The sequence below is a fragment of the Comamonas sp. Tr-654 genome (assembly GCF_011752915.1).
Lineage (GTDB): Bacteria > Pseudomonadota > Gammaproteobacteria > Burkholderiales > Burkholderiaceae_C > Comamonas.
Genome location: NZ_VWWQ01000003.1, coordinates 57,466 through 113,078, shown reverse-complemented (window position 1 = coordinate 113,078; position 55,613 = coordinate 57,466). Strand labels below are relative to the sequence as shown.

At 63.2% G+C, this 55,613-nt stretch carries 52 protein-coding genes and 1 pseudogene (1 of these 53 running past the window's edge); 22 read left to right on the top strand and 31 right to left on the bottom strand.

Annotated elements, in window-relative coordinates:
- Positions 1-2,196, top strand: partial view of an HAD-IC family P-type ATPase gene (locus F3J24_RS10150; protein ID WP_167005523.1) — the 3' portion only. 510 nt of this gene lie to the left of the window's left edge; the window shows 2,196 of its 2,706 coding nt (coding positions 511-2,706); its start codon lies beyond the left edge, outside the window; it ends in the stop codon at positions 2,194-2,196.
- Positions 2,197-2,294: 98 nt separating this feature from the next.
- Here the strand turns inward: F3J24_RS10150 and gdhA are convergent, their stop codons facing one another.
- Together gdhA and F3J24_RS10140 are read right to left on the bottom strand one after the other, a co-directional pair.
- Positions 2,295-3,641 (bottom strand): NADP-specific glutamate dehydrogenase, encoded by a 1,347-nt coding sequence (gdhA, locus tag F3J24_RS10145; protein ID WP_003076433.1) that lies wholly within the window; start codon positions 3,639-3,641, stop codon positions 2,295-2,297.
- Positions 3,642-3,707: 66 nt separating this feature from the next.
- The gene (locus F3J24_RS10140; protein WP_167005520.1) at positions 3,708-4,085 is read right to left on the bottom strand and encodes a hypothetical protein; all 378 of its coding nucleotides are present in this window, start codon (positions 4,083-4,085) and stop codon (positions 3,708-3,710) included.
- Positions 4,086-4,164: 79 nt separating this feature from the next.
- On the opposite strand from F3J24_RS10140, the pseudogene F3J24_RS25155 reads away from it, so the two are divergent.
- A pseudogene (locus tag F3J24_RS25155) lies at positions 4,165-5,660 on the top strand (MFS transporter).
- Positions 5,657-6,361 carry an aspartate/glutamate racemase family protein gene (locus tag F3J24_RS10130; RefSeq protein ID WP_167005518.1) on the top strand — a complete coding sequence of 235 codons (705 nt, stop codon included), beginning with the start codon at positions 5,657-5,659 and terminating at the stop codon, positions 6,359-6,361. The pseudogene F3J24_RS25155 and the gene F3J24_RS10130 overlap by 4 nt, the downstream one beginning before the upstream one ends.
- A gap of 119 nt (positions 6,362-6,480) precedes the next feature.
- Here the strand turns inward: F3J24_RS10130 and F3J24_RS10125 are convergent, their stop codons facing one another.
- The 3 genes from F3J24_RS10125 to F3J24_RS10115 all read right to left on the bottom strand — a co-directional run bounded on the left by F3J24_RS10125 (position 6,481) and on the right by F3J24_RS10115 (position 10,025).
- The gene (locus F3J24_RS10125; RefSeq protein WP_167005515.1) at positions 6,481-7,344 is read right to left on the bottom strand and encodes a MurR/RpiR family transcriptional regulator; all 864 of its coding nucleotides are present in this window, start codon (positions 7,342-7,344) and stop codon (positions 6,481-6,483) included.
- A gap of 97 nt (positions 7,345-7,441) precedes the next feature.
- The gene (gene mutL, locus F3J24_RS10120) at positions 7,442-9,667 is read right to left on the bottom strand and encodes a DNA mismatch repair endonuclease MutL (protein WP_205244709.1); all 2,226 of its coding nucleotides are present in this window, start codon (positions 9,665-9,667) and stop codon (positions 7,442-7,444) included.
- Between the two features lie 112 nt (positions 9,668-9,779).
- On the bottom strand, positions 9,780-10,025 hold the full coding sequence (locus tag F3J24_RS10115) for a hypothetical protein (RefSeq protein ID WP_003057754.1): 246 nt from the start codon (positions 10,023-10,025) through the stop codon (positions 9,780-9,782).
- A 367-nt stretch (positions 10,026-10,392) separates the two neighbouring features.
- Between F3J24_RS10115 and F3J24_RS10110 the strand changes: the two genes are divergently transcribed.
- Entirely contained in the window at positions 10,393-11,046 is a 654-nt protein-coding gene (locus tag F3J24_RS10110; protein WP_019043757.1) for a DedA family protein, read from the top strand.
- A 105-nt stretch (positions 11,047-11,151) separates the two neighbouring features.
- Here the strand turns inward: F3J24_RS10110 and F3J24_RS10105 are convergent, their stop codons facing one another.
- The 3 genes from F3J24_RS10105 to tsaE form a co-directional block, all read right to left on the bottom strand.
- On the bottom strand, positions 11,152-11,367 hold the full coding sequence (locus F3J24_RS10105) for a glycine zipper 2TM domain-containing protein (protein ID WP_167005512.1): 216 nt from the start codon (positions 11,365-11,367) through the stop codon (positions 11,152-11,154).
- Between the two features lie 184 nt (positions 11,368-11,551).
- Positions 11,552-13,051, bottom strand: coding sequence for an N-acetylmuramoyl-L-alanine amidase (locus F3J24_RS10100; RefSeq protein WP_205244708.1), 1,500 nt, complete (start codon positions 13,049-13,051; stop codon positions 11,552-11,554).
- Entirely contained in the window at positions 13,048-13,569 is a 522-nt protein-coding gene (gene tsaE, locus F3J24_RS10095) for a tRNA (adenosine(37)-N6)-threonylcarbamoyltransferase complex ATPase subunit type 1 TsaE (protein WP_087084744.1), read from the bottom strand. The genes F3J24_RS10100 and tsaE overlap by 4 nt, the downstream gene beginning before the upstream one ends.
- Positions 13,570-13,581: 12 nt before the next feature.
- Between tsaE and queG the strand changes: the two genes are divergently transcribed.
- Positions 13,582-14,622, top strand: a complete 1,041-nt coding sequence (gene queG / locus F3J24_RS10090) for a tRNA epoxyqueuosine(34) reductase QueG (RefSeq protein ID WP_167005509.1) — start codon at positions 13,582-13,584, stop codon at positions 14,620-14,622.
- Positions 14,623-14,678: 56 nt separating this feature from the next.
- Here queG and F3J24_RS10085 read toward each other — a convergent pair whose 3' ends face one another.
- On the bottom strand, positions 14,679-15,587 hold the full coding sequence (locus F3J24_RS10085; protein WP_167005506.1) for an AEC family transporter: 909 nt from the start codon (positions 15,585-15,587) through the stop codon (positions 14,679-14,681).
- Between the two features lie 236 nt (positions 15,588-15,823).
- Here F3J24_RS10085 and F3J24_RS10080 point away from each other — a divergent pair, with 236 nt between their 5' ends.
- On the top strand, positions 15,824-16,804 hold the full coding sequence (locus F3J24_RS10080; RefSeq protein ID WP_167005503.1) for a tripartite tricarboxylate transporter substrate binding protein BugE: 981 nt from the start codon (positions 15,824-15,826) through the stop codon (positions 16,802-16,804).
- Between the two features lie 80 nt (positions 16,805-16,884).
- On the opposite strand, the gene F3J24_RS10075 is transcribed toward F3J24_RS10080, so the two are convergent.
- Positions 16,885-17,925 (bottom strand): NAD(P)H-quinone oxidoreductase, encoded by a 1,041-nt coding sequence (locus F3J24_RS10075; RefSeq protein WP_167005500.1) that lies wholly within the window; start codon positions 17,923-17,925, stop codon positions 16,885-16,887.
- A 111-nt stretch (positions 17,926-18,036) separates the two neighbouring features.
- Between F3J24_RS10075 and F3J24_RS10070 the strand changes: the two genes are divergently transcribed.
- Together F3J24_RS10070 and xerD are read left to right on the top strand one after the other, a co-directional pair.
- A complete protein-coding gene (locus F3J24_RS10070; RefSeq protein WP_167005497.1) occupies positions 18,037-18,921 on the top strand; it encodes a LysR family transcriptional regulator in 885 nt (294 codons plus the stop codon).
- A gap of 105 nt (positions 18,922-19,026) precedes the next feature.
- Positions 19,027-19,983 carry a site-specific tyrosine recombinase XerD gene (gene xerD / locus F3J24_RS10065; RefSeq protein ID WP_167005494.1) on the top strand — a complete coding sequence of 319 codons (957 nt, stop codon included), beginning with the start codon at positions 19,027-19,029 and terminating at the stop codon, positions 19,981-19,983.
- A 6-nt stretch (positions 19,984-19,989) separates the two neighbouring features.
- On the opposite strand, the gene F3J24_RS10060 is transcribed toward xerD, so the two are convergent.
- The gene (locus F3J24_RS10060) at positions 19,990-20,646 is read right to left on the bottom strand and encodes a molybdopterin-dependent oxidoreductase (protein WP_167005491.1); all 657 of its coding nucleotides are present in this window, start codon (positions 20,644-20,646) and stop codon (positions 19,990-19,992) included.
- A gap of 223 nt (positions 20,647-20,869) precedes the next feature.
- Between F3J24_RS10060 and F3J24_RS10055 the strand changes: the two genes are divergently transcribed.
- On the top strand, positions 20,870-21,874 hold the full coding sequence (locus F3J24_RS10055) for a tripartite tricarboxylate transporter substrate binding protein (RefSeq protein WP_167005487.1): 1,005 nt from the start codon (positions 20,870-20,872) through the stop codon (positions 21,872-21,874).
- Between the two features lie 102 nt (positions 21,875-21,976).
- Here the strand turns inward: F3J24_RS10055 and F3J24_RS10050 are convergent, their stop codons facing one another.
- The 3 genes from F3J24_RS10050 to F3J24_RS10040 all read right to left on the bottom strand — a co-directional run bounded on the left by F3J24_RS10050 (position 21,977) and on the right by F3J24_RS10040 (position 25,528).
- Entirely contained in the window at positions 21,977-23,263 is a 1,287-nt protein-coding gene (locus tag F3J24_RS10050) for an EAL and HDOD domain-containing protein (RefSeq protein ID WP_167005484.1), read from the bottom strand.
- Positions 23,264-23,300: 37 nt separating this feature from the next.
- Entirely contained in the window at positions 23,301-24,560 is a 1,260-nt protein-coding gene (locus F3J24_RS10045) for an EAL and HDOD domain-containing protein (RefSeq protein WP_043006328.1), read from the bottom strand.
- A gap of 161 nt (positions 24,561-24,721) precedes the next feature.
- The gene (locus tag F3J24_RS10040) at positions 24,722-25,528 is read right to left on the bottom strand and encodes a ferritin-like domain-containing protein (RefSeq protein WP_167005481.1); all 807 of its coding nucleotides are present in this window, start codon (positions 25,526-25,528) and stop codon (positions 24,722-24,724) included.
- Between the two features lie 50 nt (positions 25,529-25,578).
- Here F3J24_RS10040 and F3J24_RS10035 point away from each other — a divergent pair, with 50 nt between their 5' ends.
- Complete coding sequence (locus F3J24_RS10035) at positions 25,579-26,103, top strand: gamma carbonic anhydrase family protein (RefSeq protein ID WP_167005478.1); 525 nt, start codon at positions 25,579-25,581, stop codon at positions 26,101-26,103.
- 30 nt (positions 26,104-26,133) lie between these two features.
- Positions 26,134-27,141: an Hsp33 family molecular chaperone HslO gene (locus F3J24_RS10030; protein ID WP_167005475.1), complete on the top strand. Its 1,008-nt coding sequence runs from the start codon at positions 26,134-26,136 to the stop codon at positions 27,139-27,141.
- Positions 27,142-27,249: 108 nt separating this feature from the next.
- On the opposite strand, the gene F3J24_RS10025 is transcribed toward F3J24_RS10030, so the two are convergent.
- From F3J24_RS10025 to F3J24_RS10005, 5 genes are all read right to left on the bottom strand, one after another.
- Complete coding sequence (locus F3J24_RS10025) at positions 27,250-27,792, bottom strand: hypothetical protein (protein WP_205244706.1); 543 nt, start codon at positions 27,790-27,792, stop codon at positions 27,250-27,252.
- Entirely contained in the window at positions 27,761-28,039 is a 279-nt protein-coding gene (locus tag F3J24_RS10020) for a septum formation initiator family protein (protein WP_034378810.1), read from the bottom strand. The genes F3J24_RS10025 and F3J24_RS10020 overlap by 32 nt, the downstream gene beginning before the upstream one ends.
- A gap of 76 nt (positions 28,040-28,115) precedes the next feature.
- Positions 28,116-29,402, bottom strand: coding sequence for a phosphopyruvate hydratase (eno, locus tag F3J24_RS10015; RefSeq protein ID WP_003057720.1), 1,287 nt, complete (start codon positions 29,400-29,402; stop codon positions 28,116-28,118).
- A 435-nt stretch (positions 29,403-29,837) separates the two neighbouring features.
- Positions 29,838-30,695, bottom strand: a complete 858-nt coding sequence (gene kdsA / locus F3J24_RS10010) for a 3-deoxy-8-phosphooctulonate synthase (protein ID WP_003076380.1) — start codon at positions 30,693-30,695, stop codon at positions 29,838-29,840.
- 150 nt (positions 30,696-30,845) lie between these two features.
- The gene (locus F3J24_RS10005; protein ID WP_167005472.1) at positions 30,846-32,507 is read right to left on the bottom strand and encodes a CTP synthase; all 1,662 of its coding nucleotides are present in this window, start codon (positions 32,505-32,507) and stop codon (positions 30,846-30,848) included.
- A 113-nt stretch (positions 32,508-32,620) separates the two neighbouring features.
- Here F3J24_RS10005 and coaBC point away from each other — a divergent pair, with 113 nt between their 5' ends.
- The 4 genes from coaBC (at position 32,621) to F3J24_RS09985 (ending at position 35,812) form a co-directional block, all read left to right on the top strand.
- Complete coding sequence (gene coaBC / locus F3J24_RS10000) at positions 32,621-33,847, top strand: bifunctional phosphopantothenoylcysteine decarboxylase/phosphopantothenate--cysteine ligase CoaBC (RefSeq protein ID WP_167005469.1); 1,227 nt, start codon at positions 32,621-32,623, stop codon at positions 33,845-33,847.
- Positions 33,848-33,870: 23 nt separating this feature from the next.
- Positions 33,871-34,374, top strand: coding sequence for a hypothetical protein (locus F3J24_RS09995; protein WP_167005467.1), 504 nt, complete (start codon positions 33,871-33,873; stop codon positions 34,372-34,374).
- Between the two features lie 148 nt (positions 34,375-34,522).
- Positions 34,523-34,972, top strand: a complete 450-nt coding sequence (gene dut / locus F3J24_RS09990) for a dUTP diphosphatase (RefSeq protein ID WP_167005464.1) — start codon at positions 34,523-34,525, stop codon at positions 34,970-34,972.
- Between the two features lie 30 nt (positions 34,973-35,002).
- Positions 35,003-35,812: a hypothetical protein gene (locus tag F3J24_RS09985; RefSeq protein WP_167005461.1), complete on the top strand. Its 810-nt coding sequence runs from the start codon at positions 35,003-35,005 to the stop codon at positions 35,810-35,812.
- 6 nt (positions 35,813-35,818) lie between these two features.
- On the opposite strand, the gene F3J24_RS09980 is transcribed toward F3J24_RS09985, so the two are convergent.
- Genes F3J24_RS09980 through F3J24_RS09970 form a run of 3 tightly spaced genes read right to left on the bottom strand, consistent with a single transcriptional unit; the run spans position 35,819 to position 38,320 of the window.
- Complete coding sequence (locus F3J24_RS09980; protein WP_167005458.1) at positions 35,819-37,306, bottom strand: sensor histidine kinase; 1,488 nt, start codon at positions 37,304-37,306, stop codon at positions 35,819-35,821.
- 5 nt (positions 37,307-37,311) lie between these two features.
- Positions 37,312-37,983, bottom strand: a complete 672-nt coding sequence (locus F3J24_RS09975; RefSeq protein WP_003057704.1) for a response regulator transcription factor — start codon at positions 37,981-37,983, stop codon at positions 37,312-37,314.
- Between the two features lie 28 nt (positions 37,984-38,011).
- Entirely contained in the window at positions 38,012-38,320 is a 309-nt protein-coding gene (locus tag F3J24_RS09970; RefSeq protein WP_003057703.1) for a PepSY domain-containing protein, read from the bottom strand.
- Positions 38,321-38,616: 296 nt separating this feature from the next.
- Here F3J24_RS09970 and F3J24_RS09965 point away from each other — a divergent pair, with 296 nt between their 5' ends.
- Together F3J24_RS09965 and F3J24_RS09960 are read left to right on the top strand one after the other, a co-directional pair.
- A complete protein-coding gene (locus tag F3J24_RS09965; RefSeq protein ID WP_167005456.1) occupies positions 38,617-38,997 on the top strand; it encodes a PepSY domain-containing protein in 381 nt (126 codons plus the stop codon).
- 276 nt (positions 38,998-39,273) lie between these two features.
- Positions 39,274-39,879, top strand: a complete 606-nt coding sequence (locus tag F3J24_RS09960) for a glycine zipper 2TM domain-containing protein (protein WP_043004358.1) — start codon at positions 39,274-39,276, stop codon at positions 39,877-39,879.
- A 192-nt stretch (positions 39,880-40,071) separates the two neighbouring features.
- Here F3J24_RS09960 and F3J24_RS09955 read toward each other — a convergent pair whose 3' ends face one another.
- Positions 40,072-40,593 (bottom strand): peptidylprolyl isomerase, encoded by a 522-nt coding sequence (locus F3J24_RS09955; protein ID WP_167005453.1) that lies wholly within the window; start codon positions 40,591-40,593, stop codon positions 40,072-40,074.
- 235 nt (positions 40,594-40,828) lie between these two features.
- Between F3J24_RS09955 and F3J24_RS09950 the strand changes: the two genes are divergently transcribed.
- Positions 40,829-41,605 carry a DUF2076 domain-containing protein gene (locus F3J24_RS09950; protein ID WP_167005450.1) on the top strand — a complete coding sequence of 259 codons (777 nt, stop codon included), beginning with the start codon at positions 40,829-40,831 and terminating at the stop codon, positions 41,603-41,605.
- 276 nt (positions 41,606-41,881) lie between these two features.
- Here F3J24_RS09950 and F3J24_RS09945 read toward each other — a convergent pair whose 3' ends face one another.
- The 6 genes from F3J24_RS09945 to F3J24_RS09920 form a co-directional block, all read right to left on the bottom strand.
- Positions 41,882-43,333 carry an aldehyde dehydrogenase gene (locus F3J24_RS09945; protein ID WP_167005447.1) on the bottom strand — a complete coding sequence of 484 codons (1,452 nt, stop codon included), beginning with the start codon at positions 43,331-43,333 and terminating at the stop codon, positions 41,882-41,884.
- 196 nt (positions 43,334-43,529) lie between these two features.
- Positions 43,530-44,243: an ABC transporter ATP-binding protein gene (locus F3J24_RS09940; protein ID WP_167005444.1), complete on the bottom strand. Its 714-nt coding sequence runs from the start codon at positions 44,241-44,243 to the stop codon at positions 43,530-43,532.
- Positions 44,236-45,006, bottom strand: a complete 771-nt coding sequence (locus F3J24_RS09935; protein WP_167005441.1) for an ABC transporter ATP-binding protein — start codon at positions 45,004-45,006, stop codon at positions 44,236-44,238. Before F3J24_RS09935 ends, F3J24_RS09940 begins: the two co-directional genes overlap by 8 nt.
- Positions 45,003-45,932 (bottom strand): branched-chain amino acid ABC transporter permease, encoded by a 930-nt coding sequence (locus F3J24_RS09930; RefSeq protein ID WP_167005437.1) that lies wholly within the window; start codon positions 45,930-45,932, stop codon positions 45,003-45,005. Before F3J24_RS09930 ends, F3J24_RS09935 begins: the two co-directional genes overlap by 4 nt.
- Complete coding sequence (locus F3J24_RS09925) at positions 45,929-46,804, bottom strand: branched-chain amino acid ABC transporter permease (RefSeq protein ID WP_167005434.1); 876 nt, start codon at positions 46,802-46,804, stop codon at positions 45,929-45,931. Before F3J24_RS09925 ends, F3J24_RS09930 begins: the two co-directional genes overlap by 4 nt.
- 222 nt (positions 46,805-47,026) lie before the next feature.
- Positions 47,027-48,250, bottom strand: a complete 1,224-nt coding sequence (locus F3J24_RS09920) for an amino acid ABC transporter substrate-binding protein (protein ID WP_167005431.1) — start codon at positions 48,248-48,250, stop codon at positions 47,027-47,029.
- Between the two features lie 216 nt (positions 48,251-48,466).
- On the opposite strand from F3J24_RS09920, the gene F3J24_RS09915 reads away from it, so the two are divergent.
- Positions 48,467-49,447: an AraC family transcriptional regulator gene (locus F3J24_RS09915; protein WP_167005428.1), complete on the top strand. Its 981-nt coding sequence runs from the start codon at positions 48,467-48,469 to the stop codon at positions 49,445-49,447.
- Between the two features lie 156 nt (positions 49,448-49,603).
- On the opposite strand, the gene F3J24_RS09910 is transcribed toward F3J24_RS09915, so the two are convergent.
- On the bottom strand, positions 49,604-51,055 hold the full coding sequence (locus F3J24_RS09910; protein WP_167005425.1) for an aldehyde dehydrogenase: 1,452 nt from the start codon (positions 51,053-51,055) through the stop codon (positions 49,604-49,606).
- A 347-nt stretch (positions 51,056-51,402) separates the two neighbouring features.
- On the opposite strand from F3J24_RS09910, the gene F3J24_RS09905 reads away from it, so the two are divergent.
- The 3 genes from F3J24_RS09905 (at position 51,403) to F3J24_RS09895 (ending at position 54,193) form a co-directional block, all read left to right on the top strand.
- On the top strand, positions 51,403-52,353 hold the full coding sequence (locus tag F3J24_RS09905) for a helix-turn-helix domain-containing protein (protein ID WP_167005422.1): 951 nt from the start codon (positions 51,403-51,405) through the stop codon (positions 52,351-52,353).
- A gap of 71 nt (positions 52,354-52,424) precedes the next feature.
- Positions 52,425-53,549, top strand: a complete 1,125-nt coding sequence (locus tag F3J24_RS09900) for a JmjC domain-containing protein (protein WP_003057679.1) — start codon at positions 52,425-52,427, stop codon at positions 53,547-53,549.
- 377 nt (positions 53,550-53,926) lie between these two features.
- Entirely contained in the window at positions 53,927-54,193 is a 267-nt protein-coding gene (locus F3J24_RS09895; protein WP_034359978.1) for a hypothetical protein, read from the top strand.
- Positions 54,194-54,480: 287 nt separating this feature from the next.
- Here F3J24_RS09895 and bamC read toward each other — a convergent pair whose 3' ends face one another.
- On the bottom strand, positions 54,481-55,593 hold the full coding sequence (gene bamC, locus F3J24_RS09890) for an outer membrane protein assembly factor BamC (RefSeq protein ID WP_003057678.1): 1,113 nt from the start codon (positions 55,591-55,593) through the stop codon (positions 54,481-54,483).
- Between the last annotated feature and the right edge of the window lie 20 nt (positions 55,594-55,613).

The following is a 55,613-nucleotide window of genomic DNA, read 5'->3' as shown; positions in this document are numbered from 1 at the left end:
CTGACCGGTGAATCGGTCGCCGTAGACAAGTCGGTCGATCCGGTGGCCGCCGATGCGGCTCTCGGTGACCGCTTCTCCATGGCCTATTCCGGCACCCTGGTGGCTGCCGGGCAGGGCCTGGGTGTGGTGGTGGCCACCGGCCCGCGCACCGAGCTGGGCCTGATCAGCACCATGCTGGGCTCGGTGCAGACACTGGCCACCCCGCTGACGCGGCTCATGGACCGCTTCGCGCGCCAGCTCACCATCACCATATTGAGCCTGTCCGCGCTGATGTTCTGCTTCGCACTATGGGTGCGCGGCTACGACACGGCAGACGCCTTCATCGCCGTGGTGGGGATTGCCGTATCTGCCATCCCCGAAGGCCTGCCCGTGGTCATGACGATTGCGCTGGCCATTGGCGTGCAGCGCATGGCCGCACGCTATGCCATCGTGCGCAATCTGCCGGCGGTGGAGACATTAGGCGCCGTCTCCGTCATCTGCTCCGACAAGACCGGTACTCTGACGCGCAATGAAATGAGCGTGCGTGCCGTGGTGCTGCCCGGGGCCAGCTTCGATATAGAGGGCGAAGGTTATGCTCCCCAGGGGCGTTTCACCCTGGCGGGCGAGGAGATTGATCCTGCACTGCATCCGCAGTTGCTGCACTTCGCCACAGGCGCGGCACTTTGCAACGACGCCCATGTGAGGCATGCCGAAGGCAAGGTCTGGGCGGTCGAGGGCGACCCCATGGAGGGGGCTCTGGTGACGCTGGCAGCACGGGCCGGCCTGGATGTCGATCAGCTGCGCCAGGACTGGCATCGGCTCGACGAGGTGCCGTTTGATGCCGTTCACCGCTATATGGCCACGCTGCACCGGCCGCTGGCTGCCGCTGCCGTGGTGTTTGTCAAAGGGGCTCCGGAGCAGGTGCTGGCCATGTGCCGAGACCAGCAGGGCATCGAGGGCGTGCAGGCGCTGGATACCGCTTACTGGCTGGAGCAGGTCGATGCCCTGGCCGCCAAAGGCTATCGCGTGCTGGGTTTGGCCAGCTTCGCGCCCGAGGATGCCAAGGACGGGGTGGACATGGCCGACATCAAGGACCTCAGCCTTCTTGGCGTGCTGGGCATGATAGATCCGCCGCGCGACTCGGCGAAGACTGCCGTGCGCGAATGCCGAAGCGCCGGCATTGCCGTGAAGATGATTACCGGCGACCACGCCGCCACGGCCGCCGCCATTGCCCGGGAACTGGCGCTGGCCGACACCATACGCGTCACCTCGGGCCATGAGCTGGACGGACTCAACGATGCCCAGCTGATTGATGTGGCCCGTGCCTCGACGGTATTTGCCCGCACCAGCCCCGAGCACAAGCTGCGCCTGGTGCAGGCCCTGCAGGCCGATCGCAGCGTCATCGCTATGACCGGGGATGGGGTCAACGACGCACCGGCGCTCAAGCGGGCCGACATCGGCGTGGCCATGGGCATTACCGGCACGGCTGCCGCCAAGGAGGCCGCAGGCATGGTGCTGGCCGACGACAACTTCGCCACCATCGTCGCCGCCGTCAAGGAAGGGCGCACCGTCTACGAAAACCTGCGCAAGGTCATTGCCTGGACCCTGCCGACCAATGGCGGCCAGGCGATCGTCATCGTCGTGGCGATTCTGCTGGGCCTGTCCCTGCCCGTCACTCCGGTGCAGATTCTCTGGGTCAATCTGGTCACTGCCGTGGCCCTGGGTCTGACGCTGGCCTTCGAGCCACCCGAGCCCACCCTGATGCAGCGCAAGCCGCGCTCGCCCGACGAGCAACTGCTGCAGCCCTATCTGCTGTGGCGCGTCGCCCTGGTCTCGGTGCTGTTTGCCTTGGGCTGCTTCGGCATGTTCGAGTGGTCGCTGCGCCGTGGCGACTCGGTCGAGCTGGCTCGCACCATCGTGGTCAATGCGCTGGTGATCATGGAGATCTTCTATCTGTTCAGTGTGCGCTACACGCAAGGAACCTCGCTGAGCCTGCGTGGCGTCCTGGGCACCCCGGCAGTGCTGCTGGGCGTGGCCGGTGTCACCCTGGTGCAACTGCTGTTCACCTATACCTCGCCCATGCAGGCGCTGTTCGATAGCCGTCCTGTCGACCTGGCGGCCGGACTGCTGGCGATAGGGCTGGGGGTTGTCCTGCTGCTGTTGCTGGAGGTCGAAAAGCTCTTGGTACGCTGGATGGGACTGGGCGCGAGGACCTAGAGCGCTGTGCACGCAAGGCGTTCAAGCCGTCGTTTCACCGCCAGGGCATGAAAAAAGGCCCCGAAGGGCCTTTCTTGCGATTGCTGAGCGCTTGGCGCTTAGATCACGCCTTGTGCCAGCATGGCGTCGGCCACCTTCACAAAGCCGGCGATGTTGGCGCCGTCGATGTAGCTGATGGTGCCGTCTTCGCGCTTGCCGTGCTTCACGCAAGCAGCGTGGATGCTTTGCATGATTTGCAGCAGACGTGCATCCACTTCTTCGGCAGGCCAGGACAGGCGGGCCGAGTTTTGCGACATTTCCAGACCCGAAGTGGCCACGCCACCCGCGTTGGATGCCTTGCCGGGTGCGTACAGCACGCCCGCAGCTTCGAAGGCGCGGGCGGCTTCGTTGGTGGAGGGCATGTTGGCGCCTTCAGCCACGCACAGCACGCCGTTGGCGATCAGGGTCTTGGCATCGGCCTCGTCCAGCTCGTTCTGGGTGGCGCAAGGCAGGGCCACGTCCACCTTGATGGACCAGGGGCTCTTGCCGGCCAGGAATTCCACGCCGGAAACCAGCTTGGCGTAGTCGCTGACGCGGCCGTACTTGTGGTTCTTCACATCCATCAGGATGGCCAGCTTTTCGGTGGTGAAACCGGCGGCGTCGTACACGGTGCCCGAGGAGTCGGACACGGTCACGACCTTGGCGCCCAGCTCCATGGCCTTTTCCACGGCGTACTGAGCCACGTTGCCCGAACCGGACACGGACACGGTCTTGCCTTCAAAGGACTGGCCGCGAGTGGCCAGCATTTCACGGGCGAAGTACACGGTGCCGTAGCCAGTGGCTTCGGGACGAATCAGCGAGCCGCCGAAGGACAGGCCCTTGCCCGTGAACACGGAAGCTGCAGTGTTCGACAGCTTCTTGTACATGCCGGCCATATAGCCCACTTCACGGCCGCCCACGCCGATGTCGCCTGCGGGCACATCGGTGTCGGGACCCACGTGGCGGAACAGCTCGGACACGAAAGCCTGGCAGAAGCGCATGACTTCGGCAGGGCTCTTGCCCTTGGGGTCGAAGTCCGAGCCGCCCTTGCCGCCGCCCATGGGCAGAGTGGTCAGTGCGTTCTTGAAGGTCTGCTCGAAAGCCAGGAACTTCAGCACGGACTGGTTGACCGATGGGTGGAAGCGCAGACCGCCCTTGAAGGGGCCGATGGCCATGCTGTGCTGGATGCGGAAGCCGCGGTTCACCTGCACCTGGCCCTTGTCGTCAGTCCAGCTCACGCGGAACTGGATGATGCGCTCGGGCTCGACCAGACGCTCCAGCAGGGCGTGCTCGGCGTACTTGGGATTCTTCTCGATGAAGGGCCACAGGCTTTCCATCACTTCGGTGACGGCTTGCAGGAACTCGGGCTGACCGGGGTTGCGTTGTGCCACTTCTTCCAGGAATTGGCCTACGGACTCGTACTTCATAGAGAACTTTCTGACAGGGACAGAGGAATGCGCTGAAACTCGCGAAACCAAAATTATGCCAAAAAGTTATGCAGTCATGCATGGATTCGGTGCATGAAAGCGCAATTCTGGTGCGTCAATGCCCGAATTTGGAACATTTCTGCCGCATTTGTTCTTAGTTTTCAGGCACTTGGATGGTGCATTTGAAGTAAAGGATTTTTCATTCTGGTGTCGTAAAAACATTTTTGCGGCTTGTCGCACAAGCGTTTTTGTTTCGGAACGTCCGACTTCATCCGCCCGCAATGTCTTATCTGTGCTAGCACCATCATGGTGCATGTGATTTTTGGCACGAAATCTGCAATTGTGAAAACTGATTTTCATGATCCCGGCCGTACGACTGAGCAGATGGACTGCGCAGCCAGATTCAGGGCCTGGGTAAATCTGGATTTGAAATTGAAATTTCATATTATTTAATAAGAAAACTTAATTTCAATCGGCTTGCCGGCCCGGCGCCAGGCCAGCCTTCAAGCAAGAGGAGGTGGATATGGCAGCTGAGATTCCCGTGACGCCCTCGGCGTCAGGCAAGGCCAGTGCGGCTCAGATGCAACAGCTGGAAAACGCGCTCAACCAGATCGGCGTGACGCGCTCGCACAAAAGCATCATCTTTCTGGTGGTCTGCGGCGTGCTCTTCGATGTGTTCGAACAGAATGCAGTCGGCCTGGTCGGCCCCTTGCTGCGGCAGCAATGGGGGCTGGACGCGACGGACATTGCCTTTCTCAACACCATCACCTTCTTTGCCGCCGCCATGGGGCGCCTGCTGTCGGGCTACCTGGCCGACCGCATGGGACGGCGCTTCATGCTCAATGTGAACCTGGCGCTGTTCACGCTGGGGGCCGTCGGTTGCGCACTGGCGCCCGACTACGCTTTCCTCGCCGTGGCGCGAGCCATCGTGGGCTTTGGTCTGGGCGGTGAAATCACCACGGCCGTGACCATGCTGGCCGAGTTCTGCTCGGCCCGCTTTCGCGGCACGGCAGTCGGTCTCATCAATGTGGGCGGCGGCGGTCTGGGCAATATGCTGGCGCCGGCCTTCGCGCTGGGCGTGTTCACGCTGTTCCCGGGCGATGATTCCTGGCGCTGGCTGTTCGGCTGTCTGGTCATGCCGGCCATCTTCATTGTGTTCTACCGCCGCTTCGTGCCGGAGACGCCGCGCTTTCTGCTCTCCAAGGGGCGGGTCGAGGAAGCCAATCAGGTGCTGAGCATGCTGGCGGCGGGCAAGCTGGCCAATGCGCAGTACGAGCTGCGCGAGTTCATCAGCCAGGCAGTGCGCAGGCGCAGACTTCTGCCGCGCAGACCGTACAGCGCAGTTCCTTCGCCGACATCTTCAGGGGCGGCTATGCGCGGCGCACGATTGCCGTGGGTGTGGCTTCGTGGATGACGTTTGGCGCGCAGCTCTCGGTGCTCACGCTGATGCCGACGATTCTGGTCGCCCAGGGTTACTCCATCACCAAGAGCTTCAGCTTCACCATCGTCATGCAGATGGGCAGCCTGGCCGGCGCGATCGCGGCATCGACCATGGGCTATTACTTCCCGCGCAAACGGGTGCTGACGGTAGGGGCGATGGCAGCCTGTCTGGCGGGCCTGGCGTTCGGCAATTTCACCGATAGCGTGGCCATGATCCTGGTCTGCGGTGCGCTGTTCCAGTTCTGCGTGCTGACGCTCAACACCTCCATCTGGATCTTTGCGCCTGAGCTGTACCCCACGCGCATTCGTGCGCTGGGCACCTCCTTCCTGCTGGCCCTGGGCACGATCGGCGGAGCCATGTCCCAGGTGCTGGCGGGCAAGATGTTCGATCTGCACGGCGTCTCGGGAATGTTCGGCATGATCGCGGCCATGTATTTCATCTTTGCGATTGCCGTGCAGTTTGCCCCCGAGACCTTTGGCCGCTCCATCGAGGAAGGTGCCGGCGGCGAATCCCATGCCGAGAAGGAGTCTGTCGCTGCTGCAGGTGTGGTCGCTGCTGGCCAGGAGCGCACGGCATGAAGGCTGGCATGCATATTCTGCTGATCAACCCCAATACCTCGCAGCAGACCACGGCGCTGATGCTCAGGCAGGCACGGGCCTGTCTGCCGCCCGGCGTACTGCTGCACGGCGCGACGGCCGGACGGGGCGCGGCCATGATTACCGACGAGACGGGGCTGAAGATCGCCGAGCAGGAGGTGCTGCGTCTGGGCCTGGCCTTTGCCCAGGGCGATGACGGCCAGGCCGGCCGGGCCATCATCGTGGCCGCGTTCGGCAATCCCGGATTGGAGTTGCTGCGCGCGGCCCTGCCGGAGCGGGTTGCCGCCCTTGGTATCGGCGAAGCCGCCATGCTGCAGGCAGCACGGGATGAGCAGGGCCGCCCGCGTCGCTTTGGCATTGCGACGACCACGCCGGGGCTGGAGGCTTCGATTGCGGCCTCGGTTGCGGCGCTGGGTCTGACGCCCTGGTTCTGCGGCACTCGCATTGCTGTGGGCGAGCCGCTGGCCTTAGCTGCAGACCCGGCCCTGCAGTGCGAACGCCTGGGTGATGCCGTGGCCCAATGCGTGCAAAGCGATGGCGCGCAGGCCGTGGTGATCGGCGGCGGCCCGCTGTCCGAAGCCGCGCTGTGGCTGGCGCCGCGTTTTCAGGTGCCGGTGCTGTCGCCGGTGGTGGCCGCAGTGCAGGCGGCGCTGGCGGGCCTGGCGCTCGCCGTCACCCACTGAATGCTATTGGGTATGGTTGGATGCTATTGATTAAAGAGCTTCTACCGCCAGTTAGTCATATTTTTCAAATGGAAAAGTATCTGAAATCTATGAATAACAAGCGCAGCAAGCTTTTGATTTCATAGCATCTCGTCCAGCGCATCGTGGCTGGTCTCGATGGCCGCCATATGTCTGCGCCCCGGCTGCCCGCTTTGCTGCAAGGTGGCCGTGGCAATCAGGTGGCAGAGCATGAAAAGCGCCGTGTGATTGTCCAGCGGTCCCGGCGCCGAGGTCTGCACGCGCAGCAGCCAGTCTGCCTCGGGGGCCGGGCTGGCATGGTCGGTGATGCAGATCAGGCGTGCGCCCAGCAGCCTGGCCTGGCGCGCGAACTCGCTGACCACGCGCACGCTGCGACGCAGGGCAAAGATCACTACCACATCCTGGGCGCCGATCTGGGCCGCATATTCGCCCAGGGTCTCGCCGGTGCCGGGAATGACCTGGCTGGGCATCTCGAGTGCCTGCAGCAGCTGCCAGCGCAGATAGGCCGCAAAGTTGCGGTTCTGGCGATAGCCCACGAAGAACAGCTGTCGGGCGCCGATCAGGGCCGTGGCGATGTCCTCCAACTGCTGTGCCGAGATCTGTCCGATGGTGATGGCCAGATTCTCCGAGGCCTGGCGCAGATGCGTGGCAATCACATCCGCCGTGGGCTTGCCCTGGGCCGATGCGGCGGCCAGAAACAGCGGCGAGCCATTGTCGCCCTGCGCGCGGGCATGGCGGCGCGCGTCCTCGTAGCCTTCATAGCCCAGCCGCTGTATGAAACGCGTGACCGTGGCATTCGATACCCCCGTGAGCTTGGCCATCTCGGCGGCCGCGTAGCTCGACAGATTGCCGGGGAAGTCCAGCAGGAATTCCGCCAGCCGCCGCTCCGACGGCGGCAGCTGCGGCAGGGCCGCACGCACGCGGGCGATGAAGGAATGGTCCGGGTTGGAGGGGCTGGGGTTCATGACGGCGGATGGCAGGCGGGCTCACTGATCTCTCGGCCCGCTGTTTGGATCGATAACGGCAATGTAGCGGCTATTTAGCGGCCATTGCCGCCTGCCGTCAGCGCCCGCGCAGAAACAGCGCATCCAGCTCCTTCATGCTGAGCTGGCGCCAGGTGGGACGGCCGTGATTGCACTGGTCGGAGCGCTCGGTCACCTCCATCTGACGCAGCAGCGCATTCATCTCGTCCAGCGTGAGCTTGCGGTTGGCGCGCACTGCGCCATGGCAGGCCATGGTGGCCAGAATCTCGTTGCGCGCGCGCTGCACCACGGTGGTTGCGTCATGCTGGGCCAGTTCGGCCAGCACGCTGCGCGCCAGCTCCACGGCATCGCCTTGTGCCAGTGTGGCCGGCACGGCGCGCACGGCCAGGGTCTTGGGCGAGAAGGGCGAGACTTCCATGCCCAGGGTCAGCAAGGTCTCGGCATGGGCCTCGGCCGTGGCGACTTCCTCGGGCGTGGCGGCAAAGGTGGCGGGAATCAACAGTGGCTGGCTGGGAATCTGCTGGTCGCCATTTTCCGTATTCACGGCATTCTTGAGCTGCTCGTAGACGATGCGCTCATGGGCGGCATGCATGTCCACGATGACCATGCCCTGGCTGTTTTCGGCCAGGATATAGACGCCGTGCAACTGGGCCACGGCACGGCCCAGCGGCCAGACCGGGGCCGAGTCAGCCGCAGCGGTTGCGGGCTGCTGCGCAGCAGCAGCGGCGGGCACGGCGGCGGCTTCTGCCGTCGGCCTGGCTGTCGCCGGTGGTTGCGCAGCGGCAACGATCACTGTGGCGGCTGGCGCTTCCTGCATCTGGGGGGCAGGCGCTTTGCGCTGAAAGTAGCTGGACTGGCCCGAAGGGCGCAGTCTGATGCCTTCTTCCTCGGGCTGAGGCACGGGGCTTGGCATGGCCGTGGTGTTGGTGATCGTTGTCGCGCCCGTTGCATCTTCAGGTGTCGCTGCTGCAGCACTTGCTGGAGCCGGAGTCCGCGACGCAGTCGCCATCTGGGGCGCGGGTGCGGCTTCCGCAGTGGCTTCGCGCATGGGCTCCCAGAGCTTGGCCAGATCGCGCACGGGATTGCCGATGGCGGGTTCGCCAAAGCTCATGCGGGTTTGCGGCCAGGCCGGGGCTGCGGCGGGCTTGGCCGGGACAGGCGTGGCAGTGCTCTCGTCGATCAGGCCGGGCTGGCGTGCGGCTTCCTGAGCCGCCGCCTCGACCACGGCTGCGGCGCGCGGCGTGGCTAGCGCGTTCTCGATCGCATGGCGCACCGCCTGGTGGACTTCGCGGCTGTCGCGAAAGCGCACCTCGATCTTGGTGGGATGCACGTTCACGTCCACACGCGCGGGGTCGATTTCGATGTAGAGCGCGTAGACCGGTTGCTTGTTGCCATGCAGCACGTCCTCGTAAGCAGAGCGGGCCGCATGCGTCAATACCTTGTCGCGTACAAATCGGCCGTTAACGTAGCAGAACTGCTGGTCGGGACGCGAGCGCGCCGCGTCGGGAATGCCAGCGCGGCCCGTGACGTGGACGGGGCCGGCCCAGTGATCGACGGCCACCGAGTTGTCGACAAACTTGTCGTTCAGCACGTCGGCCAGGCGGCGCGACAAGGCTTCGTCGGGCGTGCTGCCGGCGGCGCGCCATTGCTCGACCAGCTTGCCTTCATGCCAGATGGCAAAGCCCACATCGGGGCGGGCCAGCGCATGGCGACGCACGGACTCTATGCAATGCGCGAGTTCGGTGGCATCGGTCTTGAGGAATTTGCGGCGCGCAGGCGTGGAGAAGAACAGCTCCTTGACCTCCACGGTCGTGCCCTGGTTGCGTGCGGCGGGGCGCAGTTCGCCGCTGCGGGCGTCCAGCAGATAGGCAGAGTCCTGACCTGCGGGGCGCGAGAAGATGGAGGTTTCCGATACGGAGGCAATGGCGGCCAGTGCCTCGCCGCGAAAGCCCATGGTGGCCACGGTTTCCAGATCGTGCAGATCGCTGATCTTGCTGGTGGCATGGCGGCGCAGGGCCACGGGCAGCTCGTCGCGCGGGATGCCGCAGCCGTCGTCTTCTACCGCGATCAGGCGCACACCGCCGGCCAACAGGCGCACGGTGATCTGGCCGGCGCCCGAGTCCAGAGCGTTGTCCACCAGTTCGCGCACTACGGAGGCGGGGCGTTCGACCACTTCGCCGGCAGCGATCTGGCTGATCAGCTCGTCGGGCAGATCGCGAATCGGCCGGCGCATGGGTGCAGCCTGGTCGGTGGTTTCGGTAGGGGAGGGGGAGAGTTCGGGGCTGGATGCGTTCACGACAACCATTCTAGGCCGGCGCACAAACCGGCCAGGAAGTGAGTTTTTTGAACGCTGAAATACAGAGAGCTGCCGGCATCGCTCAGGCAGCTCTTTGTTCGTTCCGCGGCGGGCGCGGGGCTTAGCGGCGGCGGTAGCCGCCCTTGGTCAGTTCGTTACCGATCAGAGCACCGGCTGCAGCACCGCCGATGGTGCCGACAGGGCCGCCAAACAGCACATTGCCCACTGCACCGCCGGCCACGGCGCCAGCACCGATACCGACTTGCTGACGGCTGGGGCCGTGAGCGCAGCCGCCCAGAGCCAGGGCGCCGGTCAGTGCGGCAGCCAGAGTCAGGGCCTTGCCATAGCGCATGGTGAATGTCTTCATGTTCGTATTCCTCTCGTCGTGCTAGTTATGGAAAGCGGTCTGGTCTCTGCGCCGAGGGAGGCTGGAGACTTCGGACTTTGCTGGCCAGGGGCCGATGTCGTGATTTGCAATGCACGGCTTGCGGCGACACATCTCTACTGTGCCAGCAGAATTGGCAAGCTGACGTATTGTTGACGTTTAGTTTTATCAAAACTTGTAACAAACCACCTTGAACCGGCTGCTCTTGTTGCAGTCTGCAAGCAGCTGTGAGTTTGCTCTCAAAAACATGGCGCTCCAGCAAGGGTGGGAGCGTCTGCGGGCTTTGGGGGCGCAGTACATTACTGGCCGGCATACGCCGGTATGCCAATCCATTTTCGAGGACCGTGTTTTGGAAATCATTCAGTTTCTGATCGACTTCATACTGCATATCGACAAGCATCTGGAAGCCTTTGTTGTGGCCTATGGGCCCTGGGTGTATGCCCTGCTGTTCATCATCGTGTTTGTCGAAACCGGTGTGGTGGTCATGCCTTTTCTGCCCGGCGACTCACTGATGTTCATCGTGGGTGCGCTGTGCGGTGCCGGCTATATGAGCTATCCGCTGGCGGTGGTCGTGTTGCTGGCAGCGGCCATCCTGGGCGACCAGAGCAATTACACGATAGGCCGCTACCTGGGGCCCAAGGTGTTCCAGTGGGAGGATTCGCGCTGGTTCAACCGCAAGGCCTTCGACCAGGCCCACAACTTCTATGAGCGCTATGGCGGCGTGACCATCATTCTGGCGCGCTTCATGCCCTTCATCCGCACCTTTGCCCCCTTTGTCGCCGGAGTCGCCCATATGAGCCGTGCCAAGTTCAGCCTGTTCAACGTCGTGGGTGCCGTGCTGTGGGTGGTGGGCATCAGCGCTGCAGGCTACTTCTTCGGCAATATGGAGTGGGTGAAGAACAATCTCGAGAAAATCATCTGGGGCCTGATCCTGGTGCCGGGCCTGATCGCCATCTTCGGAGCCTGGCGCGCCGGCAAGGCCGAAAAGGCCAGGGCTGCCTGATTTGCGCGCTTGGCAGCATCTGGCATCGATCGCCAAAGCGCTGCCCATGAAAAGCCCCGGCATGCCGGGGCTTTTTCGTTGGACATCCGGATCGGATAGAGGCGCTTATTTGCGCTTACCTACCTCGTTACCGATCAGCGCGCCTGCTGCAGCGCCGCCTACGGTGCCCAAAGTGGAACCAAACAGTGCATCACCGACCACGCCGCCGGCGACGGCGCCGACACCGGTGCCGATCTGGGCATTGGTGGGCGAGGTGGAGCAGCCAGCCATGGCAAGCGTGAAGGCTGTAGATACGGTGATGGCAAGAGTTCGCAGTTTCATGAGGTCTCTCCTGTACAGCTGCCAAACAGGCCAGCTTTCATAAGAACACGCCTTGATCTTGAACCTTTTGTCCCGGCTTTCAGGTAGGAGAGAGGGCCAAGCCCGTGTCATTCAGGCTTGGCGACTGTCATCAAGCCGGCTTGCCGGCTGACAGCGGGCGCGGCGGTTTTGTGTGAGTGCGTACTTAAACGGATCGGCTGCGTGCCAGCGGCGGGTTGTGGGCGAAATACTTGCGGATGCCCGTCATCAGCGCATCGGCCAGTTGCTCGCGGTAGGCGGCAGATGCCAGCTTGGCTTCCTCTTCGGGGTTGCTGATGAAGGCGGTTTCCACCAGCACGCTGGGGATGTCGGGCGCCTTCAGCACGGCAAAGCCGGCCTGCTCCACGCGGGCCTTGTGCAGCTTGGCCATGCCGCCGATTTCGCCCAGCAGCGAAGTGCCCAGTTTGAGGCTGTCCTTGATCTGGGCGGTGGTGCTCATGTCCAGCAGCATGCGCTGCACATGCTGGTCCTGCAGTCCGCCCACGTTCAGGCCGCCTACCAAGTCGGCCTGATTCTCCTTGTTCGCCAGCCAGCGTGCGGCCGTGCTCGAGGCGCCTCTTTCACTGAGCGCAAACACGCTGGCACCGCGCGCAGCAGGGGTGGTGAAGGCATCGGCATGGATGCTGATGAACAGATCGGCTTGGACGCGACGGGCTTTTTCCACACGCGTGGCCAGGGGCACGAAGAAGTCGGCATCGCGCGTCATGAAGGCGCGCATGGGACTGCCGCCGATGCGCGAGTTGTTGATGCGCTCGCGCAGCAGATGGGCGACCTTGAGCACCACATCCTTCTCGCGCAGACCGCTGGGCCCGGTGGCACCAGGGTCTTCACCGCCATGGCCGGGGTCCAGCGCCACGATGATGATGCGGTCCGTGCTTTGCGAGGTGGCGACATTGGGTGCAGGCCTGGGAGCCGGTGCCGGGCGTGGCGCGGGAGCCGGTGGCACAGGCGCTGGTGCCTGTGCAATCACCGCAGGAGCCGGTGCAGGAGCGCTGGGGCGCTGGTTGCGCTGGGCAATCAGGTCACCCAGAGGGTCGGCCTGGGGGGCTGTTGCAATCGCCACCGGGGGCGGTGTCGTGATGGCGGGATTGTTCGCAGCTGGCGCGGCGGCCGAGCTGCCAGCGTCACGCAGGCGCTCGCTGATCAGGGCTTCCAGCGGATCCACGGCCTTGGCGGGGTAGAGATCCAGAACCAGTCGGTGTTTGTAGGGCGCAATCGGGGCCAGCGTGAAGACCTGGGGCCTGGCTTCCTGCTTGAGGTCGATCACCAGACGCACCACGCCGGGTGCAAACTGGCCGACGCGGATGCTGGCGATATTGGGGTCGTCGGAGCGGACTTTGGCCACGAGTTCCTTGAGCGCCGGGTTCAGATCCAGGCCCTCGATATCGACGGCCAGCCGCGGCGGGCTGGGCACGAAGACCGGCTTGGCCGTCAACGGAATATCGGATTCCAGCGTGACGCGCGAGTAGTCGGGTGCGGGCCAGACGCGCACGGCCACGATGCTCGCGCCCTGCGCAATGTGCTGGCGGCCCAGCAGCAGAACCACGCTGCCTGCCTGCAGCAGATTGCGGCGGGAAAGACCCGGTCCGGAAAGACCCAGCCGGGGCAGGTCCGGAAAAGCCGTGGAGAAAGTTGTTTTGCTCATGCCGTCAATGCTTCAAGCACGGTGCAGCCTGCGGGGGTGCCAGCCTTGAGCGTCACCTGCCGTTGCACATCGTCAATTGCTTCGATATGGATAGCTATATCCGCAACAGGTGTAACCGCTGCAGCCTTTTCGGGCCATTCTGCCAGCTTGAGCCCGGCGCTGGCAAAAATGTCACGAAAACCTGCATCTTCCCATTCACGCGGATCGTCGAAGCGGTAGAAGTCAAAGTGCCAGATCGAGAGGTCGCCGGCCTCGTGCGGCTCCACCACCGCATAGGTAGGGCTCTTGATGCGGCCCTGCACGCCCAGGGCGCGCAACCAGTGGCGCACCAGCGTGGTCTTGCCCGCACCCAGGTCGCCATGCAGGGTCACATAGGCGTTGCGCAGCTCGGGCAGGGCGGCCAGTTGCCGGGCGAAGCGCTCGGTATCCTGTTCGCTCTGCCAGAGTATCTGGCGCTGCGCCAGCGCCGGTGTGGGCTCGCTTCCTACAATTCGGGGTGTATGTTGAGCAGCAGTCAATTGGTTCCTTTGATGCAAGCCTGGGCTCGCGAGCTGGGATTCTCCCAAATCGGCGTGGCTGGCGTGGATTTGTCCTCGGCAGAGCCCGGTTTGCTGCAATGGTTGGCGCAGGGATTCCATGGCGAGATGCATTACATGCAGGCCCATGGTTTGAAACGAGCCCGGCCTGCGGAATTAGTTCCCGGCACGGTGAGCGTGATCACCGCGCGCATGGATTATCTGCCGCGCGAGACCGGGGAGGGCTGGCAGGCCGTGGAATGGGACAGGCTCCAACGTCCCGATGAAGGTATTGTCTCCCTCTACGCCAGAGGCCGCGACTATCACAAGGTGCTGCGCAATCGCCTGCAGAAGCTGGCCGAGCGCATCGCGCAGGAAATGGGGCCGTTCGGCCACCGCGCCTTTACCGACTCAGCGCCAGTGCTGGAGGCCGAACTGGCCAGCCGCAGCGGGCAGGGCTGGCGCGGCAAGCACACCCTGGTGCTGAGCCGCGAAGCCGGATCGATGTTCTTTCTGGGCGAAATCTATGTGGACTTTGCGCTTGAACCCACGGCCCCAGTCACGGCGCACTGCGGCAGTTGCTCCTCATGCATGGATGCCTGCCCCACGGGCGCCATCATCGCGCCGCACAAGGTCGACGCGCGGCGCTGCATCTCCTATCTGACCATCGAACATGCGGGCAGCATTCCCGAGGAACTGCGTCCCTTGATGGCCAACCGCATCTATGGCTGCGATGACTGTCAGCTGGCCTGTCCCTGGAACAAGTTTGCCCATCCCAGCGTCTTGCCCGACTTTGATGCCCGCGCCGGGCTGGCGGGCACGCAGCTGGTGCATTTCTTTGCCTGGGATGAAGCCACGTTTTTGCGGGTGACCGAGGGCAGCCCGATTCGCCGCATTGGACATGCGCGCTGGCTGCGCAATGTGGCGGTTGCTCTGGGCAATGCCTGGCGCGAAACCGGCAACCCTGCACTCCGTGCCGCGCTGCAAAGCCGGGCCGCCGATTCCGATCCCGTGGTGGCCGAACATGTGGCCTGGGCGCTCGCCCAGCGTGCCTGAAGTTTAGTGAAATCGGTCTGAGACGCTTACTCCATCAGTGCTGGAAGCTATCAAATTCAGATTCCGATCAGCCAGAGCCCGAAGGGCAGGCTGAGCACGCCCAGCATGGTGGACAGTGAAATCAGGCTGGCCACAAACGAGCCTTCATAGCCCATGCGCACGGCCAGTACATAGCAGGAGGAGGCCGTGGGCAGGCTGGAGAATGCCATCAGCGCAATCGCCTGCGGCAGGTTCAGCTGGAACAGCCGCACCATGGCAAAGGCGATCAGCGGCTGGATGGCATGGCGTATCAGCAGCAGCTCGCCTGCCAGCAGCTTGTTGCTGGTCAGGGCGCTGAGCTTGAGGCCGGCGCCGGCGGCCATCAGGCCCAGGGCAATCGAGGCTGCGCCGATACGGGCCACGGGTGCTTCCAGCAGTGCTGGAATCTTCAGTCCGGCGGCATTGAACAACAGTGCGCTGACGGTGGCGATGATCAGCGGGTTGCGCAGCAGATGCCCGACAAAATGCTGGCCGCTGCCGCGCACCATGGGCCAGACCGCGGCCACATTGAACAGCGGCACGGACACGCCGATCAGCACCGAGACATAGAGCAGCCCGTCGGGCCCTGCCAGGCGTGAAACCAGCGCCAGTGCGATGAACGAGTTGAAGCGAAACGCCACCTGCGCCGCACCCGCAAAGCCGCGGGCATCGATGCGTCGCCCCAGAAACGGCAGGTGCGGCAGGCTGTAGGTCAGCGCAATTCCCAGCAGGCCTCCCAGCACGCCAGCGGCCAGCAACTGGCTGGCCTCGCCCCATTGGATGGGGTTGCGCGTGATGGAGTGAAACAGCAGCACCGGAAACAGCAGGTAGTAGACGAGCTGCTCCACAGGTTGCCAGACGCTGCGATTGATGGGCGTGAAGCGGCACAGCACATAGCCCAGCACGATGAGCGCGAAATCGGGGAAAAGCAGTTCTAGATAGTTCACGGCCCGCAAGCATAGGGCCGGTTGCGAATCTTCCGGGAGAAAGCTGTCACCAAGTTTCTATCTGGCAGTACTTGCTGTCGCCACTTGGCCGCTTTGTATCCAGGCTTGATGCAGTTCAAGGAAACGGCGTGAATCTAGGGTAATTACTGATAAATCAGGGCTAACAAGAATATGTCGGGTTTTTTGCGGCACGTACTATCAACCGTTAATTTCAGAACTCATAGGGAGACCCCTTCATGAATCGTCGTATGTGCATGGGCCTGACAATGGCTCTGGCAACTGTAGGTTTTTCCACCGGCGTGATGGCCGAGGCCAATTACCCCACCAAGCCCATCAAGCTGCTGGTGCCCTTCGCCGCAGGCGGCACGACCGACATCATTGCGCGTGTGATTGCCGAACCTCTGAGCAGGGAACTGGGCCAGTCCGTGGTGGTGGACAACAAGGGCGGTGGCGGTGGCGTCATCGGTGCACAGGAAACCGCGCGTCAAAAGCCCGACGGCTACAACCTGGGCATTTCCACCCTGTCGACCATGGCCACCAATCCGGCCATCAACCCCAAGACTCCCTACAACCCGCTGACGGACTTCACGCCCATCATCAACATTGCGGCCACGCCCAATGTGATCGCCGTGAATCCCAAGTTCCCCGGTGCGGCCAGCTACAAGGCTTTCGAAGCTGAACTCAAGGCCAATCCCGGCAAGTACTCCTATGGCTCGTCCGGCACGGGCGGCATCCAGCACATGCTGATGGAGTTGTACAAATCGCTGACCGGCATCCAGATGACCCACGTGCCCTACCGCGGCGCGGGCCCGGCCCTGAACGACGCGGTTGCAGGCCAGATTCCCATGATTCTGGACAACCTGCCTTCGGCACTGCCTTTCATCAAGGACAACCGCCTCAAGGCCATCGCCGTGGCTGCTCCCCAGCGTCTGGCTGTGTTGCCTGATGTGCCCACCTTCAAGGAAGTGGGTCTGCCCCAGGTCAATCGCATGGCTTCCTACGGGATCCTGGGTCCCAAGGGCATGGACAAGGCCATGGTCGAAAAGATCAACGCCGCCGTGAAGAAGGTGCTGCAGGACCCCGCAGTCAGGAAGCGCATTGAAGACACCGGTTCGCTGGTGGTAGGCAACTCGCCTCAGGAATTCGCCAAGGAACTGAAGGAAGAGTACGAAACCTACAAGCAGGTCGTGGCCAAGCAGAAGCTGACACTGGACTAAGCAGCTGATCCGCTGCTGATGCTGCAGCGGACGCCGCGAGCCCGAATTGCCGTCGAGGCCATTCGGGCTTTGTTTTTTTATTATTTGCCGTCCCCGGGTAGCAGCAGTATCTTGCCGATGCTGACCCCGGACTCCATATGCCTGTGCGCCTGGGCAGCGTCTGCCAAAGCGAAGGAGCTGTCGATCACGGGCCGTAGCGCTCCACTCTCCAATGCCCCAAGCCATCGCTGGGCAAAGCGCTGGACCATTGCCTGCTTGACTTCAGGTGGGCGTGACTTCATCACGGTTCCGAAGATCCGCAGATGGCGGTACAGCACCAGGTCCATGGGCAATGCAGCGCCCTGGGAGCCGCCCAGCAGGCCCACCATCACCATGCGCCCGCCGACGGCCAGCGATCGCACATTGGGCTCCAGGTAGGGGGCACCGACGAAATCGATCACGATGTCCACGCCTTTACCGTCCGTGGCCTGGGCCACCACGGTCTGGAAGTCCTCGCTGCGATAGTCGATGAAGAAATCTGCTCCGAAACCCAGGACCGCTTCGCGCTTGTCGCCGCTGGCCGTCGCAAAAACCCGGGCGCCCGCAGCATGTGCAAGCTGAACGGCAGCTGATCCGACACCACCCGCTGCCGCATGGATCAGCACCGACTCGCCGACGCACAAGCCAGCCAGATGAAACAGAGCCTCATGCGCGGTCACGAACACCTCGGGTATCGCCCCGGCATCCACCAGGTCCAGATTCTCAGGGACATGCATGGCCATGCGGTGGTCTATGCGCGAAATCTCGGCATAAGCGCCGCCGCCCACGATACCCATGACACGGTCGCCCACGGAGAAGCCCTGCACCAACGGGCCGGTCTCGATCACGGTTCCTGCGATCTCCAGGCCCATGGTGTCTGCGTCACCAAAGGAAGCCCGGCCGTAGGCTCCCTTGCGGTGATAAAGGTCGGCACGGTTGACGCCGATGGATGCGTTGCGTACGAGCAAGTCGTGGGGACGAAGCTCAGGAGCCGGCAGTTCGCGGGCCACCAGCACCTCGGGCCCGCCAAAGTCGTCAAAAACAATCGCCTGCATGGTGGCGGGATTTGCTGCGGGGATGGAGTCTGTCAAAAAGGTGGGCATACGCGTCGTTCTCGAAATATCTTTGAGCGCTGAAGATTACGACGCAAAGCTTTGTTTGCAATGCAGCGATTTCGCTCTACATTGATGCAGATTTGCATCAACTGATGAGCCATGAACTGGGACGATACCCGCATCTTTCTCGCCTTGAGCCGCACGCACTCGTTGCGCGCTGCAGCGCGCAGCCTGGGCATTGATCAGGCAACAGTAGGGCGACGCCTGAATGCGCTGGAGTCCGAGCTAGGAGCCAAGCTGTTTCTGCGTGCCAAGGATGGATACCTGCTCACGGCCGCTGGCGAGGTGGCACTGGCTGCGGCAAAGCGTATGGAGAGTGCAGCTCTGGACTTGCGCACCAAGATCGAGGGTCAGGATGAAAATCCCGGCGGGCTGGTGCGCGTGACAAGCACCGATTCCATCGCCATCGACCTGTTGCTGCCCGCTGTCGAGCGTTTGCAGCAACACTGGCCCAATATCCGCGTGGATCTGGAAGTCTCCACCCAGTTGCTCAGCCTCGGTCGCCGGCAGGCGGATATTGCTTTTCGCAACGTCAGGCCTGATACCCCGGAGCTGGTGGTTCGCCGTGTGGCTTCGTGGCCTGTGGGGCTGTTCGCAAGCACGAGCTATCTGGCTCGCTTTGGCGAGCCCGCCCCTGAAGACGAGTTGCGCGGTCACCATCTGGTCGCATACGGGCCTTATCTGGAGCAGAGTCCGTTTCTGAGCATGGCCGGGATACCGGCACGTCAGGCCAAGATTGCCATGTCGGTTCGCTCCAGTCTCCTCGTGCGCAAGGCGGTTGCTGCAGGCATAGGGATTGGAGAAATGCCGTTATGGATGGGGGAGCGAGAAGGCCTGGTGCGAATCTGGCCACAACGCCGACGCCCGAACGACTACGAAGTCTGGCAGGTCATGCATCCCGATCTCCAGCGCACGGCAAGGGTGAGAGCGGTTGCACAGTTTCTGGCCGAGGCTTTCGATGGCCCATCAGCAGGCATCAGCTGAAGCAGGCTCAGCGCTTGCCATGGCCGACATCTGACCCATGATCTTCATGGTGTGCCGAGCTGATTTCAGCTCGGCACACCCCTCGCCAGCGTGTACGCTAGCCCCATGTCAGAAGCCCCAAAAAAAGCACGCGAGTCCCAGATTCCCGAGGACTGGCCGCAGCCCTTGCCGCAGAGTCTGGATGCTCTCGATCAGTTCATCGATGCCCTGCTGCTGGAGGACGGACTCTCGCGCAATACCTTGTCTGCCTACCGGCGTGATCTGACGGCGGTGGTGCGCTGGCTGGCGCAGTTGCAGCCGCCCAAGGCGCTGGATGCAGCGCTGGAAGCGGATTTGCAGAGCTATTTCGCGGCCCGTGTGGAGGACACCAAGGCCACTTCCTCGAACCGGCGGCTGACGGTCCTGCGCCGCTACTTCCACTGGGGGCTGCGCGAGAAGCGCATCGCTGCCGATCCCACGGTGCGCATGCTGGCTGCCAAGCAGCCGCCACGCGCGCCCAAGACCCTGACCCAGGAGCAGGTCGAGGCCCTGCTTGATGCGCCCGATGTGGAGACTGCGCTGGGTTTGCGTGATCGAGCCATGTTGGAGCTGATGTATGCCAGCGGACTGCGCGTCAGCGAGCTGGTGGGTGTGCGCATGCATGAGCTGGACTTGCGCTCGGGCGTTTTGCGCGTGACGGGCAAGGGGCGCAAAGAGCGGCTGGTGCCGTTCGGTCAGGAGGCGCAGCACTGGCTGGAGCGCTATCTGCAGCAGGCGCGAGCGGTGATTCTGGGTGGCCAGCAGACCGAGGAAGTGTTTGTGACCCAGCGCGGCGCGGGCATGAGCCGCGTGATGTTCTGGGTCATCGTCAAGAAATGCGCGCAGATTGCCGGAGTGAACTCGCCGCTGTCGCCGCATACGCTGCGCCATGCATTTGCCACGCATTTGCTCAACCATGGCGCCGACCTTCGCGTGGTGCAGATGCTGCTGGGACATGCCGATATCTCCACCACCACCATCTACACCCATGTGGCGCGAGAGCGGCTCAAGGCCTTGCACGCCGAGCATCACCCGCGAGGCTGAGCAGCCCTAGGCAGCCGCGCTGCCCAGCTGCAGGTGGTACAGCCCCCAGACGGCGGCAGGAAAGCGTTGCTTGACGGGCAACTGGCCGAGCTCCGGAATCTGGTGCGCTGCAAAAATGGCCCAGAGCGGGCCCACGCCGCCCATGGCCAACGGCACGCCATCCAGCTGGGTGGCGATCAGCATGCGCCAGCGCACGGCCTGGGCCAGCGGTATCTGGCTGCGATATCCGTCTATGCCCTGCAAGGTCAGCTGCAGGCCTTGAGCCATGGCCTGGCCCACATCCACGCCGGCGGCCTGCAGCACCTGCTCCAGCAGCGGGCCTTGCAGGCTGTGCTCGGCTTCGTCGTATTCAAGCGTGGTCCTGAGCGTCTGCTGCTCCAGGCTGTTGAGCGCATCCATGCCGCAGGACCAGGCTGCATCGAACAGATAGCCATGCATGATCAGCATGCGGTCCGCCACGGCCTGCGGCTTGCCACGATTGGCTTGCACGCCTGGGCCGCTAATGGTGAGCACCGCGGGTTGCAGACCATCGAGCACGCAGGGGCGCGAGGCTTTGCGCGTGGTCGTGGCCGATGCGGGCAGGGCCATGGCGCCCAGTGCAGCGCCCGCAGCACCGCCTTGCAGCAGCAGGGAGCGACGTGATAGTGGGTTTTGTTCTGCCATGGGTGCTTTCTCTGTGGTGATGGCTGCAGTCTAGCGGCAAGGCCTGCGCCCGTCATTGCGGCATGCCGACCATGATGCCGGCCAGCTGCAGTGCTGGTCTATTTGAATGTTTGAAGTTTTATTTCGATGTTTTCTGTCCAATAAATTGACGAATCGTCGTTCAAATCAACCTGGGAATTCACTTTGGTCAAAAATGCAGGTCTTGATTTTTGGATTTCGAGTGATGACTAACTTTCTGCGTCGCAGCATGCTGACCTGTGCCCTGGCAGCCGTGCTGCCTACCACCTTGTCCCTGAATGTCCAGGCGGCCGACAAAGCCGACGCGGCTGGCTGGCCCAGCCGTCCCATTCGTCTGGTGGTGTCCTACCCTGCCGGGGGTGTGAGCGATGTGGTGGCCCGTGCCCTGGGTGAAAAGCTGTCGCAGTCGCTAGGGCAGTCGGTGGTGATCGACAACAAGGCCGGTGCGGGTGGCGCGATTGGCCTGGATCAAGTCGCCAAGTCCAACCCCGATGGCTATACGCTGGGCTTTTCGTCCATCAGCCCGCTGACGCTGAGCCCCCATCTGGGCAAGCCGCTGTTCGATCCGCACAAGGATATCGTTCCGGTGGTCAGCGTGATGTACTCGCCCGTGCTGTTGCTGGGTACGACCCGCCTGACTGCCAAGAGCTTTCCCGAGCTGATGACCCAGGCCAAGGCTCATCCCGGCGATGTGCGCTGGGCCACGGCCGGTCTGGCCTCGCTGGGCCACATCATGCTCGAGCAGATTGCCGATCAGGGCAAGGTGCAGATCACCCATGTTCCTTACAAGGGCGGCGGCCAGCAGCTCAATGACGGCCTGAGCGCACAGTTCGAGGTGTTGTCCACGAATGCCGGCCCGGCCGTGATGCAGCATATCAAGGCCGGCAAGTTCAAGGCTCTGGCCGTTGGCGCTCCGGCGCGTCTGGACTCGTTGCCCCAGGTGCCCACGCTGGCCGAGTTGGGCTACAAGAACGCCAACACCACATCGGTGTTCGGCATCTTCGCCCCTGCGGGTGTGCCCGCTGCCGTGCTGGCTCGACTGAATGCCGAGGTGAACAAGGCGCTGGCGCTGCCCGAAATTCGTCAGCGTCTGGAAGCCACTGACAATGTGCCTACCGGCGGCAAGGCTGCGGACTTTGCCAAGCAGATCGAGGCCGAGTCCAGGTCCAATGCCCAGATCATCAAGGCTGCAGGCATCCAGACCAACTGATCGGGACACTCTGCAATGACAAAGGGCTTGCGGTCACATCGGCCGCAAGCCCTTTGTCCTTGTACGCAGCAAGCGCACCGAAGTGTCGCCAGGCGGACTGGCTCAGATCACTTCGCTGGCCAGGTTGTCGGCCCAGCTCAGCGCCTGCAGATGGGCCCAGTTGACCTGATGGTTGGACAGCTGCAGTGCATTGGCAGCGCGGGCAAAAGCCGCTTCGTCGCCCGACTCGCAGGCGCGAGTCAGATCAAGGAAGGGCGCAAAAACGCCCTGGTTGTGCACCAGTGCATCGACCACGGACTGGGGCAGCGCAACGGATTCAAGGGCCTTGGCCATGGGCTGGCTCAGCATCACATCGAGCAGCGAGAAAACGCCCACGACGAAAGCGTGGTCGCATTCTTCGGGTGGCAGCAACTCGGCGGTCAGCAGCTCCATGAGCCGGCCACGCACCACGGCAGTCTGGCCTACGGCTGGTGGCGTGCCGCCGGCGCGTGAGGTGGTCAGCAGCAGGGCCGCCCAGCGGAACAGCTTCTTGAGCCCCAGAATCATCACCGCATGGCGGAAGGAGGTGATCTCGCAGGACAGGCCGAAGCCCGAGCTGTTGATGAAGCGCAGCAGGTTGAACGACAGCGTGGGATCCTTCTTGAGCAGCTCTTCGATCTCTTCCGTGCTGGCCTGCTGGCGCACCAGGTTGATGAGCTGGATGATGGTGGTCTGCGTGGGGCGGATGGTGCGCGCCTGCACGAGCTGGGGCTGGGCGAACCAGTAGCCCTGGAACAGCTTCACGCCCAGGCCCAGCATATGCTCGAACTGCTCGGCCGTCTCGACCTTCTCGGCCACGATCTGCGCACGCGTATAGGTCTGGGCGAACTTCACCAGCTTTTCGGCATGCTCGATCGCGAAACTCTGCATGTCCAGCTTTACGAAGGAGGCCATGGGCAGCCAGGACGCATAGTTGCGGCGCAGCAGGTTCTGATCGAAAGCCAGGCGAAAGCCGCGCTGGCGCAGGGCCGCGAACGTGGACAGGCAGGCTTCGATGTTTTCTTGCGTGGCCTCGGCGGGCAGGGCCGGCACTTCCAGCACCACGCGGTCGGGGTGAATCAGCTCCAGGTGGCCACCGCTCAGACTGTCATGGGTGCAGTTGATGAAAACCGTCTTCTTGCCCACCAGGGCCTCGGCGCCAGCATAGGACAGGGCGTTGAACAGCAGCGCCGCATCGGATGCCGCGGTGTGCGCGTTATGTGCCACCGAGCGGTCAAACAGCTCGTAGCCATACACATCCCGTTTTTCATCGACGATGGCCTGGCGCGCAATGCTGGCCATATTGGCCTCGTCCCTGTCTGTAGCGGGGCTGGCAGCCGGTGAAGAGGCGTTTGTGTCAGAGGTATCCATGTCGGTTATCGCTTGGGTGTGGGGTGGGGGAGCGCCGTCACTCGGACAGACACTCCGTCCAGCTCAGCGCCTGCAGATGTGCGTGATTGATGTCCCGGTGCTCCAGCTCCAGGCTGCAGGCGCTGCGGTCGAACTGCTCCTGGTCATGACTCTCGCAGGCCTTGGTGAGCATCAGCAGCTCCCCCAGAATGCCTTCGTGATGCAGCAGGGCGGCGGACACCGATTCGGATACCGGAATCAGTGCCAGTGCCGCAGGCAAGGGCATGCCCAGCATGCGGTCCAGCATGGAGAACATGCCGCAGATGAAGGCCAGATCGGCGTCGGTTTCGGTCAGCGAGTGCTTGGCCAGCAGCTCCATCAGGCGGCCGCGAATCACGGCGGTCTGGCCCACGGCCGGTGGCGGGCCACCATCGCGGGCTGCTGTCAGCAGCATGGCGGCCCAGCGGAACAGCTTGTTCAGGCCGAGCATCATCACGGCCTGCTTGAATGAGGTGATCTGGCGATGGGCCCCAAAGCTGGCCGAGTTGATGAGGCGCAGCAGATTGAAGGCCAGGGCTGCGTCCTTCTTGAGAACTTCCTCGATCGCATCGGTGCTGGCCTGCTCGCGCACCAGGGTCAGCAACTGGATGATGCTTTGCTGCGTGGGAGTCAGCAGGCGGGTCTGCATCACGGTCGGGCGGGCAAACCAGAAACCCTGGAAAAGCTCGATGCCCAGGCGCTGGCCCAGCTCATGCTGGTGGGCGCTTTCAACCTTTTCGGCAATCAGTTCGGCGCGGGTGTGGCGGTTGGCAAACTTGACCAGCACCGTGAGCTGGTCCGGCGCCAGCGTGGAAAGATCTAGCTTGATGTAGTCGGCCAGCGGCAGCCAGGCCGCATACACCGACTCCAGCACCGTGTGGTTGAAGGCCAGGTGAAAGCCCTGGTCCTTGAGTGCCAGCAGCGTGGGCAGGCGGGCCGCGACCTCATGTACGGCGGCATGGCCCAGAGGAGGGATCTCCAGCACCACCTTGTCGGCCGGCAGCAACTCCAGGTGCTCGCCGGTCAGACCTTCGTGGGTGCAGTTCACGAACATGAGCTTGGTGCCGACCAGATCTTCCTCGCCCGCATGTGTGAGGGCCGCAAAGATCAGCGTCGCGTCTGAGGCCATGGTGTGACCATAGGGCGAGCGCGAGCGGTTGAACAGCTCGTAGCCAATGATTTGCTGCAGCCCGTTGACGATGGGCTGACGTGCAATCATGCCTTTGGACAGGTTGCGCGGCGAGGCGAATGCCTGGTCCTCTATGGTTTGTTCACTCATTGCTGCATGACATCTGTGTGAGAAATGGTTGGCGGTGCCGGTTATTGTAAGAATGAGCCGATCATAGTGTCAGCTTCATCCGTTCAGGCAGTTTGCGCAAACAACTTCGGCAAGCGGCCCCGAACCCGCTGTCGATTTTTGATTCGAGTCAAGAAAAAAGCCTAGATCTGTTGCAGCCAGGCGATTTCGGTCGCGGTGAAGCCTGCGGCGCGGCGCGCCTTCTCGTTGAAGGGCGGTCGCAGGCGTGGCGCTTCATAGCGGGCCGTCAGCTCCAGATACCAGGATTCGGGCTCCAGATCGTTCTTGTCGCAGAGCCAGCGATACCAGTGATTGCCTATGGCCACATGGCCGACTTCCTCGCGCAGGATGATGTCAAGGATGTCGCAGGCCGCCAGCGCATCGGGCGCATGGGTGTTGCGTAGCTTGTTCTGGATTTGCGGCGTGGCGTCCAGGCCGCGCGCTTCCAGGGTTCTGGGAACCAGGGCCATGCGGGCCACGATGTCGCCCGCGGTTTTCTCGCACATGGTCCACAGGCCCTGGTGGGCCGGGTGGTCGCCATAGTCCTGTCCGTGGTGCTGGCGCAGGTGGTCGCGCAGCAGGCGGAAATGCTTGGCTTCCTCGGCGGCCACCTGCAGCCAGTCGTGGTAGTACTGCTCGGGCATGCCGTCGAAGCGCCAGACGGCATCCAGTGCGAGGTTGATGGCATTGAACTCGATGTGCGCTATGGCGTGAATGAGCACGGCCCGGCCTTCGAGGGTAGCCGGCGAGCGGCGCGCCACGGCCGTGTGGTGCCTGAGCTCGGGCCGGGCCGGACGGCCGGGCAGCTCGGATTCGGCAACAACCGGTACCGGGGCTGTTTCTGCTATTGAATAGAGAGCTTTTTGCGTATGCAGCTCAATAGCTGCAGCGGCTTTCTGCTCTGGGTCTGCAAGACACAAGACCTCTAGCGCGCGATGACGTAACTCCATCCCTACAATTCTAGGTTCTATAAAGAAGCAACCCACTGGGAGACAAGCACATGGCAATTTACGAACTCGACGGCGTTGCGCCGCAGATCGACGAGACCGCCTGGGTGGCCGACAGCGCCGAGGTCATGGGCCGCGTCAAGCTGGACCGGGACGCCAGCGTCTGGTTCGGAACCGTCATTCGCGGGGATACCGAAAACATCAGCATCGGTGCGGGCTCCAACATCCAGGATGCCAGCGTGCTGCATGCCGATTTCGGCAAACCGCTGACGGTGGGTTGCAATGTGACGGTTGGCCACCAAGTAATGCTGCATGGCTGCACGATTGGCGATGGCTCGCTCATCGGGATCGGTGCAGTGGTGCTCAACGGCGCCAGGATCGGCAGGAACTGCCTGGTGGGCGCTGGCTCGCTGGTGACCGAGGGCAAGGAGTTCCCCGACGGCTCCATGATTCTCGGCAGTCCTGCCAAGGTCGTGCGCGAGCTCTCGCCGCAGCAGATCGAAGGTCTGGGCCAGAGCGCCAGAAACTATGTTGAAAATGCTCGCCGCTTCAAGCGCGGCTTGCGCAAGCTGGGCTGAGGGCCCGGCTTTTTACCGGAATCGATTAGCGTGTCTGAACTGCATAAATTCATTTTTGACGGCCTGCCCGTGCGTGGTGCCATCGTCCGCCTGACTGACTCCTGGCAGGAGATCCTGCGGCGCCGTGCCGGCAACAAGGACACCGGTGCCTACCCCGAGGCCGTCAGCACCTTGCTTGGCGAGATGACGGCAGCCGGCGTGCTCATGCAGTCCAACATCAAGTTCAATGGCGCGCTGGTGTTTCAGGTCATGGGTGACGGTCCGGTCAAACTGGCCGTGGCCGAAGTGCAGTCGGATCTGAGCATGCGCGCCACGGCATCGCTGGTGGGCGAGGCCAATCTGCCCCTGCGCGGCCAGCTGGCTCCGCTGGCAGAGCTGGTCAATGCCCATGGCGCGGGCCGCTGTGCCGTCACGCTGGACCCCAAGGATCGTCAGCCCGGTCAGAACCCCTATCAAGGCGTGGTGCCGCTCAACGATGCCGCCGGTGGCCGCTTCGAGCGCCTGTCGGATGCGCTGCAGTTCTACATGATGCAGTCTGAGCAGCTCGACACCGTGATGGTGCTGGCCGCCAATGACCAGATCGCTGCCGGCCTGATGCTGCAGCGCATGCCTGTGAAGGGCGAGGCGAATCTGGCCGCTGCCACCGAAAGCGGTGATGCCGAGCACGATGCCCAGGGCCTGAACGAGGAATACAACCGCATTGCCACGCTGGCCTCCAGCCTGACGCAGCAGGAGCTGTTGACGCTGGATGTGGAAACCATTTTGCGGCGCCTGTTCTGGGAGGAGAAGCTGCTGCGCTTCGCTCCTCAGGCCGACGAGCAGGCGCCGCGTTTCGCCTGCACCTGCAGCCGTGACCGGGTGGCTGCCATGCTGACTTCGCTGGGCGAGGAAGAGGTGGATTCCATCGTGGCCGAGCGTGGCAAGATCGAAGTGGGTTGCGACTTCTGCGGCCAGCAATACCAGTTCGATGCCATCGATGCGGCACGTCTGTTCACCGACGTGCAAAAGCAGCCTCCCAGCTCCAGCGCGGTGCAGTAAGGCTCGCAGCCTAGGGCCTGCTGCAGCAGGCCTTTGAGTTGGAAGAGCATGCGGGCATGGCGCAAGACCCGCCAGTCTCTGCAAGGATGTCAGGACACCGGATGCGCCTCAGGAGGCATTTTTCAGGGCTTCGAACAGCGCCAGTTCGCACTCGGGATCGCCGCATTGCTCACAGGCCTTGCGGCGTATTTTCTGGCTGGAATTCCACGGGTTCTGGCTTGAGATCCAGTCCCAGTCTGCGGTTGGGGCCGTGAACTTGAGAGATGCGGCCAGCTGCTGCCATTGGGCAGATGGCCTGCCGTAGAGCATTACATAGCTTTGTGCACGTGCGTGCAGCAGTTCACGCCACCGGCTGATCTGCTGCGCGATGGCGGGCTCCGGGTCGGCATCGCGCCAATCCTGTCCCAGCACGTAGACCAGGGCATCGGCCGGCCATTCATCACCAGCCGCAGGGGCCATGCATTGCCAAGGGGCGCCCAGGCCCGCATCCAGACGGGCCTGCAGCAAGCCATGCGCCATGCTGCGCGCCAGGGCGTGCGGAGCGCCCAGCAGCACCACCGTGGGCGCAGGAACAGCAAAGCCAGCGCGGGGCTGGCTTCGGGACGGAGCGGGCGCCGGGTCAGCGCCTGGAAACCTGAATATAGATTTCATTGGGTTTGACCATGCCCAACTCGTAGCGGGCCTTTTCTTCCACGGTGGACAGGCCGTCCTTGAGGTCGTTGACCTCGGACTGCAATCTGTCGTTTTCCGATTTTTCGAGGGCGTTGGCCGCGTACTGATCGTTGATCTGCTGCTGCAGTTCGTGCACATAGGCCATGCTGCCATTGCCCAGCCAGAGCTGGGCATGAATGGCGGTCAGCAAGACCAGCAAAGTGACACAGACGACGCGGTTGACCATACAAAAACCTGGTGGAATCAAGGGTAAGCGCCCTGGCCGCAAAGCGGTTGTCGGGCACTTACTTCAGCTGCACACTTTAGCGCAGGTTGTAGAAGGCAGCGCGGCCGGGGTACTCGGCGACATCGCCCAGGTCTTCCTCGATGCGCAGCAGCTGGTTGTACTTGGCGATACGGTCGGAACGGCTCATGGAGCCAGTCTTGATTTGACCAGCATTCAGGCCCACGGCAATGTCGGCAATGGTGCTGTCTTCGGTTTCGCCCGAACGGTGCGAGATCACGGCGGTGTAGCCGGCGCGCTTGGCCATTTCGATGGCGGCGAAGGTCTCGGTCAGGGTGCCGATCTGGTTGATCTTGATCAGGATCGAGTTGGCGATGCGCTTTTCGATGCCTTCCTTGAGGATCTTGGTGTTGGTCACGAACAGGTCGTCACCCACCAGCTGAACCTTGGCGCCCAGGCGCTCGGTCAGGATCTTCCAGCCATCCCAGTCGCCTTCGTGCATGCCGTCTTCGATGGAGATGATGGGGTACTTGTCGCACCAGCCGGCCAGCATGTCGGTCCACTGGGTCGAAGTCAGTGTCATATTGCCTTCGCCGGCCAGCACGTACATGCCGTCCTTGTAGAACTCGGATGCTGCGCAGTCCAGGCCCAGGGCGATCTGCTCGCCGGGCTTGTAGCCGGCCTTTTCGATGGCTTCGATGATCAGCTGGATCGCGGCTTCGTGGTTTTCCACGGAAGGTGCGAAACCGCCTTCGTCGCCCACGGCAGTGGACATGCCATTGTGGTGGATGATGGCCTTCAGTGCGTGGAAGACTTCGGCGCCCCAGCGCACGGCTTCACGGAAGGTGGGGGCACCCACGGGGATGATCATGAACTCTTGCAGGTCCAGCGAGTTGTTCGCGTGGGCGCCGCCGTTGATCACGTTCATCATGGGCACGGGCAGTTGCACGCCGCCCATGCCGCCGAAGTAGCGGTACAGGGGCAGGCCGGCTTCTTCGGCTGCGGCGCGGGCCACGGCCATGGAGACGGCCAGCATGGCGTTGGCACCCAGGCGGCTCTTGTTGTCGGTGCCGTCCAGGTCGATCAGGGTCTTGTCCAGGAAAGCCTGCTCGGAAGCGTCCAGGCCCAGCACGGCTTCGGAGATTTCGGTGTTGATGTGCTCAACAGCCTTCAGGACGCCCTTGCCCAGGTAACGGCTCTTGTCGCCATCACGCAGTTCAATGGCTTCGCGCGAGCCGGTGGATGCGCCCGAGGGCACGGCGGCGCGGCCCATCACGCCGGATTCCAGCAGCACGTCGCACTCAACGGTGGGGTTGCCGCGGCTGTCCAGCACTTCGCGGCCTACGATGTCAACAATGGCACTCATTGCATTTCCTTTGGGTTTCTGAAATCGGTACGTGCAGGCTGACTTCTTTCATGAAATCACGCCCAAGCGCTTGTGCATGAAGCGCAAGCTGCTATCAAAATTGTGAAGCCGACTCTTCTCCACATGCTGCGCGCGCGCCATGCACGCGACGAGTATGGAAGAGGCTGCGGCGGCTATTGTGCACAAATTTGGTGGGCCGCTTTTGCCTTGACGTGTTGCAGCCGTCGAATTTCTTGCGCAAGACGTTTCTGTGCAAGCATTCGGACACAAAAGCGGATACAAAAAAGGCATGACGCCACGCTTTATCGTGTCGGTCATGCCGGGGTGCATCATCTGTTCAGACGCCGGGGGCCGCCCTGGGGCGGCCTGGGCGTAGGGACCTGAGAGCCTGCAGCGAGGCCTTCATGCCGGTGCTGATGCCTTGTGTATGCATGCTCAGGCCTGGAAGTGGTCTTCCAGGAAGCCGTTGCGCTTGGTCACATCGTCCAGCGCCACCAGGGTTTCGAGCAGGGCCTTCATGTGCTTGAGCGGCACGGCATTGGGGCCGTCCGACAGGGCGTTGCAGGGATCGGGATGGGTTTCCATGAACAGGCCTGCCACGCCCACGGCCACGGCCGCACGCGAGAGCACGGGCACCATCTCGCGCATGCCGCCGCTGGAGGTGCCGTTGCCGCCAGGCAGCTGCACGCTGTGGGTGGCGTCGAACACGACAGGGGCGCCGGTTTCGCGCATGATGGCCAGCGAACGCATGTCGCTGACCAGATTGTTGTAGCCAAAGCTGGCGCCGCGTTCGCAGGCCGTGAAGCTGTCTGCGGGCAGGCCCGCTTCCACCGCCGCAGCACGGGCCTTGTCGATGACATTCTTCATGTCATGCGGGGCCAGGAACTGGCCCTTCTTGATGTTCACGGGCTTGCCCGACTGGGCCACGGCGCGGATGAAGTCCGTCTGGCGGCACAGGAAGGCGGGGGTCTGCAGCATGTCGACGACAGACGCCACATAAGGCACTTCGGCTTCGGTGTGCACATCGGTGAGGATGGGCACATTCAGCTCCTTCTTCACCTTGGCGAGGATTTCCAGGCCTTTCTCCATGCCGGGGCCGCGAAAGCTGGTGCCCGAGGAACGGTTGGCCTTGTCGAAGCTGCTCTTGAAGATGAAGTGGATGCCCAGAGAGGCGGTGATTTCCTTGAGTTGCCCGGCCACATCCATCTGCAGCTGTTCGGATTCGACCACGCAAGGGCCGGCGATCAGAAAGAAGCGCTTGTCCAGACCAATATCAAAGCCGCAGAGTTTCATGGTGGGTTCCTTTTTGCACGCCATGCATGCTTCAAAAACTGAAGCTGCCAGCGCTCTATGTTGAATGACTTAAACATCATTTGATGCTGAAATCATTGCTTTTCAAGCGCTGGCAGCTCCTATTTAAGGATTGATTCCGAAGGAAGGGAATCAGGCCTTCTTGCCCGGCTGGGCCTTGTTGTCCATGGCCGCCTTGATGAAGGCGTTGAACAGCGGGTGACCATCCCAGGGGGTGGACTTGAACTCGGGGTGGAACTGCACGCCGATGTACCAGGGGTGGACCTTGGCGGGCAGCTCGACGATTTCGGTCAGCTGTTCGCGCTGGGTCAGGGCCGAGATCACCAGACCGGCGTCGCGCAGCTGGTCCAGATACTGGGTGTTGGCTTCATAGCGGTGACGGTGACGCTCGGTCACCACGTCGCCGTAGATGCTGTGCGCCAGCGTGCCCTTTTGCACGTCGGAAGACTGTGCGCCCAGACGCATGGTGCCGCCCAGGTCGGAGTTCTCGTCACGGGTCTTGATCGTGCCGTCCGCGTCCTTCCACTCGGTGATCAGTGCGATCACGGGGTTGGGGGTGGCGGAGTCGAACTCGGTGGAGTTGGCGCCAGTGAGGCCTGCCACATGGCGGGCGTACTCGATGGTGGCGACCTGCATGCCCAGGCAGATGCCCAGGTAGGGCACCTTGTTTTCGCGGGCGAAACGAGCCGTGGAGATCTTGCCTTCCACGCCGCGCGAGCCGAAGCCGCCGGGCACCAGAATGCCGTCGTAATCCTTGAGCAGCTTGGAGGCATCCGCGTCGTGGATGGTCTCAGAGTCCACATGCGTGATCTTCACGCGCACATGGTTGCGCATGCCGGCGTGCTTGAGCGCTTCGTTGACCGACTTGTAGGCGTCGGACAGTTCCACGTACTTGCCCACCATGGCAATCTTGACCTCGCCCTGGGGATGCTCGGTCTCATAGACCAGGTCGTCCCAGCGCTTGAGATTGGTGGGAGGCGTGTTCAGGCGCAGCTTGTCGCAGATCAGGCCGTCCAGACCCTGCTCGTGCAGCATGCGCGGCACCTTGTAGATGGTGTCCACGTCCCACATGGAGATCACGCCCCACTCGGGCACATTGGTGAAGAGGGAGATCTTGCTCTTTTCCTCTTCGGGCACCTGGTGCTTGGCGCGGCACAGCAGAGCATCGGGCTGGATGCCGATTTCGCGCAGCTTCTGCACGGTGTGCTGGGTGGGCTTGGTCTTGAGCTCGCCGGCCGTCTCGATGAACGGCAGGTAGGTCAGGTGCACAAAGGCGGAGTTGTTGGGACCGAGCTTGAGCGCCAGCTGGCGCGCAGCTTCCAGGAAGGGCAGGGACTCGATGTCGCCCACGGTGCCGCCGACTTCGCAGATGGCCACATCCACTTCGTGGTCGGTGCCCAGGCCCGCGCCGCGCTTGATGTATTCCTGAATCTCGTTGGTGACATGGGGGATGACCTGCACGGTCTTGCCCAGATAGTCGCCACGGCGTTCTTTTTCCAGCACGGACTGATAGATGCGGCCCGTGGTGAAGTTGTTGCTCTGACGCATGCGCGTTTCGATGAAACGCTCATAGTGGCCCAGGTCCAGATCGGTCTCGGCTCCGTCATCGGTCACAAACACTTCGCCGTGCTGGAAGGGCGACATGGTGCCCGGGTCCACGTTGATGTAGGGATCGAGCTTGATGAGGGTGACTTTGAGACCGCGCGACTCGAGGATCGCTGCAAGGGAGGCTGAGGCGATTCCCTTACCGAGGGAAGACACCACACCGCCGGTGACGAAGACGAACTTGGTCATGTCTTTTTTTGGTGGTGGTAAAACAGGATTATAGGTTCGCCACGAATTTCGGCGTGGCGTACAGGGATGCTTGTGCGGCGGCAAAGCCGCTCAGGTCTGATAAATTGCGCAGCATGAATGACGTGTTCGCAGGCAAACATCTGGTGCTGGGTCTCTCCGGAGGCGTGGCTTGTTACAAATCGGCCATGCTGTGCCGCTTGCTGGTCCAGGCCGGTGCCACGGTGCAGGTGGTCATGACGGAGGCGGCCGAGCAGTTCATGACGGCCGTCACCATGCAGGCGCTTTCTGGGCGCGCAGTCTACACCTCCCAGTGGGATGTGCGCGAGCCCAACAACATGCCCCACATCAATCTGAGCCGGGACGCCGATGCCATTCTCATCGCGCCTTGCAGTGCGGACTTCATCGCGCGTCTGGTGCAGGGCCGCTCGGACGAGCTGCTCAGCCTGATGTGCCTGGCCCGCCCCATGGAGAGCGTCCCCCTGCTGCTGGCCCCGGCCATGAATCGCGAGATGTGGGCCCACCCCGCGACCCAGCGCAATCTGGCTCAGGTGCAGGCCGACGGTGCCCAGGTGCTGGGCGTGGGCAACGGCAGCCAGGCCTGCGGCGAGACCGGCGACGGCCGCATGCTGGAGCCCGAGGAAATCATGGAGGAGTTGGCGGCGCACTTCACGGGCAAGAGCCTGCAGGGCCAGCATCTGCTGGTGACGGCAGGCCCGACCTTCGAGGCGATCGATCCGGTGCGCGGCATCACCAATCTTTCGAGTGGCAAGATGGGCTTTGCGATTGCCCGAGCGGCACGCGAGGCCGGTGCCCAGGTCACGTTGGTGGCCGGCCCGGTGCATCTGCCCACGCCGCGCGGAGTGACCCGTGTCGACGTGCAGTCGGCGCGCCAGATGCAGACCGCCGTGCAGTCCCTAGTGGCAGGGGCCTCGATCTTCATTGCCACGGCCGCCGTTGCCGACTGGCGCCCGGCCGAGTTTTCCGATCAGAAGATCAAGAAGGACGGATCGGGCGATGTGCCGGCCATGGACTTTGTCGAGAATCCCGACATCCTTGCCGGCGTGGCCCAGTCCGACCAGGCTCGGTCCGGCAAGTTGTATTGCGTGGGCTTTGCTGCCGAAAGTCATGATCTGCTCAAGCACGCCAGTGCCAAGCGCCTGCGCAAGAGCGTGCCGCTGCTGGTGGGCAATATCGGCCCTGCCACCTTCGGCAAGGACGACAATGCCCTTCTGCTGATCGACGATCAGGGCTCCAAGGAGCTGCCCCATGCCAGCAAGGACGTGCTGGCGCGCCAACTGGTCGATGAAATTGCGCAGCGCCTGAGCGCCAAGCGTCCCTGACCCGTGATCCCAGGAGTCCGAACATGAATCTCTCCAGCTATGAAGGCCCGCGCAATGGCGACTATGTGGCCTATGTGGATCAGCTGATGCGAGCCAGTCCCGAGTACCGCCGCACGCTGCGCAGCATCGACGGTGCGATTCAGACCGCGGTCGTCACGCCCGGCTCCCAGGCCGCCTCACCCATGTCCCAGCTGCGCAGCACCCTGCAGAAGGCGCGCGACATGGCCGAGCAGGCGCAGCAGGTGCCAGGAGCGCGAACTACGGCGGCCGGTCAAGCGGCCCAGCGGCGCCCCAATACGGCCGTGACCAAGCAGGAAGCGCAGCAGCGCTTCAAGGCCATGGAGCGCCAGATCGAGGGACAGAAGGCTCAGAACGGCCGCAAGCCCTGGGTGTCTCCGGGCTCGCTGGCACTGATCGTGGGCGGGGTGATCCTCTCCCAGTTCATCCAGGGCTTTGGCGTGCTGCTCGCCATCATGGGCCTGATGTCGCTGGTGGGTGGCGTGCTCAAGCGCCTGCAAGGCCGCTGAGAGACGCCCGGCGCCGGCTCCTGCCCGGCAGAGGGCACAATGGCGGCCTTCAGGAAAACCGCTGGCGGCTGCATGGCAGCTGCCGCAATGAATGCAAGGCCCGGTTTACGGGCCTTGTTTCAAGATAGACAAGACTAGCCAGATCCTTATGAACGTTGATGTAAAGATTCTCGATGCGCGACTGCGCGACAACCTGCCCGCCTACGCGACTCCCGGCAGTGCCGGCCTGGATCTGCGCGCCTGCATCGATGCGCCGGTGACGCTGGAGCCCGGCCAGTGGCAGCTGATCCCCACCGGCATGGCCATGCACCTCAAGGACCCCAATTACGCGGCGCTGATCCTGCCGCGCTCGGGCATGGGCCACAAGCACGGCATCGTGCTGGGCAATCTGGTCGGTCTGATCGACTCCGACTACCAGGGCCAGCTCATGGTCAGCGCCTGGAACCGTTCGCAGACTGCCTTCACGCTGCAGCCCATGGACCGTCTGGCCCAGCTGGTCATCGTGCCCGTGGTGCAGGCACAGTTCAATCTGGTGGATGACTTTGCCGATGCCAGCGAGCGTGGCGAAGGCGGCTACGGCTCCACCGGCAAGCAGTAAGCCTGCCAGAAGGCCCGCACCTCGCGTGACATGAGCCGCCAGACCCGCCGTCGCTCTGCCTCCTGGACCAAGGTGCAACTGGGCCGCGACCTGCATATGCGGCGGCGCCTGCAAAAACGCCACTGGCTGCGGCTGCATGCCGCTCTGACCGGCGGCCTGAGTCTGGCTGCCATGTCCCTGATCAGTCTGAGCCTGCTGCATGCCGGTGTGCACAGCATGGGGCTGCGCTATGGGCTGGCGCTGGCCTGCGGCTATCTGCTTTATCTGATGCTGGTGCGCCTGTGGGCGGGCTGCATGCTTCGGCGCGACTGGGATGCGGGCGATGTGGGAGCCGATGTTTCCGGCTCCGGCGGCAAATCAGGCAGTGCCGACGCTGCGGGCTTTGAAAGCGGACAGGGAGGCTCCTACGGCGGCGGCGGTGCCGGCGGCCATTGGGACGATGGCGCGGCCATGCCTGATATCGCGCCTGCGTCGCCGGGCCTGGAGCTGCCCGATGTCGATGTATCGGGGCTGGACGCGCTCGATGAGGGTGCCGTGGTGCTCGTGCCGGTGCTGCTGGTGTTTGCCGCCCTGCTGGTGGCGGTCATGGGCATGGGCTCGCTGGTGTGGCTGGTATTCGGTGCCGATCTGTTTCTGACCGTGGCGGTAGAGGTGGCGTTTGCGCTGCTGATGACGCGAACCCTCTATGTGGTGGAGCGCGAAGGCTGGCTGCTGGCCGCGTTGCGCATCAGCTGGAAGCCCGTGCTCGGCGCCCTGGTCGCGGCCGTGGCGCTGGGGCTGCTCGCCGACTGGCTGTTTCCCCAGGCCGATACCCTGGCACAGGTGCTGCGCAGTCTTTGAGCGGCCTCAGTCCTGGTGCCTGGCGCCAGGCAGTTGCAGTTTCATACGCAGCCCGCCCAGCGGCGATGGCAGCGCCTGGATGCTGCCGCCATAGGTCTGAACCAGATCGCGCACGATGTCCAGGCCCAGACCGGCGCCGGGTCGCTGTTCGTCAAGCCGTTCTCCACGGGCAAAGATGCGCTCGCGCAACTCGGGGGCAATGCCCGGGCCGTCGTCGTCTATGTACAGGGTCAGTTGCTGGCTGTGCTCGCTGGCCGGCTCAATCTTCAAAACCACCTGCCAGCGCGACCATTTGCCGGCGTTGTCCAGCAGATTGCCCAGCATCTCCATCAGGTCCTGGGAGTCGCCCTTGAAGTCCCATTGGGTGGCATCCCCCTGCAGCTCGAAGCGTATGCCGCGCGCCGCATGCAGCTTGTCCATGGTGTGCACCAGGGAGTGCAGCGGACCGGCCAGCGGTGTGCGCAGGCCATGGCCCTGCTGCGCCGCTGCGGCGGCGGCGCGGGCACGGGCCAGGTGATATTCGACCTGGCGGCTGGCACTGGCGACCTGCTCGCGCACCAGGGTCGCCAGCGGGCTGTCCTGCTGCGCCGCCGCGTTGCCCATGATGCTCAGCGGGGTGTTGACCGCATGGGCCAGATTGCCGGCCTGGGTGCGGGCCCGCTCCACCATCTCGGCATTCATGCGCAGCACATGGTTGAACTCCTGAACCAGAGGCATGATCTCGGCAGGGTGCTCGCCCCTGATTTCCGGGGCTTCCCCCTGGCTCACGGCGGCCAGCTGACGGCGCAGCGCGGCCAGCGGAGCCAGCGCCAGCTGCAGCTGCACGACCACGGCGGCGATCAGCCCCGCTGCCAGCATGCACAGCGCGGCCACCAGCATCTTGGTAAAGCGCTGCAGCGGCGTGGCCAGCATGGCCGCGTCGGCAGCAATCATCAGGCGCAGCGGCGGGGCATCGGCCTCGGGCAGCTGCACGGTACGCGTCACGATCACCAGGGTGTTGCCATTGCCGTCCGACATATGGCCGTAGCTTGCCGGTGCATGCAGGGGCAGGGTGGGTTCCCAGACCTTGTCGGCCTGGAAGAAGGGCCAGTCCAGGGTCTGATCCCAGAGCGAGCGCGAACGCTGGATGCCGGCCTGAACCGTCTGTTTGCCGGCCGCATCGAGCTGGTCCACCTGCCAGTACATGCCCGATAGCGGCTGCTGCAGCAAGGGGTCGCCGGAGAAGGGCGAGACCGTGACCGGGACGGCCTGATCGGGCTGATAGTTGATGGCGCCGCTGAGCCGGTCGAGCTTGGCTACCAGTTGGCTGCGCAGCTGCTGGGTCAGATGCTCGGCAAACAGCGTGCGCAGACCCCAGCCCGTGAGCAGCAGTGCTGCCAGCACCCAGATCAGGGCACCCGCCAGCAGTCGCAGACGCAGCGAGTTCTTCCAGGAGCCAGCGCTCAGCGGTGGCGGCTGCTGGGTCATGGGGGAGTTCGGGGTGTGCTCGGACATAGGCTTTATTCTTGGTTGGATGGCGCGACCAGGCGATAGCCCAGGCCGCGCACGGTTTCGATCGAGCCTGCGGGCAGCTTTTTTCTCAGGCGCCCGACAAAGACCTCGATGGTGTTGGAGTCGCGGTCGCTGTCCTGCGGGTAGATATGCTCGGACAACTCGGTGCGCGAGACCACGGCGCCCATGCGCTGCATCAGCAGGGCCAGCACCTTGAATTCATGACTGGTCAGCGTCAGCGCCTGACCTTCGACGGTGACGCGGGCCTGGCGCGAGTCCAGGGTGATGGCCCCGCATTGCCACAGCGCGCTGGCATGCGGGCTCAGGCGCCGCAGCAGCGCCCGCAGTCGCGCCAGCAGCTCTTCCATGTGGAAGGGTTTGGCCAGATAGTCGTCGGCTCCGGCATCCATGCCTGCGACCTTTTCGTGCCAGGCGGCTCTGGCGGTGAGGATCAGTACCGGCATGGAGCGGCCCTGAGCGCGCCAGGCGCGCAGCACGCTCAGCCCATCGCGCACCGGCAGGCCCAGGTCCAGCACCGCAGCGTCGAAGCTCTCCACCTCGCCCAGGTATTGCGCCGTCTCTCCATCGGCGGCCGTCTCCACGGTGTGGCCGGCCTGCAGCAGGGCCTGATGCAGCTGCTCGCGCAACGTGGGTTCATCTTCAATCAGCAGGATTCGCATGCTCTACAGCCTTCCTGAGTGCCGGGGTTCACTTCTTGCGCTTCATGCTGATGAGGCTGCCGTTGCTGGCATCGATCTCCAGCTTGACCACCTTGCCGTCGCTTTGCAGCAGCCGGATCTCGTAGACAAAGCGGCCGTCCTCGCGGTCGAACTCCACCTTGATGACCTGGCCCTGGTATTGCTGCTCGACCTGGTCCAGAACGGTGCGCAGCGGCAGCACCTGACCCTGGCGCAGGGCCTGACGGGCAAGCTCGTGGTCGTTGTCACCGGCATCCGAGGTGGCTGGCCACAGGCTCAGCGCGGCAAAGCCTGCCGTTGCCAGCAGCATGGCCAGCACGGCATGAAGGGCGCGCCGGCGTGGGCGGTGCGCAGATTGCGGGTCATTCGAGGCGTTGAAAAAAGACATGGCGAGCGGGCTTGAGTGGGAGGTGATGAGGTCTGGTTGCGTGCTGCAGTCAAGGTTATAGGCCTGCATCGATGAACGAAAGCTGAATGGCGGCTTCAGAAACGGTTCAGGAGGGAATGCGAACAATCGACCGCAACCCGCAACCCGCAACCCGCAACAGAGCGCCTCTCGCCCGGCGGGCCGTCCTTTTTTGTCCCATCGTTCACCAACCGACTGCAGGAGTTTCCATGTCCTATCTTCAAGCCCCCGTCTTTGCTATGCCCGCCCGCGTCTTGTCGCTATACCGGTCCGTGCAGCGCCGCGGCGGCATCGCCTTGCTGGGGGGCGCTGCGCTGCTGTCCGCAGGCACCTGTCTGGCCGCAGAGAACACTCTGGCGGATCGTGCCTCGGCCTCGGTGGCGGCAGTGCGTGGCATGACGCTCGGACCGACCCTGTCCATCCGCGATGTCTGCGACCGGCTGGAGAAGGCCGGCTATCGCGAATTCCAGGAAGTGGAATGGGACGACGGCCTCTACAAGGTCAAGGCCACGGCCAGCGACGGACGCTTTGTGAAGCTCTATGTGGATGGACGCAGCGGCGAAGTGCTGCGCGTACGCAGCAAAAGCTGAGTTCGCTATTTTCTTGATAGCTTCTGGCGCCTTCTGATGGTGGTTTTCAGTGACATTTGTATCGGAAATGAGCACTGCACAGTGCAAGGCGCTATGGTTTGAAGAGTTGTAAACGGCTGCGCTTTGCTCAAAGTATTGTGAGCAAATGTGAAACCTGTCGTCCTGGCGAGCCAGTACTGCGTTGCAATGGAAAGGCAGACCGTGCAAGGTTTGCAGAGCAACTCATAACAGGGACTGCGGCGCATGGAATGTGCATGCGCCAATCAGGAGATTTCCATGCAAATCAATCAACGCTGGGGCCGCTTGGCCATGGTGAGCGCAATCGTTGCGGCTCTGTCGGCCTGCGCGGCCTATCCTCAAGGCGGCTATCAGAACAGCGGCTACCAGGGCGGCTACTCCCAAGGTGCTTATTCGGGCTCGGGCTACCCCGGCAGCACCCAGGCCTATCCTGTGGGCAACAACCAGGCCCAGACCTATCCCGCCAATAACTGCGGCTACAACAATCCCAACTGCTACTCGCAGCAGCCTCAGCAATACGCCCAGCAGGGTCGTGTGATGAATATCGAGACCGTGCGCGTGCAGGACGGCAGCGGTGTGGGCGCGGGCGGCGCGATTGCAGGCGGCGTGATCGGCGGCGTGCTGGGCAACCAGGTGGGCAAGGGCTCCGGCCGTACGCTGGCCACGATTGCCGGTGTGGTGGGCGGCGCATTGGCCGGCAACGCCGTGCAGAACAGTGTGGGCGGCGGCAGCGTGCGCGATATCTACCGCGTCACCGTGCAGCTGCAGGACGGCAGCGTGCGCGCTCTGGACTACCAGCAGCCTCCGCAGCTGAGCATCGGCGAATACGTGCGCGTGGAAGGCAACCAGATCTTCCGCCGCTGAGCACTCAGGCGCGCATGACAAAAGGGACTCCTTCGAGTCCCTTTTTATTTCTTTGCCTGAAGCGATGAGTGATGCCTGAACCTGTGGCGCAGCGTCACTCAATGACAGCAAGCAAGAGCCTGGGCAGCCCCACGGCCTCGTAGCGAAGCTGTCGTCCCCCATAGGGGGAAGGCGCAAAGCGCCTCAGGGGTGTCAATGCAGTGTTTCACTGCCCGGGGCCATGGGCTCGATGCGGAAAAAGCCCGTGCCCGCTGTGCCGCGACCGATTTCCTCTTCGGTGGCCTCGCGAACGGCTTCGATCTTGAGGTGCAGGCGGATGGCGATTCCGGCCAGCGGGTGGTTGCCGTCCAGCACCACATGTTCGGGATAGATTTCGGTGACTGTGTAGAGCAGATCGGCAGGCACGGGGTTGGTGCCCTTGGGCATGGCGGAGCTCTCGAAGCTCATGCCTTCCTCGATCTCTTCGGGGAACAGCTCGCGCTTTTCCAGGAAGATCAGGCTCTCGTCATAGTCGCCGAATGCCTCTTCGGGCTCCAGGTGCAGGTCCAGCGCGGTGCCTACGCCGTGGCCTTGCAGAGCCTCTTCTATGCGCTTGAACAGGTCATCGCCGCCGACGAGAAATTCCACGGGCTCGTCCAGCACGTCCAGCTCCTCGCCCAGGGTGTCTTTCAGTGTCCAGGTCAGGGCGACCACGCATTGTTGGGTAACTTCCATGGTGTGTGTATGCAGTTGGTGGGCCGCGGGCCAGTCCCGCCGCCGAAATTGAAACGCCGCCACGGCCGTGGCGCAATGGCAGGCATTGTCCCATGCGCTGCCCGGAACTGCAGCACAAGCCTTTTGTTACACCCTGCAAAAAGCACTTGCACGGCCTTCACATTGGCGCTCTTGCAGGCCTGCATACTGACCCCATCTCTGCTGCAAGTAATTTGCGGGCTTAAAGGAAGGCACCATGACCCCTCAGGAACAACAACTGCTGCAAGACCTGTGCGCCAGGCTGACGCTGACCCAGGGCCAGCCCAAGGACGTGCAGGCGGATGCCGAGCTGCGCCGTGGATTGAGCAATGCGCCCGATGCGCTCTACTGGCTGGCCCAGCGCACCTTGATGCTGGAGCAAGCCATTCAGCAGGCCCAGCAGCAGATCGGCGAGCTGCAGCAGCAGGTGAAACAGGCCCAGCAAAGCCAGAGCCAGGGCGCAGGCAGCTTTCTCTCGGGTGGCCTGGGCACGCACTTCGGCCGCGCTCCCGAGCGTTATGCCGAGGACGGCGGCTACGCTGCCAATGCCCAGCCTCCCTATCAACCCCAGTACCAGCCCCAACACCAGCCGCAAGCGGCGCCTCAGCCCTCCAGCTGGCGCGACCGTTTCTTTGGCGGTGGCTCGGCGCCGCGTGCTGCAGCGCCGCAGGCCTACGGCCAGCCAGCTGCCGCGACCGGCAGCAGCTTCCTGGGCAATGCCGCAGCGGCCGCCGCCGGTGTGGCGGGCGGCATGTTTTTGTTCAACGGGCTGGAGAATCTGATGGGCGGCCATCACGCCAGCTCGGGCAGTCAGAGCGGCGGCAGCGAAAGCAAGTCGCTGGCGCAGGACAGCAGCCAGGGCCTGCATGGCGACAGCGGCAATCCCTCCAGTCTGGCCAACGATGCGGGTCTGGGCAGCATAGACAACTCAGCCAGCTTTGACAGCGGCAGTTGGGACGATGGCGGCGGCTTCTTTGACGATGACTTTGCCTGATTACATGCTTTGAGATTTTTGAGGCTCAAGCCCTTTTCCATCAAACGCTAGCAGCTATGGATTAGATAGTGAGAAGGAAAAAAGAAAGCCACCTGGCGTTCTCAAATCAGGTGGCTTTTTTTATTTCAGTAGCGGTGGGCGCGAGCTTTAACTAGGGCGCGACCTAAGTGCGGGACAGCAAGCAAGCGCCGCCGCGCAGCAAAGCTGTCGTCCCCCTCCGCGAAGCAGAGAGGGGGAAGCGGCGGGGCCGCCCAGGCAAAGCCGCTCAGGGGGTCTTCAGAACGGATAGTGGCGTTCTGCGGTCTGCATGGTCACCCAGCGGGTTTCGGTAAAGGCATTGATGCCCTGCTGGCCGCCGAAATGGCCGTAGCCCGAGGCCTTGACGCCGCCAAACGGCATCTGGGCTTCGTCATGCACCGTGGGGCCGTTGATATGGCAGATGCCGGCCTCGATGCGCGCAGCCACACGCCAGCCGCGGGCCGTGTCGCGGGTGAAGACTGCGGAGGACAGACCGAATTCGTTGTCATTGGCCGTGGCAATGGCTTCTTCCTCGCCGTTCACGCGCACTATGCCCTTGACCGGGCCGAAGGTCTCCTCGTGGAAGATGCGCATCGCCGGCGTCACATGGTCGATCAGCGTGGCAGGCATCAGCGTGTTCTCGGCCTTGCCGCCGCAGACGATTTTCGCGCCCTTGGCCAGAGCGTCGTCGATCATGGCATTGCAGCGCTCCACCGTGGCCAGATCGACCACCGAGCCCAGCACCACGGGGCCCTTGCGCGGGTCACCCAGCGGCAGGCTGCTGGCCTTGGCGGCAAACTTGGCGATGAACTCGTCGGCCACCTTGTTATCCACCACAAAGCGCTCGGTGGACATGCAGATCTGGCCCGAGTTGGCAAATGCGCCAAAGGTGGCAGCGTTCACGGCCGCATCGATATCGGCATCGTCCAGCACCAGGAAGGGGGCCTTGCCGCCGAGCTCCAGCAGCGCGGGCTTGAGATGTTTGGCGCAGGTCTGACCGATGATGCGGCCTACCTTGGTGGAGCCGGTAAAGCTTACGCGACGCACGGCGGGATGGGCCACGATGGCCTCGACCACGCTGCCCGCATCGGCGGGCGCATTGGTCACAAAGTTCACCACACCGGGGGGCAGGCCTGCGTCCTGCAGCGCCTCGATGATCAGGCCGTGGGTGGCGGGGCAGAGTTCCGATCCCTTGAGAATCACGGTATTGCCGCAGGCCAGGGCCGTGGAGATGCTGCGCACGGCCAGGATCACGGGAGCATTCCAGGGCGCGATACCGAGCACCACGCCAGCGGGCTGGCGCACGGCCATGGCCACGCTGCCAGGTACGTCCGAGGGGATGATCTCGCCATTGATCTGCGTGGTCAGCGAAGCCGCCTCCAGCAGCATGCTGGCGGCCAGATGCACGTTGAAGCCGGCCCAGATGCCCGAAGCGCCGGTTTCTGCGGCCATGGCGGCGGCAATCGCTTCGCCCTTGGCTTCCAGCGCCTGCGAGGCCTTCATCAGCATCGCGCGGCGGGCATTCGGCCCCAGCTGCGACCAGGCGGGGAAAGCGGCTGCCGCAGCTTCGCAGGCGCGGATGGCGTCTTCGGTGGCGGCGGCGGGTGCAAGCGTGGCAACCGAGCCATCCAGCGGGTTCTTGCGCTCAAAAACTGCGCCATTGCTGGCGGCACATTCCTGGCCGCCAATCAGCATTTTTTGTTCGATCATGTGTGTCTCCTTTTAAGGGTTGAGCCAGTCAATAAGACTGGTGATTGTTCAAGGCTTTCAATGAAGTGCGGCCTATAAAGAGGCACCGAGCAAGGGCCTAGGCGGCCCCGCCGCCCCGCAGCATGGGCTGCCCCAGCAAAGGCACCGTCCCCCTCAGGGGGAAGCGGCGCAGCCGCTCAGGGGGTATCTATCTCTCTCAATGTTCGCCGCCCAAGTAAGCGCGTCTGACAGCAGCACTGCTGCCAAGTTCTTGTGCCGAGCCTTCGCCCACGATGCGCCCGGTTTCCAGCAAGTAACCACGGTCGGCAATGGCCAGGCTCTGGCGCGCGTTCTGCTCCACCAGCAGCACGCCCATGCCCAGCGTCTTGATGCGCGCGAGGGCTGCGAACAGCTCCTTGCACATGAGTGGAGACAGGCCCAGCGAAGGCTCGTCCAGCAGCAGGATATCGGGCTGGCTCATCAACGCGCGGCCCACGGCCACCATCTGTTGCTCGCCTCCGCTCATGGTGCGCACGGCCTGGCCCAGACGATCACGCAGCTTGGGAAAGAGGGCGAAGACCTGCTCCAGATTCCGGGCTTCATTGGCGCGTGCGCGCCGGGGCTGGGCTCCCAGCAGCAGGTTTTCCTTGACGCTGAGATCGCCGAATACACCGCGCCCCTCGGGCACCAGGGCCAGGCCCGATTGCACGATGGCATGCGGCGGCAGCTGCATCAGCTCCTGCCCGGCCAGTTGCGCGCTGGCACCGGCCTGCGGCGTGACCATGCCGCCCAGCGCCTTGAGCAGGCTGGACTTGCCCGCTCCGTTGGCGCCCAGCATGACGACCAGTTCGCCAGGCTGCACCTGCAGGCTGACCTGGTGCAGCGCCTCATGCTTGCCGTAGCTCACCGAGATATTGCGCACTTCAAGCATGGCTGGCCTCCGCTGACCGGTCTTCATCTGCACTCACTTCTTCCCCCAGATAGGCACGCACCACCTCGGGCTCTTTGAGCACCTGGGCCGTGGGGCCGTCGGCTATTTTTGTGCCCGCGTTCATCACCACGCAGCGGCTGCACAGCGCGTGTACGGCGTCCATCACATGTTCGACCATGAGAATCGTCAGCCCCGTGGCCTGCAGCTGTCGGATCAGTGCAATGCCCTGCTGCAGCTCCGTGGGGTTCAGGCCTGCCAGCCATTCGTCGAGCAGCAGGATCTGCGGCTCCAGCGCCAGCGCGCGGGCCAGCTCCAGGCGCTTCTGGTTGATATAGGTGAGGTCGCCTGCGGGAGTATTCGCAAATTCGGCCAGACCGACTTGATTCAGCAGTTGCAGGGCACGAGCAGCGGCAGGTTTGCCAAACAGTGGCCTCGGCTTGAAGGCCATGCCGGCAATGACGTTGTCGGTGCAGCTCATGGAGCCCAGCACCTTGACCAGCTGGAAGGTGCGCGCCACGCCCAGGCGGGCAATCTGGTGGCTTTTGAGCGGGTGGATGGGCTTGCCGTTGAATACGATCTCGCCGCCGTTGACGGGCAGGGCGCCCGAGATCAGATTCATGGCCGTGGTCTTGCCCGAGCCATTGGGGCCGAGCAAGCCCACGACCTCGCCCGGGTAGACGTCAAAGCTCAGTTCGTTGACGGCCACCAGGCCGCCGAAGCGCTTGGTGGCGCCGCGTACGGAAAGCAGGGTGGCGGTCTTCATGGCTGGCCTCCCTTTTTGTGGAACAACTTGGCCAGCACGCCAGACAGGCCCTGGGGAATGAAGTACACGATCACGATGAACACCAGGCCCAGCAGAATCGAGAAATGGTTGGGGAAGTTGGCGCCCAGGTACTCGAACAGCAGCACCAGCGGCACGGCCCCCAGGATCGGGCCGAACAGCGCGCCGGCACCGCCGAGCAAGGCCATGATCAGGGTCTGGAACGAGACGGCTGGAGCAAAGGCAATGCTGGGGTCGATATAGGTCCAGCGCGGAGCCATGATGGCGCCCGTGACGGTGATGAACACGGCGCTGACGGCGAACAGCAGCAGCTTGGCCGTGGTGGTGTTGATGCCCACATGGGTGGCCACGGTCTCGTCCTCGCCGATCACGCGCAGCGCCAGACCCAGGCGCGAGCGGTTGATGAGGGCGCGCAGCGTCAGCACCAGGGCCAGCATGGCCAGCAACTGCCAGTAGATATCGAGCTGGGTGATCTCCACGAACACATAGCGGCCCAGATCCTTGGTGATGTTGACTTCCCACCAGGTGACGAGCTGCTTGACCAGCTCGGCCAGGCCGAAGCTGAAGATCACAAAGTACACGCCCGACAGCCGCAGCGTGGACAGCCCCACGATCAAGGCCATGACCAGACCCACGCCGGCCGCAATCCCCAGTACGGCGGCCCAGGGCAGGGACTCGCCGAACACCGCGGTGACATAGGCGCCCATGCCGAAGAAGGCGACGGTGGCCAGCGAGATATAGCGCGTCGGTCCCGAGAACAGCGCCCAGGCCGTGGCCAGCACGCAGTACATCAGGATGCTGATCATGAGCGAGAGGTAGTACTCGTCCGTCAGCCAGCGCGGCAGCAGGGCCAGACCGGCGGTGGCGATGGCGCAGATGGCCCAGATCAGAATTTCTTTGCGGCTCATCGTGCAGTCCTCCCGAACAAACCGGTGGGCTTGAACAGCAGCACCAGCAGGAACACCGCGTAATTGACGGCCAGCGTCAGGCCGGGGTCGACAAAGGAGGCAACCAGCGTTTCGGCAAAGCCCAGCAGCATGCCCGCGACCAGGCAACCCATGAGATTGCCCACGCCGCCCATAATGACGACGATCAGCGCCTTCATGGCAAACATGGTGCCCATGCCGGCCGAGAAGGGCAGAAACATGCTGACCAGCACGCCGCAGATCGCCACCAGGGCACCGCCCAGACCGTAGGCCAGGGCCGCTGTGCTGCGCACATTGATGCCGACCAGATGTGCGAACTGTGGTGCCACGGACACAGCGCGTACCATGGCGCCGGCGCGGGTGCGGGTCAGCAGCAGGTACAGGCCGCTGCCCAGCACGATCGCAAAGCCCAGCACCAGCAGACGGTTGGCCGCGACCTTGCTGCCCAGGATCTCCACGGGTTCGGACAGATAGCTGTAGCTGTGATAGTCGCCGCCGAACATCACCAGCATGACACCCTGGACGACGAACAGCATGCCGAAGGTGGCCAGAATCGAATCCACCTCCAGCGCCGGTCCGCCCTTGGCGCGGCGCACCAGCGGCGTCAGCAGCAGCTGATAGATCAGCCACTGGATGGCAAAGCCCAGCGGCACCACCAGCAGCACCAGAAGCAGCGGTGAAATACCCCAGCTGCTGACCGCAAAAAAGGCCAGGAAGGCCGGTGCAATCAGAAACTCCCCATACGAGAGATTCATGATGCGCGCCACGCCATACTGCAGCGTCAGCCCCATGGCCACCAGGCCGTAGAGCCCGCCCAGCATGGCGCCAGCGAGAAGGATGTCTATTAAATTCATAGCGTATACCGCTGGTGATTCATTGTTCTTGTTATGAAATCAATGCAAAGTGAAAGCAAGACATGCGCAACCAGCTCTTGTTTTGATAGTTCTTGCGGAGCTGGACACACATGGCGGCCATGGGGTATCAGAGATGCCGAGCAAGAGCCGCCTCGCGGCGATTGCATCGTCCCCCTCCCATAGCGCGAAGCGCGTAGAGAGAGGGGGAAGGCGCGCAGCGCCTCAGGGGGAGCTACGGGGGATAACCGCAGGTTTAACCCCCGCCCGGTTCGTCGGCGCAATCGCATTGAACTCGCCGTTCTGCCACTGGCCCACATGCCAGAGCTTGGTCAGCATCTGGCCTTCGAGCTTGACGGGACCGAGCACGGTCTCGAAGCTGCCGCTCTTGAGCTCCTGGGTCACGGCGGCGCGATCGATCTTGCCCACGCGCTCGATGGCCTGCTGCAGCATCTGCAGCGAGGTGTAGACGATGGGGCTGGCAAAGCGGTCCGATTCCTGGCCGGTCACCTCCTTGAAGCGCTTCAGATAGGCCTGCATCTGCGGGTTGCCGGCATCGATGCCGCCCGGCGCCATCACGCCTTCGGCCGCAGCGCCGAACTTGCCCTTGAACATGGGGAATTGCGTGCCCACGCCGGTGAACAGCACCTTGGAAGCCAGGCCCAGCGTCCTGGCCTGCTCGCTGATCAGCATGGTGTCGGGTGGGTAGGAGTAGGCCACGAAGGTGTCGGCACCCTTGCCCTTGGCTTCGTTGATGATGGGCGTCATGTCCTGCGTGCCGATCGGATAGCTCTTGTCGTAGACCAGCTCGAAGCCATGCTGCTTTGCGGCCTTACGTGTGGCATTGGCCAGCTCCACGCCAAAGCCGTCGGCGATATTGATCATGGCGATCTTGTTGTTGATCTTGCCGTCCTTTTTGGCCTTTTCCAGCATGGCGACCAGGCCCTCGGCATATTCGCCGCCCGTGCCCAGGAAGAAGAAGGCATGCTTCCAGCGCTTGGCCAGATCGGGGGCCTTGTCGGTCACCGAGGTGGCCGCCAGCAGCGGGTATTTGTGCTTTTCGTAGGTCGGCCCCACAGCCAGGTTGGAGCCCGTGCCCCAGGGCGGCAGCACGAAGTCGACCTTGTCCTGGGTGATCAGGCGCTCGGTGGCGCGCACGGCCTCCTCGGTGCTGGAGCGGTCGTCGTATTCGATGACCTCGATGGGCACGCGCTTGTTATAGGCCTTGAGCATGATGCCGCCAGCGTCGTTGATCTCCTTGACCCAGAGCTTGTAGTTGGGTGCCGTGGTCACGGAGGTACCGCCCGCGTTGACGCCCGTCTTGGCAATTGCCCAGCCGATGCGGATGGACTTGGGCGCTTCCTGGGCCAGTGCCGTGCCGCACAGGCCCGCCAGGGCGGTGGCCGCGACCAGACTCTTGAGAACAAAACGCTTGTCGGCGAATGTCATGCTTGTCTCCTTTTTGATGGACGGGTGTCCGGGTTCTTCGGCCATCGTAGGAAAGTGCGGCGGCAGGGGTTTGTCTGGGCGTGCATTGCGTCTTGTCTGAGCATGCAAGTGTCTGTGGGTAAACACTGATTTCCCTGCGAGGCGCCGGTTTTGCCCGGACCCGGGTCCGGGCTGCTATGGATAATGAAGCATCCTGTTACTTCTTCAGGAGCCGAGATGCGGCCAGACATTCCTGCCAACCAAGTGATCGAGAAGATGACCGAGATGCAAGGTGCTCAAGCCGTGGGCGCCTGGCAGCACTGGATGTCCACGCTCTATGGACTGGAGAGCGATGTCTATGGTGACCAGCATTTCTCGGCGCGACTGGGCACCTTCGAGCTGGGGCCGGTGGGCATGACCCGGATCGAGGCCAGCCGCCATCGCGTGAGGCGCACTTCGGCCAGCATGGCACGCCGCAGCACCGACTTCCTCAAGATCGTGGCCCCCTGGCATGGCGAGGCTCGCGTCTGCCAGAACGGGCGCGAAGCCGTGGCGCGCAGCGGGCAGTGGCTGATCTATGACACCACGCAGGAGTACGAGGTGCTCAACCCGGAGTGGTGCGAGCATCTGATCATCACCCTGCCCAAAAGCCGCTTTGAAGATCATGGCCGAGCCATCGATGCCCTCATGGGGCGCTATGTGGGCGGCAGCGAAGGCGTGTCCCGCATTGCGCTGGACATGATGCGCGGCACTTTTGCCGAATGCCGTGCCATGGGCCAGGGCCTGGCCCAGCATGTGACGGATTCGCTGCTGCAGCTGATCCAGCTGTCCCTGCTTGACGCCTGCGGCCGCGCGGCCTCGCTGAGCGCCAGCGAGCTGCTGCTGGGCCGCATCAAGGCCTACGTGCGCCAGCACCTGCGCGATCCGGCCCTGAGCGTGGATGCCGTGGCCGCAGCGCTCAACTGCAGCAAGCGGCATCTCTACAACGCCTTTGCCGATGAGCGGCTGTCCATCAGCCAGCATATCTGGGCCGAGCGCGTGGCCCTGTTCCAGCGCGAACTGCTCAGTCCTGCCAATCGCCACTGCACCTTGACGGAGCTGGCGCTGGCCAGCGGCTTTGCCAGCGGCGCGCATCTGAGCCGCCTGTTCAAGCAGCACACGGGGCAGACGCCTGCGCAGTTCAGGGCCGGCGTGCAGGCATCGAGCCTGTTGAATTGAGTATCGAGCTGGCCTCGGGCTCAATCAGCCGCAGCACTGACTGCGATTGATGAAACAGCAAGCCGGAAGTTGCAAAGCCGCCCGGCGCTTTCCTGCCAGGCGGTTCATGGCCGGCGCAAGGCGCAAGCCCTTGCTGCGCCTGCCGTTCCATCGCGCTTAGAAGGGGTAGTGGCGCGGGCTGGTCTGCATGGTGATCCAGCGGGTATCGGTGAAGGCATCGATGCCGGCCTGGCCGCCGAAGTGGCCGTAGCCCGAGTTCTTCACGCCGCCGAAAGGCATTTGTGCTTCGTCGTGTACGGTGGGTCCGTTGACATGGCAGATGCCCGCCTCGATGCGACCGGCCACGCGCCAGCCGCGGGCCGTGTCCCTGGTGTAGACGGCGGAGGACAGACCGAACTCGTTGTCGTTGGCCATGGCGATGGCCTGCTCTTCGCCACGTACGCGCACGATGGCCTTCACCGGAGCAAAGGTCTCTTCGCGGAAGATGCGCATCTCGGGGGTCACGCCATCGATCAGCGTGGCGGCCATCAGGGTGTCGTTGGCCTTGCCGCCGCACAGAATCCTGGCGCCCTTGCCCACGGCATCGTCGATGAGTTCGTTGACGCGGTGCACGGTGTTCATGTCCACGACGGAGCCCAGCACCACCGGTCCCTGGCGAGGGTCGCCCAGAGGCAGGCTTTGGGCGCGGCCCACCAGCTTGGTGATGAATTCCTCGGCTACGGCCTCGTCCACGATGATGCGTTCGGTGGACATGCAGATCTGGCCCGAGTTGGCAAAGGCACCGAAAGTGCAGCCGGCCACGGCGGCATCGATGTCGGCATCGTCCAGCACCAGGAACGGGGCCTTGCCGCCCAGCTCCAGAATGACGGGCTTGAGGTATTTGGCACAGGTCTGGCCGATGATGCGGCCCACGCGCGTGGAGCCGGTGAAATTCACACGGCGCACGGCGGGGTGGGCCACCATGGCTTCGACCACGGCACCGGCGTCTTCGGGCGCATTGGTCACGAAGTTCACCACACCAGGCGGCAGGCCGCCTTCCTGCAGGGCTTCGATGATCAGGCCATGGGTGGCAGGGCACAGTTCCGAGCCCTTGAGAATCACGGTATTGCCGCAGGCCAGGGGCGTGGCAATGGCACGCACGGCCAGGATGATGGGGGCATTCCAGGGGGCGATGCCCAGCACCACGCCGGCGGGCTGGCGCACGGCCATGGCCAGGCTGCCGGGAATGTCCGAAGGAATCAGCTGGCCGTTGATCTGGGTGGTCAGCGATGCTGCTTCGAGAAACATATTGGCGGCCAGATGCACATTGAAGCCGGCCCAGATGCCCGAAGCACCGGTTTCGGCTGCCATGGCTGCGGCAAAGGCCTCGGCCTTGGCTTCCAGCGCCTGGGAGGCCTTCATCAGCATCAGTCGGCGCTCGGTGGGGCCCAGGGCAGCCCAGGCGGGAAAGGCAGCCTCTGCGGCTTGCACGGCACGCACGGCATCGGCCGTGGTGGCGGCCGGAGCGCGCGTGGCGACCGAGCCGTCCAGAGGGTTCTTGCGCTCGAAAGTGGCGCCGTTGCTGGCCTGGGCGGTCTGGCCGCCGATGAGCATGCTTTGTTCAATCATCTTCGCTTCCTTCACCACCAGGGGCGCGTGAGCATAGTCACTGCTGGTGGATGCTGTTTGAAAAGCGGGGGCGTCGCACAAGGCTTGCGTCACCGGGCTGGTCCCCCTCTGTCCTGATGTGCCGTCGGTCAATGGCGTGGAAGTGATCGTAGAAAAAGCCCGGGCAGCATGCTGTGCGCAATGTGCACAAACCGTTTGACGAATCGTGCACCTGACCTAGGGTTTGCACTAGATCGAGGTGCAGGCGGGAGATTCCCCGCGCTGCGAGCACCAGGGCGCGCACTTGCCGATAATTGCCATACTTTGCCGGCACAGGCAGGGATCGATACAACGAGGAGTCAAGGCCCATGACCGCGCCCGTGGTACTGAGTACCGATGGTCTTCCCGAGAAGGAAACTGCAGCTGCCTGGCAGGGCTGGATGGCACAGCTGTTTTCGGGGCTGGACACGGATATCTATGGCGACACCTGTTTTGACGGGCATCTGAGCGTGGCATACGCAGGCGATGTCATGCTTACCAAGCTGGAGGCCGGACGTCATCGCGTCATACGCGGCAGCCACCGCCAGCGCGACAGCGAAGCCGCCTATCTCAAGATCGTCGCGCCCTGGAGCGGTCACGCCGAGGTGGAGCAATGCGGCAGCCGGACCCGGGTGAGCAACGGCAACTGGGCCATCTATGACACCTCGCAGCCCTATGTGGTGGACAACCCTCAGCGCACGGAGCACCTGATCATGATGGTGCCCAAGCAGAGCATTGCCGAGCGAGGCCTGCGCCTGGAAAACCTCATGGGGCTATCCGTGGGAGGCAGCACCGGCATGGCCCGCATCGCGCTGCAGACCATGCGCAGCACCTATCAGGAGCTCGACAATATGACGGCGCCGCTGGCGCGCCGCGCCGGGGAGCTGCTGGTGGACATGGTGCACCTGTCCTTGCAGGCACTTGGCGGGCAGGCCACGGCGGTGACGCAGAAGCAGGCCTTGTATGAGCGTATCTGCGACCATGTGGCCAGCCATGTGCGCGATCCAGGGCTGTCGGTCGACCAGGTGGCCCAGGCGCTCAGCTGCAGCCGCCGTCATCTGCACAATGCTTTTGCGGGGCGTGAACAGTCGCTGGGCGCTTTCATCCAGCAAAGCCGGCTGGAGCTTTGCATGCGGGAGCTGCATTCCGCGGCGCTTGCGCATCGCACCATCACCGAGATCGCCATGGGCTGCGGTTTTGGCAACAGCGCTCACTTCAGCCGGGCCTTCAAGGCCTACACCGGCATGTCACCGTCCGAGTTCAGAGCGCTCGGTCATTGATCTGTGCAGACCAGCGATATCGAGGCCTATAGGACAATGCAGTCCGTTGCTTAGAAAGCAGGACTGGATTCATGGACATCAATACGCCGCTCACCCTGCTGGGTGGACTTACCGCTTCTCAATTCATGCGCAAGCACTGGCATAAAAAGCCTTTGCTGGTGCGTCAGGCCATTCCCGGCTTCAAGGCCCCGATTCCGCGTGCTCGCCTGCTGGCCATGGCGGGCGAAGAGGGCGTGGAGTCGCGCCTGATCCAGCAGCTGGAAGGCGATAACTGGAAGCTCAGTCACGGCCCGCTGTCCCGGCGCAGCCTGCCCGCATTGACCAAGCCGGGCTGGACGGTGCTGGTGCAGGGCGTGGACATGCATGACGCCAAGGCGCACGAGCTGCTGCAGCAGTTCCGCTTTGTGCCCGAGGCGCGTCTCGATGATCTGATGATCAGCTTTGCCACCGATCAAGGCGGCGTGGGGCCCCACTTCGACAGCTATGACGTGTTCCTGCTGCAGGCCCATGGCAAGCGTCGCTGGCGCATCGGCCGTCAGAAGGACCTGTCCCTGCAGCCGGGCAAGCCATTGAAGGTTCTCTCCCATTTCGAGCCCGAAGAGGAGTTCGTGCTGGAGCCGGGCGACATGCTGTATCTGCCGCCCAAATGGGCGCACGACGGTGTGGCCGAAGGCGAGTGCATGACCTATTCGATCGGTTTCCGCTCGCCCGATCGCAGCGAGTTGGGCCGTGAGTTGCTGCTGCGCATGTCGGATGAGCCCGACGAGCCCGAAACTCCGGTCATCTATCGCGACCCCAAGCAGGAGGCCGTGAGCAACCCGGCGCTGATTCCTGAAGCCATGTATGACTTTGCCCGCGAGGCACTGAAGAAGGCCATGGCCGAGCCGCTGGCGCTGGAGCGTGCACTGGGCGAGTATCTGAGCGACCCCAAGCCCAATGTCTGGTTCGAGCATGGCGATGAAAACGGCATGTTCGAGAGCGTGGTGCTGGATCGTCGCACGCGCATGATGTATGACGCCAAGCACATCTTCATCAATGGTGAAAGCTATCTGGCTGGCGGCCGCGATGCCACGCTGATGCGCAAGCTGGCTGACACCCGGGCGCTGTCGCGCAAGGATCTGGCAACAGCCAGCGATGATGCGCTGGAGTTGCTGTCATCGTGGTTCGATGCGGGCTGGGTTCGCTCAGGCGACTGAAACAGGGTGGACTTGTAACAGCGATCGTGCTAACTTACGGGTTTGTCCTCTGTGGCCTCTGTCGATTTGGCGGGCTTTGTGTAGATTATGTAAATCTTCGTCAAAGCTCTGTCAGGGATTTGACAGGAAGAAATTTATGCTCCACAGTGTGACTCAAGGCAAGCGTGGGCTTGCCCGGTAAATGAGAACGCACCGATTTGTGCAGAATTGTTTAGTTGCTGTCAGTATCAGTCAGCAATGGGCAAAACTACCTATAATGCGGTCTGAGTCGAATTTATCGTTTGACCTGATCTGCCATAGCGATCAATAGCTGCAAAAGGCTGACCGTAATGGCAATCTGCATACCGTCTGCTGAACCTACCATTTAGGAAATCGTCATGAAGAACTCTCTGATTCTGGCTACCGTGATCGCTGCTGCTGCTCTGGCTGCTTGCGGCAAGAAGGAAGAAGCTCCTGCTGCTCCCGCTCCTGCTGTGGAAGCTCCTGCTGCTCCCGCTCCTGCTGCTGAAGCTCCTGCTGCTCCTGCCGCTGACGCTGCTGCTCCTGCTGCTGACGCTCCTGCTGCCCCCGCCGCTGACGCTCCTGCTGCTCCTGCCGCTGACGCTCCTGCTGCTCCCGCCGCTGAAGCTCCTGCTGCCAAGTAATTCGCTGCATCAGCCAGCTCGAGGCCCAGGCCTTGAGCGTAAAAAAACCGCACTCAGGTGCGGTTTTTTTTGCGTCTGGATTTTGCAGCGAGTGCTTGAGCTGTGGATACAAGTCGCCATGCAAGGTCCGCACTTTCACTTGTCTTGTACTTGCACTTGAACTGAGTCTGGCGGGCAAGAACACGTCATGAGGATGCGAGCCTCAAGCCGGAGTTGTTCGATTCGTTCGGGCATGAAAAAAGCCACCAGGGCCGAGCCTGGTGGCTTTTGTATGCGAGCAATGCTTCTTACTTCAGATCATCGGTGATGATGCGCACGATGCGCTGGCCGTTGGCGCTGCTGTCGGGCTGGCCCTGCTCATTGAGCACGCTGACCTGGGACTTGTTGCCATCGCCCTTGACCTGGATCTGGTACTTCTGAGGCGCAGCGGCTTCCTTGCCCTGGCTGAAGATCTTGCTGAAGAAGCCCTTGGACTCCTGCTTGGCATTGGGATCCACATAGCGCACATAGTAGAGGCCACGGCTGCGGTCGCGGTCTTCCACGGTGAAGCCGGTACGGTCCAGTGCCACGCCAACGCGGCGCCATGCGCGCTCAAAGCCTTCTTCCAGCTGCAGTGTGGGCACGCCGTTGACGGTGTCCATGCGTGCGCTGGTCGAGGTGGTGGCTGCAGACCTGTCGGCCTTGGCGACGGCAGACGCCTGCTCTTCGCTCACGCCCAGCTTGACCATGATGCGGCGCAGGAATTCGGTCTCCAGCTCGGGGTCGCGAGGACGCGGTTGCCAGATGGTGTTGTCCTTGCGCTCGCTGGTATAGACCTCCTGCATGCCACGGTGGGTGACATAGATGCGGGTCTTGCCATCGGGTTCGCGCTCCAGGCGGGTGCGGAACTTGTCGCGCTCGCTGGTGGAGTAGAGCGAGTCGAACACCTTGCCCAGGCTTCTGCGGATGATGTCCTGAGGCAGCTTGGCGCGGTTTTCGGCCCAGTCGGTTTCGAGAATGCCCAGCTGGCGGTCTTCCATCGCATAGATGAAGCCGTTTTCCAGCCAGAAATCGCGAGTCGGCTCCCAGAGCTTGTCGGCTCCGCGATCCACCACCAGCCAGTGCTCGGCGCCGTCACGCTCGATGCGGACGTCGCCAATCTTGTTGGCCGCGGTGTTGTTGTCGGTCGGCTTGGCTGCCTGGGCATTGGCCTGCATGGCAGCAGCGGATACCACGCCACCAGGGACGGTATAGCGCGAGTCTTGCGACAGCTGCGTCAGATCCGGAGGAACTTCGAGAGAGGGAGCTTGATTCTTGCCCGCGCTCTTGTAGTCGATCTTGGTCTCTTGGAACGTGGTCGTGCAGGCAGACAGGCCCAGCGCGATGCTGAGCAGGCTCAAACGTGCTGTTTGTTGTTTCACGCGGATTGTCCTTGGGTAGC

Bases quoted from the DNA above. Each gene is read 5' to 3' on its own strand.
- F3J24_RS09995 (WP_167005467.1), top strand. From the start codon at position 33,871: ATGAATCTCTCCAGCTATGAAGGCCCGCGCAATGGCGACTATGTGGCC.
- F3J24_RS09895 (WP_034359978.1), top strand. From the start codon at position 53,927: ATGAAGAACTCTCTGATTCTGGCTACCGTGATCGCTGCTGCTGCTCTG.
- F3J24_RS10040 (WP_167005481.1), bottom strand. From the start codon at position 25,528: ATGGAGTTACGTCATCGCGCGCTAGAGGTCTTGTGTCTTGCAGACCCA.
- dut (WP_167005464.1), top strand. From the start codon at position 34,523: ATGAACGTTGATGTAAAGATTCTCGATGCGCGACTGCGCGACAACCTG.
- F3J24_RS10125 (WP_167005515.1), bottom strand. From the start codon at position 7,344: ATGAACCCCAGCCCCTCCAACCCGGACCATTCCTTCATCGCCCGCGTG.
- coaBC (WP_167005469.1), top strand. From the start codon at position 32,621: ATGAATGACGTGTTCGCAGGCAAACATCTGGTGCTGGGTCTCTCCGGA.
- F3J24_RS10005 (WP_167005472.1), bottom strand. From the start codon at position 32,507: ATGACCAAGTTCGTCTTCGTCACCGGCGGTGTGGTGTCTTCCCTCGGT.
- F3J24_RS09925 (WP_167005434.1), bottom strand. From the start codon at position 46,804: ATGAATTTAATAGACATCCTTCTCGCTGGCGCCATGCTGGGCGGGCTC.
- xerD (WP_167005494.1), top strand. From the start codon at position 19,027: ATGTCAGAAGCCCCAAAAAAAGCACGCGAGTCCCAGATTCCCGAGGAC.
- F3J24_RS09935 (WP_167005441.1), bottom strand. From the start codon at position 45,006: ATGAAGACCGCCACCCTGCTTTCCGTACGCGGCGCCACCAAGCGCTTC.
- F3J24_RS10070 (WP_167005497.1), top strand. From the start codon at position 18,037: ATGAACTGGGACGATACCCGCATCTTTCTCGCCTTGAGCCGCACGCAC.
- F3J24_RS09910 (WP_167005425.1), bottom strand. From the start codon at position 51,055: ATGATTGAACAAAGCATGCTCATCGGCGGCCAGACCGCCCAGGCCAGC.
- F3J24_RS10025 (WP_205244706.1), bottom strand. From the start codon at position 27,792: ATGAAATCTATATTCAGGTTTCCAGGCGCTGACCCGGCGCCCGCTCCG.
- F3J24_RS10055 (WP_167005487.1), top strand. From the start codon at position 20,870: ATGACTAACTTTCTGCGTCGCAGCATGCTGACCTGTGCCCTGGCAGCC.
- F3J24_RS10020 (WP_034378810.1), bottom strand. From the start codon at position 28,039: ATGGTCAACCGCGTCGTCTGTGTCACTTTGCTGGTCTTGCTGACCGCC.
- F3J24_RS09900 (WP_003057679.1), top strand. From the start codon at position 52,425: ATGGACATCAATACGCCGCTCACCCTGCTGGGTGGACTTACCGCTTCT.
- queG (WP_167005509.1), top strand. From the start codon at position 13,582: ATGCAAGCCTGGGCTCGCGAGCTGGGATTCTCCCAAATCGGCGTGGCT.
- F3J24_RS09965 (WP_167005456.1), top strand. From the start codon at position 38,617: ATGTCCTATCTTCAAGCCCCCGTCTTTGCTATGCCCGCCCGCGTCTTG.
- F3J24_RS10075 (WP_167005500.1), bottom strand. From the start codon at position 17,925: ATGCCCACCTTTTTGACAGACTCCATCCCCGCAGCAAATCCCGCCACC.
- mutL (WP_205244709.1), bottom strand. From the start codon at position 9,667: ATGGTTGTCGTGAACGCATCCAGCCCCGAACTCTCCCCCTCCCCTACC.
- F3J24_RS09980 (WP_167005458.1), bottom strand. From the start codon at position 37,306: ATGTCCGAGCACACCCCGAACTCCCCCATGACCCAGCAGCCGCCACCG.
- F3J24_RS09945 (WP_167005447.1), bottom strand. From the start codon at position 43,333: ATGATCGAACAAAAAATGCTGATTGGCGGCCAGGAATGTGCCGCCAGC.
- F3J24_RS09940 (WP_167005444.1), bottom strand. From the start codon at position 44,243: ATGCTTGAAGTGCGCAATATCTCGGTGAGCTACGGCAAGCATGAGGCG.
- F3J24_RS10080 (WP_167005503.1), top strand. From the start codon at position 15,824: ATGAATCGTCGTATGTGCATGGGCCTGACAATGGCTCTGGCAACTGTA.
- F3J24_RS09955 (WP_167005453.1), bottom strand. From the start codon at position 40,593: ATGGAAGTTACCCAACAATGCGTGGTCGCCCTGACCTGGACACTGAAA.
- F3J24_RS10050 (WP_167005484.1), bottom strand. From the start codon at position 23,263: ATGGATACCTCTGACACAAACGCCTCTTCACCGGCTGCCAGCCCCGCT.
- F3J24_RS10115 (WP_003057754.1), bottom strand. From the start codon at position 10,025: ATGAAGACATTCACCATGCGCTATGGCAAGGCCCTGACTCTGGCTGCC.
- F3J24_RS10130 (WP_167005518.1), top strand. From the start codon at position 5,657: ATGAAGGCTGGCATGCATATTCTGCTGATCAACCCCAATACCTCGCAG.
- F3J24_RS10060 (WP_167005491.1), bottom strand. From the start codon at position 20,646: ATGGCAGAACAAAACCCACTATCACGTCGCTCCCTGCTGCTGCAAGGC.
- F3J24_RS10140 (WP_167005520.1), bottom strand. From the start codon at position 4,085: ATGAAATTTCAATTTCAAATCCAGATTTACCCAGGCCCTGAATCTGGC.
- F3J24_RS09915 (WP_167005428.1), top strand. From the start codon at position 48,467: ATGCGGCCAGACATTCCTGCCAACCAAGTGATCGAGAAGATGACCGAG.
- F3J24_RS10045 (WP_043006328.1), bottom strand. From the start codon at position 24,560: ATGAGTGAACAAACCATAGAGGACCAGGCATTCGCCTCGCCGCGCAAC.
- F3J24_RS09985 (WP_167005461.1), top strand. From the start codon at position 35,003: ATGAGCCGCCAGACCCGCCGTCGCTCTGCCTCCTGGACCAAGGTGCAA.
- F3J24_RS09950 (WP_167005450.1), top strand. From the start codon at position 40,829: ATGACCCCTCAGGAACAACAACTGCTGCAAGACCTGTGCGCCAGGCTG.
- F3J24_RS09930 (WP_167005437.1), bottom strand. From the start codon at position 45,932: ATGAGCCGCAAAGAAATTCTGATCTGGGCCATCTGCGCCATCGCCACC.
- F3J24_RS09920 (WP_167005431.1), bottom strand. From the start codon at position 48,250: ATGACATTCGCCGACAAGCGTTTTGTTCTCAAGAGTCTGGTCGCGGCC.
- F3J24_RS09905 (WP_167005422.1), top strand. From the start codon at position 51,403: ATGACCGCGCCCGTGGTACTGAGTACCGATGGTCTTCCCGAGAAGGAA.
- F3J24_RS10100 (WP_205244708.1), bottom strand. From the start codon at position 13,051: ATGAGCAAAACAACTTTCTCCACGGCTTTTCCGGACCTGCCCCGGCTG.
- gdhA (WP_003076433.1), bottom strand. From the start codon at position 3,641: ATGAAGTACGAGTCCGTAGGCCAATTCCTGGAAGAAGTGGCACAACGC.
- F3J24_RS10105 (WP_167005512.1), bottom strand. From the start codon at position 11,367: ATGAAACTGCGAACTCTTGCCATCACCGTATCTACAGCCTTCACGCTT.
- eno (WP_003057720.1), bottom strand. From the start codon at position 29,402: ATGAGTGCCATTGTTGACATCGTAGGCCGCGAAGTGCTGGACAGCCGC.
- kdsA (WP_003076380.1), bottom strand. From the start codon at position 30,695: ATGAAACTCTGCGGCTTTGATATTGGTCTGGACAAGCGCTTCTTTCTG.
- F3J24_RS09960 (WP_043004358.1), top strand. From the start codon at position 39,274: ATGCAAATCAATCAACGCTGGGGCCGCTTGGCCATGGTGAGCGCAATC.
- F3J24_RS10035 (WP_167005478.1), top strand. From the start codon at position 25,579: ATGGCAATTTACGAACTCGACGGCGTTGCGCCGCAGATCGACGAGACC.
- F3J24_RS09975 (WP_003057704.1), bottom strand. From the start codon at position 37,983: ATGCGAATCCTGCTGATTGAAGATGAACCCACGTTGCGCGAGCAGCTG.